General features: G+C 56.7%; 53 protein-coding genes, 4 tRNA genes and 1 riboswitch (2 of these 58 running past the window's edge). Of the genes, 38 read left to right on the top strand and 19 right to left on the bottom strand.

Annotation, left to right across the window (positions count from 1 at the left end):
• Nucleotides 1-437 carry the 5' portion of a helix-turn-helix domain-containing protein gene (locus ACHZBF_RS10610; RefSeq protein WP_029132661.1) on the bottom strand. 1,009 nt of this gene lie to the left of the window's left edge, so 437 of the gene's 1,446 nt are visible here — the first part of the coding sequence; its start codon is at nt 435-437; its stop codon lies off the left edge, out of view.
• A gap of 221 nt (nt 438-658) precedes the next feature.
• Here ACHZBF_RS10610 and thrC point away from each other — a divergent pair, with 221 nt between their 5' ends.
• The 5 genes from thrC (at nt 659) to ACHZBF_RS10585 (ending at nt 6,528) form a co-directional block, all read left to right on the top strand.
• A complete protein-coding gene (thrC, locus tag ACHZBF_RS10605) occupies nt 659-2,041 on the top strand; it encodes a threonine synthase (RefSeq protein ID WP_321528392.1) in 1,383 nt (460 codons plus the stop codon).
• Between the two features lie 246 nt (nt 2,042-2,287).
• On the top strand, nt 2,288-3,829 hold the full coding sequence (locus tag ACHZBF_RS10600) for an alpha-isopropylmalate synthase regulatory domain-containing protein (protein ID WP_273437347.1): 1,542 nt from the start codon (nt 2,288-2,290) through the stop codon (nt 3,827-3,829).
• An 81-nt stretch (nt 3,830-3,910) separates the two neighbouring features.
• Complete coding sequence (locus tag ACHZBF_RS10595) at nt 3,911-4,966, top strand: methyltransferase domain-containing protein (RefSeq protein ID WP_321528391.1); 1,056 nt, start codon at nt 3,911-3,913, stop codon at nt 4,964-4,966.
• 104 nt (nt 4,967-5,070) lie between these two features.
• Nucleotides 5,071-5,541, top strand: a complete 471-nt coding sequence (locus tag ACHZBF_RS10590; protein WP_029132665.1) for a hypothetical protein — start codon at nt 5,071-5,073, stop codon at nt 5,539-5,541.
• A 126-nt stretch (nt 5,542-5,667) separates the two neighbouring features.
• Nucleotides 5,668-6,528, top strand: a complete 861-nt coding sequence (locus ACHZBF_RS10585) for an HDOD domain-containing protein (protein ID WP_037374760.1) — start codon at nt 5,668-5,670, stop codon at nt 6,526-6,528.
• Nucleotides 6,529-6,761: 233 nt separating this feature from the next.
• Here ACHZBF_RS10585 and ACHZBF_RS10580 read toward each other — a convergent pair.
• Nucleotides 6,762-6,837: transfer RNA gene (locus ACHZBF_RS10580), tRNA-Gly, on the bottom strand.
• Nucleotides 6,838-6,931: 94 nt separating this feature from the next.
• A complete protein-coding gene (locus tag ACHZBF_RS10575) occupies nt 6,932-7,723 on the bottom strand; it encodes a TSUP family transporter (RefSeq protein WP_157606736.1) in 792 nt (263 codons plus the stop codon).
• 152 nt (nt 7,724-7,875) lie between these two features.
• Between ACHZBF_RS10575 and ACHZBF_RS10570 the strand changes: the two genes are divergently transcribed.
• Nucleotides 7,876-8,358 (top strand): asparaginase domain-containing protein, encoded by a 483-nt coding sequence (locus ACHZBF_RS10570; protein ID WP_321528390.1) that lies wholly within the window; start codon nt 7,876-7,878, stop codon nt 8,356-8,358.
• Nucleotides 8,359-8,484: 126 nt separating this feature from the next.
• Here ACHZBF_RS10570 and ACHZBF_RS10565 read toward each other — a convergent pair whose 3' ends face one another.
• The 5 genes from ACHZBF_RS10565 to phaZ all read right to left on the bottom strand — a co-directional run bounded on the left by ACHZBF_RS10565 (nt 8,485) and on the right by phaZ (nt 17,179).
• Nucleotides 8,485-9,624: a carboxylate-amine ligase gene (locus ACHZBF_RS10565; RefSeq protein ID WP_029132668.1), complete on the bottom strand. Its 1,140-nt coding sequence runs from the start codon at nt 9,622-9,624 to the stop codon at nt 8,485-8,487.
• A gap of 40 nt (nt 9,625-9,664) precedes the next feature.
• Nucleotides 9,665-10,468 (bottom strand): N-formylglutamate amidohydrolase, encoded by an 804-nt coding sequence (locus ACHZBF_RS10560; protein WP_037374761.1) that lies wholly within the window; start codon nt 10,466-10,468, stop codon nt 9,665-9,667.
• Nucleotides 10,469-10,614: 146 nt separating this feature from the next.
• The gene (locus ACHZBF_RS10555) at nt 10,615-11,664 is read right to left on the bottom strand and encodes a Glu/Leu/Phe/Val dehydrogenase dimerization domain-containing protein (protein WP_321528389.1); all 1,050 of its coding nucleotides are present in this window, start codon (nt 11,662-11,664) and stop codon (nt 10,615-10,617) included.
• 31 nt (nt 11,665-11,695) lie between these two features.
• Nucleotides 11,696-15,148 (bottom strand): indolepyruvate ferredoxin oxidoreductase family protein, encoded by a 3,453-nt coding sequence (locus tag ACHZBF_RS10550; RefSeq protein ID WP_321528388.1) that lies wholly within the window; start codon nt 15,146-15,148, stop codon nt 11,696-11,698.
• A 777-nt stretch (nt 15,149-15,925) separates the two neighbouring features.
• On the bottom strand, nt 15,926-17,179 hold the full coding sequence (phaZ, locus tag ACHZBF_RS10545; protein ID WP_321528387.1) for a polyhydroxyalkanoate depolymerase: 1,254 nt from the start codon (nt 17,177-17,179) through the stop codon (nt 15,926-15,928).
• A 208-nt stretch (nt 17,180-17,387) separates the two neighbouring features.
• On the opposite strand from phaZ, the gene msrB reads away from it, so the two are divergent.
• The 7 genes from msrB (at nt 17,388) to ACHZBF_RS10510 (ending at nt 22,591) form a co-directional block, all read left to right on the top strand.
• Nucleotides 17,388-17,858, top strand: coding sequence for a peptide-methionine (R)-S-oxide reductase MsrB (msrB, locus tag ACHZBF_RS10540; RefSeq protein WP_321528386.1), 471 nt, complete (start codon nt 17,388-17,390; stop codon nt 17,856-17,858).
• A gap of 184 nt (nt 17,859-18,042) precedes the next feature.
• Entirely contained in the window at nt 18,043-19,227 is a 1,185-nt protein-coding gene (locus ACHZBF_RS10535) for an O-succinylhomoserine sulfhydrylase (RefSeq protein WP_321528385.1), read from the top strand.
• A 1-nt stretch (nt 19,228) separates the two neighbouring features.
• Nucleotides 19,229-19,810 carry a class I SAM-dependent methyltransferase gene (locus ACHZBF_RS10530; protein ID WP_321528384.1) on the top strand — a complete coding sequence of 194 codons (582 nt, stop codon included), beginning with the start codon at nt 19,229-19,231 and terminating at the stop codon, nt 19,808-19,810.
• A 201-nt stretch (nt 19,811-20,011) separates the two neighbouring features.
• Entirely contained in the window at nt 20,012-20,431 is a 420-nt protein-coding gene (locus ACHZBF_RS10525) for a CBS domain-containing protein (RefSeq protein ID WP_321528383.1), read from the top strand.
• Between the two features lie 10 nt (nt 20,432-20,441).
• Nucleotides 20,442-20,660: a DUF2835 domain-containing protein gene (locus ACHZBF_RS10520; protein WP_321528382.1), complete on the top strand. Its 219-nt coding sequence runs from the start codon at nt 20,442-20,444 to the stop codon at nt 20,658-20,660.
• Nucleotides 20,660-21,559 (top strand): FG-GAP repeat domain-containing protein, encoded by a 900-nt coding sequence (locus ACHZBF_RS10515; protein ID WP_321528381.1) that lies wholly within the window; start codon nt 20,660-20,662, stop codon nt 21,557-21,559. Before ACHZBF_RS10520 ends, ACHZBF_RS10515 begins: the two co-directional genes overlap by 1 nt.
• A gap of 48 nt (nt 21,560-21,607) precedes the next feature.
• On the top strand, nt 21,608-22,591 hold the full coding sequence (locus ACHZBF_RS10510) for a WD40 repeat domain-containing protein (RefSeq protein ID WP_321528380.1): 984 nt from the start codon (nt 21,608-21,610) through the stop codon (nt 22,589-22,591).
• Nucleotides 22,592-22,721: 130 nt separating this feature from the next.
• Here ACHZBF_RS10510 and ACHZBF_RS10505 read toward each other — a convergent pair.
• Nucleotides 22,722-22,797, bottom strand: a tRNA-Asn gene (locus ACHZBF_RS10505).
• Nucleotides 22,798-22,903: 106 nt separating this feature from the next.
• Nucleotides 22,904-23,461, bottom strand: a complete 558-nt coding sequence (locus tag ACHZBF_RS10500) for a GspH/FimT family pseudopilin (protein ID WP_029132678.1) — start codon at nt 23,459-23,461, stop codon at nt 22,904-22,906.
• 294 nt (nt 23,462-23,755) lie between these two features.
• On the opposite strand from ACHZBF_RS10500, the gene uvrB reads away from it, so the two are divergent.
• Nucleotides 23,756-25,762 carry an excinuclease ABC subunit UvrB gene (gene uvrB, locus ACHZBF_RS10495; RefSeq protein ID WP_273437369.1) on the top strand — a complete coding sequence of 669 codons (2,007 nt, stop codon included), beginning with the start codon at nt 23,756-23,758 and terminating at the stop codon, nt 25,760-25,762.
• 4 nt (nt 25,763-25,766) lie between these two features.
• On the opposite strand, the gene ACHZBF_RS10490 is transcribed toward uvrB, so the two are convergent.
• Nucleotides 25,767-26,525 (bottom strand): phosphatase PAP2 family protein, encoded by a 759-nt coding sequence (locus ACHZBF_RS10490; RefSeq protein WP_273437370.1) that lies wholly within the window; start codon nt 26,523-26,525, stop codon nt 25,767-25,769.
• A 170-nt stretch (nt 26,526-26,695) separates the two neighbouring features.
• On the opposite strand from ACHZBF_RS10490, the gene ACHZBF_RS10485 reads away from it, so the two are divergent.
• From ACHZBF_RS10485 to ACHZBF_RS10440, 10 genes are all read left to right on the top strand, one after another.
• A tRNA-Val gene (locus ACHZBF_RS10485) sits at nt 26,696-26,772 on the top strand.
• Nucleotides 26,773-27,049: 277 nt separating this feature from the next.
• Nucleotides 27,050-28,960, top strand: coding sequence for a threonine--tRNA ligase (gene thrS / locus ACHZBF_RS10480; protein WP_321528379.1), 1,911 nt, complete (start codon nt 27,050-27,052; stop codon nt 28,958-28,960).
• A gap of 100 nt (nt 28,961-29,060) precedes the next feature.
• A complete protein-coding gene (infC, locus tag ACHZBF_RS10475; protein ID WP_051301890.1) occupies nt 29,061-29,552 on the top strand; it encodes a translation initiation factor IF-3 in 492 nt (163 codons plus the stop codon).
• Nucleotides 29,553-29,659: 107 nt separating this feature from the next.
• The gene (gene rpmI, locus ACHZBF_RS10470) at nt 29,660-29,857 is read left to right on the top strand and encodes a 50S ribosomal protein L35 (protein ID WP_029132683.1); all 198 of its coding nucleotides are present in this window, start codon (nt 29,660-29,662) and stop codon (nt 29,855-29,857) included.
• A 21-nt stretch (nt 29,858-29,878) separates the two neighbouring features.
• A complete protein-coding gene (rplT, locus tag ACHZBF_RS10465; protein WP_029132684.1) occupies nt 29,879-30,238 on the top strand; it encodes a 50S ribosomal protein L20 in 360 nt (119 codons plus the stop codon).
• Nucleotides 30,239-30,381: 143 nt separating this feature from the next.
• On the top strand, nt 30,382-31,413 hold the full coding sequence (gene pheS / locus ACHZBF_RS10460; RefSeq protein ID WP_029132685.1) for a phenylalanine--tRNA ligase subunit alpha: 1,032 nt from the start codon (nt 30,382-30,384) through the stop codon (nt 31,411-31,413).
• Between the two features lie 86 nt (nt 31,414-31,499).
• Complete coding sequence (gene pheT / locus ACHZBF_RS10455) at nt 31,500-33,878, top strand: phenylalanine--tRNA ligase subunit beta (RefSeq protein ID WP_029132686.1); 2,379 nt, start codon at nt 31,500-31,502, stop codon at nt 33,876-33,878.
• 4 nt (nt 33,879-33,882) lie between these two features.
• On the top strand, nt 33,883-34,182 hold the full coding sequence (gene ihfA, locus ACHZBF_RS10450; protein ID WP_029132687.1) for an integration host factor subunit alpha: 300 nt from the start codon (nt 33,883-33,885) through the stop codon (nt 34,180-34,182).
• Nucleotides 34,163-34,522, top strand: coding sequence for a MerR family transcriptional regulator (locus tag ACHZBF_RS10445; RefSeq protein ID WP_029132688.1), 360 nt, complete (start codon nt 34,163-34,165; stop codon nt 34,520-34,522). Before ihfA ends, ACHZBF_RS10445 begins: the two co-directional genes overlap by 20 nt.
• Nucleotides 34,523-34,576: 54 nt before the next feature.
• Nucleotides 34,577-34,653, top strand: a tRNA-Pro gene (locus tag ACHZBF_RS10440).
• A 37-nt stretch (nt 34,654-34,690) separates the two neighbouring features.
• Here the strand turns inward: ACHZBF_RS10440 and ACHZBF_RS10435 are convergent.
• Nucleotides 34,691-35,854, bottom strand: a complete 1,164-nt coding sequence (locus tag ACHZBF_RS10435; protein ID WP_335342930.1) for an IS481 family transposase — start codon at nt 35,852-35,854, stop codon at nt 34,691-34,693.
• A 510-nt stretch (nt 35,855-36,364) separates the two neighbouring features.
• On the opposite strand from ACHZBF_RS10435, the gene pabB reads away from it, so the two are divergent.
• The 8 genes from pabB (at nt 36,365) to ACHZBF_RS10395 (ending at nt 45,374) form a co-directional block, all read left to right on the top strand.
• Nucleotides 36,365-37,804: an aminodeoxychorismate synthase component I gene (pabB, locus tag ACHZBF_RS10430; RefSeq protein WP_321528378.1), complete on the top strand. Its 1,440-nt coding sequence runs from the start codon at nt 36,365-36,367 to the stop codon at nt 37,802-37,804.
• A 13-nt stretch (nt 37,805-37,817) separates the two neighbouring features.
• On the top strand, nt 37,818-38,630 hold the full coding sequence (locus ACHZBF_RS10425) for an energy transducer TonB (protein WP_321528377.1): 813 nt from the start codon (nt 37,818-37,820) through the stop codon (nt 38,628-38,630).
• Nucleotides 38,631-38,738: 108 nt separating this feature from the next.
• Nucleotides 38,739-38,933: riboswitch (cobalamin riboswitch) on the top strand.
• Nucleotides 38,934-39,125: 192 nt separating this feature from the next.
• Entirely contained in the window at nt 39,126-40,958 is a 1,833-nt protein-coding gene (locus ACHZBF_RS10420; protein WP_321528376.1) for a TonB-dependent receptor domain-containing protein, read from the top strand.
• A 78-nt stretch (nt 40,959-41,036) separates the two neighbouring features.
• Nucleotides 41,037-41,861, top strand: coding sequence for an ABC transporter substrate-binding protein (locus tag ACHZBF_RS10415; RefSeq protein ID WP_321528375.1), 825 nt, complete (start codon nt 41,037-41,039; stop codon nt 41,859-41,861).
• Nucleotides 41,858-42,865, top strand: coding sequence for a FecCD family ABC transporter permease (locus ACHZBF_RS10410; protein WP_321528374.1), 1,008 nt, complete (start codon nt 41,858-41,860; stop codon nt 42,863-42,865). The genes ACHZBF_RS10415 and ACHZBF_RS10410 overlap by 4 nt, the downstream gene beginning before the upstream one ends.
• Nucleotides 42,862-43,641, top strand: a complete 780-nt coding sequence (locus ACHZBF_RS10405) for an ABC transporter ATP-binding protein (RefSeq protein WP_321528373.1) — start codon at nt 42,862-42,864, stop codon at nt 43,639-43,641. Before ACHZBF_RS10410 ends, ACHZBF_RS10405 begins: the two co-directional genes overlap by 4 nt.
• Before the next feature lie 3 nt (nt 43,642-43,644).
• The gene (locus ACHZBF_RS10400; RefSeq protein WP_321528372.1) at nt 43,645-44,361 is read left to right on the top strand and encodes a 16S rRNA (uracil(1498)-N(3))-methyltransferase; all 717 of its coding nucleotides are present in this window, start codon (nt 43,645-43,647) and stop codon (nt 44,359-44,361) included.
• A gap of 374 nt (nt 44,362-44,735) precedes the next feature.
• Nucleotides 44,736-45,374: a LysE family translocator gene (locus tag ACHZBF_RS10395; RefSeq protein ID WP_273437384.1), complete on the top strand. Its 639-nt coding sequence runs from the start codon at nt 44,736-44,738 to the stop codon at nt 45,372-45,374.
• Between the two features lie 3 nt (nt 45,375-45,377).
• On the opposite strand, the gene ACHZBF_RS10390 is transcribed toward ACHZBF_RS10395, so the two are convergent.
• Nucleotides 45,378-45,632 carry a hypothetical protein gene (locus ACHZBF_RS10390; RefSeq protein ID WP_029132710.1) on the bottom strand — a complete coding sequence of 85 codons (255 nt, stop codon included), beginning with the start codon at nt 45,630-45,632 and terminating at the stop codon, nt 45,378-45,380.
• Nucleotides 45,633-45,780: 148 nt separating this feature from the next.
• Nucleotides 45,781-46,197, bottom strand: coding sequence for an Lrp/AsnC family transcriptional regulator (locus ACHZBF_RS10385; protein WP_273437385.1), 417 nt, complete (start codon nt 46,195-46,197; stop codon nt 45,781-45,783).
• Between the two features lie 166 nt (nt 46,198-46,363).
• On the opposite strand from ACHZBF_RS10385, the gene lysA reads away from it, so the two are divergent.
• Both lysA and ACHZBF_RS10375 read left to right on the top strand, forming a co-directional pair.
• Nucleotides 46,364-47,617, top strand: a complete 1,254-nt coding sequence (gene lysA / locus ACHZBF_RS10380; protein WP_084609847.1) for a diaminopimelate decarboxylase — start codon at nt 46,364-46,366, stop codon at nt 47,615-47,617.
• A 151-nt stretch (nt 47,618-47,768) separates the two neighbouring features.
• A complete protein-coding gene (locus tag ACHZBF_RS10375) occupies nt 47,769-49,385 on the top strand; it encodes a methyl-accepting chemotaxis protein (protein WP_321528371.1) in 1,617 nt (538 codons plus the stop codon).
• A 44-nt stretch (nt 49,386-49,429) separates the two neighbouring features.
• Here ACHZBF_RS10375 and ACHZBF_RS10370 read toward each other — a convergent pair whose 3' ends face one another.
• Together ACHZBF_RS10370 and ACHZBF_RS10365 are read right to left on the bottom strand one after the other, a co-directional pair.
• Entirely contained in the window at nt 49,430-50,788 is a 1,359-nt protein-coding gene (locus ACHZBF_RS10370) for an ATP-binding protein (RefSeq protein WP_321528370.1), read from the bottom strand.
• On the bottom strand, nt 50,781-51,455 hold the full coding sequence (locus ACHZBF_RS10365) for a response regulator (protein ID WP_273437391.1): 675 nt from the start codon (nt 51,453-51,455) through the stop codon (nt 50,781-50,783). Before ACHZBF_RS10365 ends, ACHZBF_RS10370 begins: the two co-directional genes overlap by 8 nt.
• A 130-nt stretch (nt 51,456-51,585) precedes the next feature.
• Here ACHZBF_RS10365 and ACHZBF_RS10360 point away from each other — a divergent pair, with 130 nt between their 5' ends.
• A complete protein-coding gene (locus ACHZBF_RS10360) occupies nt 51,586-53,517 on the top strand; it encodes an LTA synthase family protein (protein ID WP_321528369.1) in 1,932 nt (643 codons plus the stop codon).
• Nucleotides 53,517-54,287 (top strand): phosphatase PAP2 family protein, encoded by a 771-nt coding sequence (locus ACHZBF_RS10355; RefSeq protein ID WP_273437393.1) that lies wholly within the window; start codon nt 53,517-53,519, stop codon nt 54,285-54,287. The genes ACHZBF_RS10360 and ACHZBF_RS10355 overlap by 1 nt, the downstream gene beginning before the upstream one ends.
• Here the strand turns inward: ACHZBF_RS10355 and ACHZBF_RS10350 are convergent.
• The gene (locus tag ACHZBF_RS10350; protein ID WP_157606742.1) at nt 54,271-54,612 is read right to left on the bottom strand and encodes a hypothetical protein; all 342 of its coding nucleotides are present in this window, start codon (nt 54,610-54,612) and stop codon (nt 54,271-54,273) included. The genes ACHZBF_RS10355 and ACHZBF_RS10350 overlap by 17 nt on opposite strands.
• A gap of 179 nt (nt 54,613-54,791) precedes the next feature.
• Between ACHZBF_RS10350 and ACHZBF_RS10345 the strand changes: the two genes are divergently transcribed.
• Together ACHZBF_RS10345 and ACHZBF_RS10340 are read left to right on the top strand one after the other, a co-directional pair.
• Nucleotides 54,792-55,109 carry a DUF1244 domain-containing protein gene (locus ACHZBF_RS10345; RefSeq protein WP_029132718.1) on the top strand — a complete coding sequence of 106 codons (318 nt, stop codon included), beginning with the start codon at nt 54,792-54,794 and terminating at the stop codon, nt 55,107-55,109.
• Nucleotides 55,110-55,213: 104 nt separating this feature from the next.
• Entirely contained in the window at nt 55,214-55,843 is a 630-nt protein-coding gene (locus tag ACHZBF_RS10340; RefSeq protein ID WP_037374776.1) for a hypothetical protein, read from the top strand.
• Between the two features lie 52 nt (nt 55,844-55,895).
• On the opposite strand, the gene ACHZBF_RS10335 is transcribed toward ACHZBF_RS10340, so the two are convergent.
• Both ACHZBF_RS10335 and ACHZBF_RS10330 read right to left on the bottom strand, forming a co-directional pair.
• Nucleotides 55,896-56,537, bottom strand: coding sequence for a sulfur globule family protein (locus ACHZBF_RS10335; protein ID WP_273437399.1), 642 nt, complete (start codon nt 56,535-56,537; stop codon nt 55,896-55,898).
• A 166-nt stretch (nt 56,538-56,703) separates the two neighbouring features.
• Nucleotides 56,704-56,857: the 3' portion of a sulfur globule family protein gene (locus tag ACHZBF_RS10330; protein ID WP_029132719.1), read on the bottom strand. The gene runs 188 nt beyond the window's last position; 154 of the gene's 342 nt are visible here — the last part of the coding sequence; its start codon lies off the right edge, out of view — the gene reads right to left on this strand; it ends in the stop codon at nt 56,704-56,706.

Here is a 56,857-nt window from a genome sequence, read left to right as displayed (position 1 = left end):
TAGGGAAACTGGGCGCCATGCAGTGCCTTGATGCGCTCTTCACCGGCAATCGATTCAGAGAGCGTCTGGTGATCCACCTGGAGGCGCTGATAGGCGCGAAACAGTTGCAGGAAACGGTCGGCCAGCCGGGGCGAGGTGGAGACTACCTCGCGCAGTTCGTGTGTCGCTATGTCGGTGCCCCGGAAAAGGGGGTCGCTGAGGGATTCCCGAAGCTGGTTGGCACGCCGGTCCTCATCTTCGGTCCAGTCGGTGAAGTCGATATTCAGGGCGAGTTCAAGCTTGGTCAGTATCCGCTTGTTGAGAGGTCTGGCATCGTTCTCGATCTGGTTCAGATAACTGGCCGAGATGGCCATCTTTTCTGCCAGGGCGGCCTGGGTCAGGCCCTTTTGATCCCGCAGTTTGCGGATACGGCTACCCAGATTGGTCAGTTTTGTCATTCGATCGAGACTCGTGGAATATGCTTATTTGCAAATATACTTGCATAAAAATATATAACAAACAGAATCTTATGATATAAATTTCGCATTAGCAATATAGCTTCGAAAAATTTGCATGGCAGTTTTTTTATGCGCAGGTTGGAATCTGAATCTCCGCACAAGGCTGGTATACTGGGCCGCTGTTACTTTTTTACGAATTTCAGGATCGAGGACGATCAACGATGCGTTATGTGAGTACCCGAGGCGGCATAGAGCCGGTTACCTTTTCCCAGGCCGTAATGATGGGCCTGGCCACCGATGGTGGTCTGCTGTTGCCGGAGTCCTTTCCGCAGATCGATGCCACGACCCTGCAGCGCTGGGCCGAATTGCCGTTCAAAGCACTGGCGGTTGAGGTGATGTATCCCTATGTCGGTGAGGATATCTCCCGGGTGGAACTGGAAAAGCTGGTCGAGGAGTCCTATGCCAGCTTTAGCCATCCCGAGGTGACGCCGGTCGTGGAGGTGGGGGATCTGCGCATACTGGAGCTGTTCCACGGCCCGACCGCCGCCTTCAAGGATGTGGCGCTACAGTTTCTGGGGAATCTGTTTGAGCTGCTGCTGGAGCGCAGCGGCGGCCGTCTGAATATCCTCGGCGCCACCTCCGGCGATACCGGTTCCGCCGCCATCTACGGGGTACGGGGTCAGGAGCGGATCGATATCTTTATTCTGCATCCAAAGGGGCGGGTATCGCCCATCCAGGAGCGCCAGATGACCACGGTGCTGGATGCCAATGTGCACAACATTGCCATCACCGGCACCTTTGATGACGGCCAGCGCATTGTAAAAGAGCTGTTCAACGATCTCGCTTTCAAGCAGGAGTACACGCTGGGCGCGGTCAACTCGATCAACTGGGCGCGCATTCTGGCCCAGGTGGTCTATTACTTCTATGCCTGGGGCCGGGTCAGCGGCGGAGATGTGGATCAGAAGGTCACCTTCTCGGTACCGACCGGTAACTTTGGCGATATTTTCGCCGGCTATGTGGCCATGCGCATGGGCCTGCCGGTAGAGCGCCTGATTCTGGCCACCAACCGCAATGACATCCTCAGCCGCTTCGTCAATAGCGGCGTCTATCAGACCGGCGAGGTGTATCCCACCATCAGTCCTTCGATGGATATCCAGATATCGTCCAACTTCGAACGCTATCTCTACTACTTGATGGATCAGGACCCGGCCAAGGTACGGGCATTGATGGATCAGATGGGCCGGGAGGGCAAGTTGGAGGTGCCGGCTGAGAAACGGGCCGAGGTAGCCGCACTGTTCCAGGCGGCGGCCGTGAGTGAAGAGGAGACCCGGGACCAGATTCGCGACACCTATGCCCAGACCGGCTACATCCTCGATCCCCATACCGCCGTGGGTGTGCATGCCGCCAAAGAGATCCCCGGGGCGATCTGCCTGGCGACGGCCCATCCGGCCAAGTTCGGTGCGGCGGTGAAAGAGGCGATCGGTGTGGAGTCTGAACCGCCACCCTCGCTGCAGGGACTGATGGAGAAAGAGACCCGCTGTGCCGTTCTGGAAGCAGATGCGGCGGTGATCCGGGATTTCATGAAGACTACCCTGGCCGGTTAGGGCGGGTTTTATTAAATATGTCGGATCAAATGGATCGGCCGCTCGTCCGGCCGGTCTTTTTTTGTCCAGGGATGGTCGGAAGGGCGCGCGTACGTTTTGCCTGCATGGGTGTAGGTGAGGGGCGTTAGCTGGGAGCGGCAAGCTTTGCCTATCCTACTCATTGCATCCGATTTTGTAGGGTGGATAAGCGAAAGCGCATCCACCGTTTGCGAACAGCGACAATATAGATAATAGCGAAACTGAACCATGGCAACAGAGTCCAGACAGATCAAGATCGTCGATACCACCCTGCGGGATGGCGAACAGACCCAGGGGGTCTCTTTCTCACCCGAGGAGAAGTTGAACATTGCCAAGGCATTGCTGGAACTGCTGAAGGTGGACCGCATCGAGGTGGCATCGGCACGCATCTCCGAGGGGGAGAAGGCGGCGGTCGCCGAGATCATTCGTTGGGCCGACAGTGTGGGACTGGCAGACCGGGTCGAGGTGCTGGGTTTTGTCGATTTCAAACGCAGTGTGGACTGGATTCGTGAGACCGGTGGCCGGGTCATCAACCTGTTGGCCAAGGGCAGCGAGAACCACTGCGTCAATCAGCTCAAGAAGACCCTCGTCCAGCATGTGGGAGATATCAAGAAGACCATCAATTACGCCCACAAGCAGGGCATGCAGGTTAATCTCTATCTGGAGGACTGGTCCAACGGCTACCGGGATAATCCGGAGTACGTCTACGAACTGATGAATCGTCTGCAGGGACTGGGTATCGAGCACTTCATGTTGCCGGATACCCTGGGTGTGCTGACTCCGGATGAGGTGTTCAACGATCTGACCGACATGATCCAGCGCTTCCCCGAATGTCAATTCGATTTTCATCCCCATAACGATTACGGCCTGGGCACCGCCAATGCTGTAATGGCGGTCAAGGCGGGTGTCTCGTCCATCCACTGTACCCTGAACTGTCTGGGCGAGCGGGCCGGTAACGCTTCGCTGGCAGAGGTGGCGGTTAACCTGAAAGATCAGATGGGCATGAAGCTGGGGATCAAGGAGTCCCACCTGGTACTGCTCAGCCAGATGGTGGAGAGTTTCTCGGGCAAGCGCGTCGCGGACAATGCACCGATTATCGGTGCCGATGTCTTTACCCAGACCAGTGGTATCCATGCCGATGGCGACAAGAAGGGCGGACTGTATCAGACCAAGCTGACGCCCGAGCGTTTTTCCCGCCGCCGCAGTTATGCCCTGGGCAAGATGAGTGGCAAGGCGTCACTGCAGAAAAACCTGGAGAAGATGGATATCTCCCTGTCACCGGAGAATCTGGAGAAGGTACTGAAGCGGGTGGTGGAACTGGGCGATGAGAAAAAGGCAATCACGTCTGACGATCTACCGTTCATCATCGCCGAGGTGCTGGAAAGCAAGGATTATCACCATATCGAACTGATCAACTGTTCCATCACCTCGGGGCTTGATCTGGAATCGACCGCCAGTATCCGGGTGCTGATTCAGGGCGAGGAGATTCGTATGGCCGGGATCGGTAATGGCGGGTTCGATGCCTTCATGAATGCCATTGGCAAGGTGTTGAAGAAATATGATGTTGCGCTGCCGAAACTGGTGGACTTCGAGGTGCGCATCCCGCGTGGCGGCAAGACCAATGCGCTGACCGAGGCAACTATTGCATGGGAAATAGCTGGCCGAAGCTATAACACCCGGGGTATTCACTACAACCAGGTGTTTGCCGCCATCAACGCCACCATGCGCATGCTCAATATCCTGCTGCATCGGTTGGAAAAGGCTGGTTAGTATAAGTTGGTCGTTCTGAGATTCGGATGAATAGCGAAAGTTGTATGTTGTTAGCGTAGTTTTTCTACCAGTGAGGCAGTCATGAAAGAGTCAGTTCAAGAGTATTACGGCAAGATCCTGCAGCACAGCAACGATCTGCAGACCAACGCCTGCTGTACCGGTAGCGCGGATACGCCGGATTTTCTAAAGACAGCGATGGCCAATATCCATGATGAGGTGGCGGGCCGCTATTACGGTTGTGGACTGGTGCGTCCGCAACTGCTGGAGGGTATGCGCATACTCGATCTCGGCAGTGGCTCGGGCCGCGACTGCTATTTGCTGGCCCAACTGGTGGGTGAGAAGGGCTATGTACTCGGGGTCGACATGACCGACGAACAGCTCGCCGTGGCCAACCGGCATGTCGAATGGCATCGGCAGCGTTTCGGTTTTGCCCGCTCCAATGTGGAGTTTCGCAAGGGTTATATCGAACAGCTGGATGAGCTGGAACTGGAAGAGAACAGTTTCGATATCATTGTCTCCAACTGCGTAATCAATCTATCACCCGACAAGGAAGCCGTGTTGCGGGAGGCGTATCGTCTGCTCAAACCGGGTGGTGAGCTCTACTTTTCCGATGTCTACTCGGACCGTCGGGTGCCGGCGGAACTGCTTAACGATCAGGTGCTGTATGGCGAGTGCCTGAGTGGCGCGCTCTACTGGAATGATTTTCAGAATCTGGCTAAAAAGGCGGGCTTTCTCGACCCCCGGCTGGTGGAGGATCATCCCATCGCTATCGGCAATGACGAAATCCACCGCAAAATCGGCCATATCGGATTTTTCTCCGCCACCTACAGGTTGTTCAAGCTGGATGGGCTGGAGAGTCACAGCGAGGACTATGGTCAGGCGGTCATTTATCGGGGCGGTATTGCCAATAGTGAGCATCGCTTCGAGCTGGACAAGCATCACCTGATGGAGCGAGGGAAGATGATTCCCGTTTGTGGCAACACCTATCGAATGCTGCGGGAGACCCGGTTCGCGGACTACTTCGAGTTTTTCGGCAATCGGGAGATCCACTACGGCATTTTCGACGGGTGTGGTACCAGCCTGCCGTTTGCGACGGAATCGACGGTTGATAATGATCAGGGTGCCGGCTGCTGCTGACGGAAACGCCCTGGCCTGGTGCGTCATTTGCCGGTCGGATTTAAAGATTTCGCTTTTGTTGTCGCTAACCCTGGATAGGCCGTGATCTGTTGGGAGATTGCTTGATGGATAAAATGCGAAAACTCTTTGAGTCTGTGGATGCCTGCGCCGACAGACTGGATCAATTAAATAATCGATTTGCGCATCTGGCAACTGAATCAACCCACGAAAGTGTCGAGACCTGGAGGAGGGTCAAGGATCGTATCCTGTTCGATTATGGTGATGAGAAGAAGGTGCATGAGAGTGGACCCGATATCAAGGCCATAGCCATTGAGCTGCTGGAGAAGCAGGGCCACAGTCTGGAAGATGTACTCGATACTCTGAAGGCGGATCATGGGGTGGAAATTGACATCGCCGGTCTGGCCCAGGTCATCGGCCGCACGGTATACATCTCTGCCTTGAGAAAGGATGCGGCGGACCTGCTGAATAATGCGATCTCATTTTCCCAGATCGCCAGCCTCTGGAATGATCTGGACCGTCCCGCCTTCGGTGGCGAGAACTGGACCGCCCGCAATGTCTCCATACTGGTTGAATAGATAAGAACACCGTATCCCGGTGGCGATTACCAGGTCAGAGTCTGGAAGTGGGATCAGCTTATCGCTCTGGATGTGGGCTGCCGTTATAATCCTCGAGTTGCTTTTTAATTCTTTTTTGGTTGCCGCATGAGCTCCAGTGACAGTCCCAGATTCGATATGAAGGCCTTCGCGAATACACTCGTGGAGGATATCGAAAATAACCGTATTAAACTGCCCACCTTGCCGGCAATCTCCCTTGAAGCACTGCTGGTGGTGAACGATGCCGGCAGTTCCATGGCCGATGTGGCGCGGATTGTCAGTAAGGATACTTCCATGGCTGCCCGTCTGGTCAGATACGCCAACAGCCCGCTCTACCGGGGTGTGAATACGGTCAGTTCCGTCAAGGCGGCCATTACCCGGATCGGCTTCGATGCAGTAAAGAACGCCATCCTCAGTCTGGCGATGCGGGATGTCTTCACCACCGCCTTCAAACCGATCCAGGCGCGTATGGAAGCTCTGTGGAAGCACAGCGTGGATGTGGCCGCCAAGGCGACCGTTCTGGCGTCTCATTTTCCCCATCTCAACAAGGATGAGGCCATGCTGGCCGGTTTGATTCATGACGTCGGGGCAATTCCCGTGCTGATCAAGGCGGCCGAGTATCCGGTGCTGCTGGAGAAGGAGGAGAATCTCGACAAGGTGATCGACAAGCTGCACATGCCGATCGGCAAATTCTTGCTCTCACGGTGGAATTTTGATCCCGGGCTGGTGGATGTGGCTGCCAATCATGACAAACTGGACCGCGTACCCAAAGGGAATATGGTGGACTATGTGGATATCATCCAGGTGGCCAATATCCTGAGTCACAAGGGGAACGAGAGCCGCTGGACGGAGGTGGATATCAACGACAACCTCGCCTGTATACGGGTGGGCCTGGATCTGATCTCGCACCTGGAAAACCGCACTGAAGAAGATGATTCCGAATCTGAATTGAGCAGCATGCTCAATTGAACGCAATGGGCGGCTGGTTGGAAAAAACGAAGAGGTAGGATGGGCAAGGCTTGCCACTCCCAGCTAACGCCCCTAACCTACATCCAAGTAGGCGAAGCGCAACGTGCCCATCAAGAGCAGATTGACGGTTTACAGGCTGACCGTCTCCAGCTATCCCATACCGGTTCGATTCCCGGTATCGTGGCTGAATAAAAAAAGGCCCGAAGCCTTGTGGCTTCGGGCCTTTCTGTATTTGGAGCGGGAAACGAGATTCGAACTCGCGACCCCAACCTTGGCAAGGTTGTGCTCTACCAGCTGAGCTATTCCCGCATCAATCGAAGGCCGGTATTCTATTGATTATGGTTGTCATGTCAAGCGCTAACTGCTGATTTTGGTGAATCCAGCCGGGCGCTGATCAGTGCTGTTACAGGCCTATCCAGTCAAGCAGCGCCGGATGGCTCTCCAGTAGCAGCTTGGTGCTGATCAGGATGCAGACCAGCACGATCATGGGGCGGATCAGGCGCACGCCACGTTTTACTACCAGCCGGGCGCCAAACCGGGCACCGATCATCTGCCCAAGGCCCATGGTGAGGCCGATGCTCCATACCACGTGACCGCTGATGATGAAAAAGCTGAGTGAAGCGAGGTTACTGGTCAGATTCAATATCTTGGTGTGGGCGGTGGCCCGGGTCAACCCAAAACCGAGCAGTCCGACAAAACCGATGGCAAAGAACGAACCGGCACCCGGTCCGAAGAAACCATCATAAAAGCCGACACCAAAGCCGATGGTTAAGGAGAACAACAAGGGGGATGCCCTGGGGGTGCGATGTTCGTCGCTGATTGTGGGGGAGAGCAGAAAATAGAGCGCGATAGCGATCAGCAGCAACGGGATGACGCTGGCCAGAAACTGGGTGCTGATACGCTGCACGATCAGGGTGCCCATTGCCGCACCGACGAAGGTGCAGGCAATCATGAATTTCAACTCGCTCAACCTGATCAGATTGTTGCGGATAAAATAGAGCGAAGAGGAGAAGGTGCCGAAGGAGCCCTGCAATTTGTTGGTGGCCAGCGCCTGGGTGGGTGGCATTCCGGTTGCCAGCAGTGCCGGCAGGGCGATCAGACCGCCACCGCCGGCAATGGCATCCACCATGCCGGCCAGCATGCCGGTAAAAAACAACAGTGCCAGAATTTCCGCTGACAGTTCAATTGCGGACATGATGGCTGGCGAATATTGGTGTGTCGGGCATGGTTGGCACCTGTAGTACAAAGCAGCATGTTAGCCGAGATCACCCTGTCGGCATACAATAGCTGCAAAACATGTACAACCTTCATGATTGACAGGCCGACGCCACAGAGGATGCGCCTTTTATGAAAATCAAGATCTACACCACCGGTGGCACTATCGACAAGATCTACTTCGATCAGAAGAGCGAATTCCAGGTGGGCGAGCCGCAGATTCTGGAGCTCTTGCGGGAAGCCAACATCACTTTTGATTTTGAGGTTGAATCACTAATGCGCAAGGACAGCCTGGATATGAGTAACGCCGACCGGGCACTGATTGCCGAGCGTATCCGCAAGGATCCGAATGAGCGCATTCTGTTGACCCATGGCACCGACACCATGGTGGAGACGGCAAAGGCGTTGGTGGGCATCCCGGGAAAGACCATTGTCCTGGTCGGCTCCATGCAGCCGGCCCGTCTGCGTTATAGCGATGCCATTTTCAATATCGGTTACGCCGTCGCCACGGTGCAGATGATGCCGCCTGGGATCTATGTGGCGATGAACGGCCAGGTGTTCGATCCGTTGCATGCGCGCAAAAACGTGGCTGGTCACCGTTTCGAGGCTATCTGAGACGGTTCGGCTCTGTAGGGTGCCCATGCTGTCATCTCCCGTTGCTATATCCTGTAGGAGGCCCGCCCCCGGGCCGATTTCGCGGCGAGGCGCCGCTCCTACAGGTTGATTTTTGCAACGCTCGGTTTAATGCGGTTCGGTGCCGATCAGCGTCTCCCGGATCAGCAGATCCACTACGGCCCGCAACGCCGCTTCGTGTTCCATACCCCCGGCCAGTGCCTGTTCATAGACCTTGACCTGGCGATGCGCGCTGGTGCCTTCCCGAACAATGGTGCGCATGTGGCCGAGTTCCCGCTCACAGCCAAAGAATTCAGCATCTTCCTGCAGTAACTCCAGAATCTCTTCAATCAGATCTTCGAAGCGGGTGATCTGTCCCTGACCAAAATCCAGCAGCCCCTCATCGATACCGTAGCGGTGGGCGCGCCAGCGGTTCTCATTAATCAAGAACAGGGTGTAGCGCCGCCAGCGCTGATTGCCGCGGCGCAGTCGGTAAAGCATACGCAGCCAGCAGCGGTAGAAAGCGGCCACGCAGAGAGCGTCATCCAGTCGGGTGCAAACATCGGATATGCGCATCTCCAGGGTGGGATAACGGCTGCTGGGCCGTATGTCCCACCAAATCTTGGTGGCATCCTCGATAACGCCGGCCTTCACCAGCACATCAATATGCCGTTGGTACTCGCCATAGCTGTCGAAATACTCCGGCAGACCGGTCCTGGGCATGCCGTCCCAGAGTGAAATCCGGTAAGACTTCAGGCCGGTATTGCGGCCGCGCCAGAAGGGGGAAGAGGTGGTGAGCGCCAGGATATGGGGCAGGATATAGGTGGTCTGGGCCATCAGGTCGGTGCGGAGGTCGTCATCCTCAATACCGACATGGATGTGCATGCCACTGATCACCAGTTGCCGCACCACCTCCTGCAGGTCATTGGCCAACTGGTCATAGCGCGCCTTGTGGGTGTGTTCCAGTTGGCTTGGCTTGCCGAAGGGATGGGTGGACACGGCGACTACCGCCAGATTGTGCCGCTCGGCCACGCTGGCCACGGTACGGCGCAGATAGGCGAGATCATCACGCGCCTCGCCCAGGGTATGGCAGACCCGGGTGCCCACTTCAATCTGACACTGCAGAAATTCCGGTGAAACCTGCCCTTCCAGCAGGGCTTCGCACTCTGCCAGCATGGTTTTCGGGGCCTGGCTGATCAGATTCCGGGAATCCTTGTCGACCAGCATGTACTCCTCTTCGATACCGATGGTAAATGACGGTTCCTTCATTTGCTCTCCAGATCGCCCGATTATTATTGTCGTTGACTACTCAGGGAACAGTCACCTGAGTCAGAACCCGTTGCAAATGAGTATGGATGATATCGGCCCATTCGACGACGCCGTCGTCGTGGCCGATCAGGTCCTGACGGATCTCCAGCAACAGGTGGGGATAACCGTTTTTTTCACCGTGAACATCCATCGTATAGCCCACCGGGTTACGCGCATGGTACGGCTCATTGTCCCCCACACGGAACCGCCTGGCGGATCGCAGACTCTCCAGCAAGGGGGTGGAGAGGCGCTGATCCCGGTCCCACAGCACACCGATATGCCAGGGGCGCTGAAAGCCCCGGAATATCGGGGTAAAACTGTGAATGGAACAGAGTACCGGTGTCTGGCCGCGGCTGATGATTCGGCCCAGGATGCGTTCGATCCGGTTGTGATAGGGCCAGAACAGCGCCTCTTCCCGCTGCCCAATCTGTTCGGGTGTCAGGGCGTGGTTGCCGGGGATCTCGATATTGTCGCTCACTTCCGGTATGGAAGAGCCATCCCCCGGGTGGCGGTTGAGGTCGATCACCAAGCGGGAGTAGTTGGCCAGCAGGGCGGTGGCATTGAACCGGCTGGACAACAGACGGGTCAGCTTTTCACAACCGATGTCATAGGCGACGTGCATGCCGAATACATTCAGATCCAGGCCGAGATGGGCCAGTTTTTGTGGCACCCGGTTGCTGGCGTGGTCGCAGAGCAACAGCAGCGGTGACGGGCTCTCGCTGTTCAGTTCCTCCCAGGCCGGTGGCTCTCCCGGTGTGAGAAGGTCCTGGCTGATCGGCGTATGTGCGGCGTCTGGGCGATCCAAGAATGTTGTCCTGTGCGCTATGGCATAAGGCTCTGACAGTTAACTGGAAGTATATCCGATGGTGGATAGTGCGACCATCCAGGCCGTCAAAGGTGTACCCATGTGGGTTGTTGCTGCGCCAATCCCACAGGTCTGACCGCTTGATTTCAAGCAAATCGCTCCTCCGCCAGTTGGTCCGCCAACTCATCGGTCGGTATATGCTGCTGTTCGGCGCGGTCGAAAATCTCCGACAGGGTATCGCCGATGGCATCCACCTGCTGCACGATCTGCTGTTGATCCATTGCTATGCGTTCATAACAGACATCGATCACGCCGCCGGCATTGATCACATAGTCGGGCGCGTAGAGAATGCCCTTTTTCATCAGCGCCGTGCCGTGACGTTTTTCCGCCAACTGGTTGTTGGCGGCCCCGGCCACGATGCTGGCCCGCAGACGCGGGATGGTTTCATCATTCAGGATAGCGCCCAGGGCGCAGGGGGCGAACACATCCACCTCCTGATCATAGATCTCCTCGTTGGCGACGGCCACGGCGCCCAGTTCGGTGACCATCTGTTGCACCGCGTCGCGGTTGATGTCGGAAACCCAGATACGGGCGCCGGCATCACACAGGAACCTGGCCAGGTGATGACCCACGTTGCCGACACCCTGTATGGCCACCCGCACACCCTCCAGGCTCTCCCGGCCCAGCCGGTGCCGCACCGCCGCCTGGATACCGACAAAGGTGCCGCGTGCGGTTATGGGGGAGGGGTCGCCACTGCGACAGTTGCCTTCCGCATCGCACTTCTCGGCAATGCCCGACACATGCTGGGTCAGCTCTCCCATCAGCAACATATCGGCGACACTGGTGCCGGAGTCTTCGGCCACAATATAGCGACCGCCCAGACGCTCCACCGCCTGTCCCATGGCGCGGATCAATTCTGGCGTCTTCTCACTGCGCGGGTCGCCGATAATGACCGACTTGCCACCCCCGAGGGGCAGATTGGCGACGGCTGATTTGTAGGTCATGCCCCGGGAGAGGCGCAGCACATCATTCAGCGCATCCGCTTCGCTGGCATAGGGATACATACGGCAGCCGCCCAGGGCCGGTCCCCGGTGGGTGTTGTGTATGGCGATGATGGCCTTCAGTCCTGACGCCTTGTCATGGCAGAAGACCACCTGTTCATGATGGTCGAATTCAAGATGAGTAAACAGTTTCATGGTTATTATCCTGCTCTATTCATGGTTGTGGTCATGCCGCCCGGGTCTTGTCGACGGACGGTTGGTGGAACTGGGCAAGCAGCGCCTGCTGTCTGATGGCCGCCTGCTCGGCCGCCGCCTGTTTGATGTAACCGAAACCACGAATCTCTTCCGGCAGGCGGGCCAGAGCGATGGCAGTCTCCAGATTGTCGCCTGTCAGGTGGGTGAGCAGTGTCTCAAGAGTGGATTCATAGTCACGGATCAGCCTCCGTTCCAGTTGCCGGTCGGGGTTGTTTCTGAACGGATCCAGTCGGCTGCCGCGCAGCCTTTTGAAACGGCTTAACAGACTCATTATTTTCAACATCCAGGGACCAAAGCGGCGTTTGCTGTGTCGGCCGGTCGCCGCATCCACCTTTGACAGGACGGGTGGGTCAAAATGGAACTCCAGGTGGAAGTCGCCTTCGAACTGGTTGGCAACCTGCTCCCGGAAGTGCGGGTCGCTATAGAGTCGGGCCACCTCGTATTCGTCCTTGTAGGCCAGCAGACGGGCATAGTTTTCCGCCACGGCCTCGGCCAGGCCATTGAGATGCAATGCCTGCTCCCGTTCCCTGACCCGTTCCACCAGGTGGCGATAGCGGGCGGCGTAGGCGGCGTCCTGGTAATCGGTCAGGTGTTGGCTGCGATGGGCAATCAGCTCGTCCAGTGTCTTGGGTGGCTCAAGCGCCGGTTTGTCGGGGGCGGCCAGCTGCTGTACTGCGTCCAGATCGACGGCGGCGCGCCGTCCCCAGAGCAGGGCGCGCAGATTGTCCTCGACCGACACGCCATTCAACTCGATGGCCTTTTTCAGTGCCTCCAGCGACAGCGGCAGATAACCCTTCTGCCAGGCGAAACCGACCATGAACAGGTTGGCGCCGATGGCATCCCCCAGCAACGATTCCGCCAACCGGCTGGCATCGATGAACTGGGCGTTTCGGGTGGTCTTCGCAAGTTGCGATTCCAGCGCCTGGGCCGGGAAGGTGAGATCCTTCTGCTTAATGAATCCGGAGGTCATGGTCTGGTGGCTGTTGATCACCGCGTCGGTGCGCTCCGGGTTAAGTTTGGCCATCGCCTCGAAGCCGGTGGCCACCGCCAGATCACAGGCCAGCAGGGTGTCCGCCTGGCCGGCGGCAATGCGCATGGCGTGGATATCCTCGGGTCTTTTGGCAATCCGTATGTGACTCACCACGGCGCCATATTTCTGCGCCAGGCCGGTCATATCCAGTACCGTCACACCACGCCCGTCGATATGGGCCGCCATGCCCAGCAGGGCGCCGATGGTCACCACGCCGGTGCCGCCAATACCGGTCAGCAGGATACTGTGCGGGCGTTCCAGTCCGGGCAGTACCGGCAGGGCAAGATCGGGCCACGCCAGACCGTCCGGCTGGTTGGCAGCGCGCTTCAGTTGACCGCCGTGCACGGTGACAAAACTGGGACAATAGCCCTCCACGCAACGCATATCCTTGTTGCAGGAGGATTGGTCGATGGCCCGTTTGCGGCCAAACTCGGTCTCTACCGGGATTACCGAGAGGCAGTTGGACCGGGTGCTGCAGTCGCCGCAGTTTTCGCACACGGCGGTATTGATAAAGGGTCGCACCTTGGGATCTTCCAGGGTGCCCCGTTTACGCCGCCGTCGCTTCTCGGCGGCACAAGTCTGTTCATAGATCAGCACCGAGACCCCCGGGGTGTTGCGCAGCTCGCGCTGGATCTTTTCCAGATCGTCCCGGTGATCGAAAGTGGTGTCGGGTGCGAACTGGCTGCGCTGCTTGAATTTATCCGGATCGTCGCTGACCAGGGCGATGCGTTTGACCCCTTCCGCCGCCAGTTGCTGGCTCAGTTGCTGGACGCTGAACGGTCCGTCCACCGGCTGGCCACCGGTCATGGCCACGGCATCGTTATAGAGGATCTTGTAAGTGATGTTGACATTCGCGGCCAGTGCGGCACGAATGGCGAGTACCCCTGAGTGGAAGTAGGTGCCTTCACCCAGATTGGCAAAGATATGTTGGGTGTCGCTGAACGGGGCCTGGCCGATCCAGGGCACACCCTCGCCACCCATCTGGGTAAAGGTGTCGGTGCCGCGGTCCATCCAGGTGGCCATGTAGTGGCAACCGATGCCGCCGGTGGCCCGGCTCCCCTCGGGCAGTTGGGTGGATGTGTTGTGGGGGCAGCCGGAGCAGAAATGGGGTACCCGGTCCAGTGTCACCCGGGGCAGTGCCAGCTCGGCCTCTTTCTTCTGCAGGAAATGCAGCCGCTTCTCGATCACTTCACTCTGGTGGAAACGCTCAATCCGGGCCGCGATCACCCGGGCAATGCGGGCCGGGGTCAGCTCACCCGCCGAAGGCAACAGCCACTGGTTGGCGGTGTCGAACTTTCCCACCACTTTCGGTCGCACTTCCTCCTTCCAGTTGTAAAGCTGCTCCTTGATCTGGTTTTCGATCAGGCCGCGCTTCTCTTCCACCACCAGGATTTCGTCCAGTCCCTCGGCAAACTGACGTACCCCTTCACGCTCCAGCGGCCAGCTCATGCCGATTTTGTAGAGGCGGATACCGATCTGTGCAGCCCGCTCAGGGGTGATGCCGAGGTCCTCCAGCGCCTGCATCACATCCAGGTAGGATTTGCCAGTGGTGGCAATGCCCAGCTTGGGTTCCGGGCTGTCGATGACAATCCGGTTCAGCTTGTTGACCCGGGCAAAGGCGAGGGCGGCATAGAGCCGATGCCGATGCTGCAGGCTCTCCTGGTCGAGCGGTGTATGGGGCCAGCGGATGTTGAGTCCCCCGTCCGGCAGTACGTAGTCATCCGGGATGGTGATCTGCACGCGTTCGGGATCGATCGAGACCGAAGCGGAGGTATCGACCGTCTCGGCAATGGTCTTGAGCGCCACCCAGCAGCCGGAGTAGCGCGACAGCGCCCAGCCGATCTGGCCGTAGTCCAGGATCTCCTGCACCCCGGCCGGGTTGAGGACCGGGATCATGGCGTCCATGAACGCATATTCGGTCTGGTGTGGCAGGGTGGATGATTTGCTGTTGTGATCATCGCCGGCGATCACCAGCACGCCGCCGTGGGGCGAGGTGCCGGCGGCATTGGCGTGCTTGAACACGTCGCCGGAGCGATCGACGCCCGGTCCCTTGCCGTACCACATGCTGAACACGCCGTCGTAACGGGCACCCTGGAACAGGTTGACCTGCTGGCTGCCCCAGATGGCGGTGGCGGCCAGGTCTTCATTGAGTCCCGGCTGAAAGGTAATGCGGTGCTGGTCCAGGTACTTTTTGGCTTTCCAGAGCTCCTTGTCCAGACCGCCCAGGGGAGATCCGCGATAGCCTGAAATGAAACCGGCAGTGTTGAGGCCGGCCTGCTGGTCACGCTGCTGCTGCAGCATCGGCAGGCGGGTCAGTGCCTGAACGCCGGTGAGATAGACGCGACCGGAGTCCAGGGTGTACTTGTCATCAAGCTTGATATCAGCTAACGCCATGTGAGGATCTCCCAGGGCCTGATTCGGGCTGTTGGCCCGCATAGAGTCAGTCGCCGGCAATCAGCGTCGACGCAACGGATTAACCGCAGCGAAGCTGTCGCACGACGTGTGGAATCGATCTTTGGTAACGGCGGCTAACTGATCGGCGCGCAGCGGCGGCGGGCGTCCGTCAGGTTGGGAGTGTTGTGCAGTTGCTTGGGTGGAGAAAACCACCGGGGGGTTGTGGCGTGAATCATTGTTCCATCCTCCAATGCGGGGTCGCCGCGTTTGGTTGGCGCCTGAACCGGTCGGCTCGGGCTGATTGAAAGCCCTTTTGGGGCTTCAGATCAGTGTTTTATAACGGCCTTTGTGAGGCGCGTTGGGCGCAGACAATAGGATAACTCAGTAAATCCGTCAAGTTTGTTCGCAGCCGTTACGATTTCGTTACGGATAATTATAGGCGAGTTTTTTTGTTGGGAATGGCATGCCCGGCGGTTGCGGTCCACCGGGCGAGGTGGTTTATGAGTCTAGGAGTTTGTCGGGCTTGACCGATCGTAGCGAGGGAAAGCCGATTTGTTCCGCACATCCCTGTGCTCCACCCCTTCCGGGTTGGCACGTCAATCGCTCCAGGCGATTGAATGAGACAGATTTTTTGATCTTTCGAGGCGAAGAGTGGTGCAGGGATGCACCGTTTACGGACCTAAGGATGGAATAGTGGACCTATTCAACGAGGAAGATCGGAAAATATGGCCAAATCCGGCTTTTCCGCAGTAGATCAGTGTTAAGTCCGACAGGCTCCTAGCGTGCGGCAGCTTGCTGGATAAAGGCACGGATGCGCGGGGCGATCTCTTCGCGGAAGCGGCGGCCGTTGAAAATACCGTAGTGTCCGACATTTGACTGGGTCAGGTGTTCATGCAGTGGAGCGGTGGGGCAGAGTTTGTGGGCCGCCCGGGTCTGGCCCGGTCCGGTGATATCGTCGAGTTCACCTTCGATGGTCATCAGTGCGGTGGCGCTGATCAATTCCGGTTTAACCAGCCGGCCTGTGCACTTCAGTATTCCCTTGGGCAGGTGATGCTCTAGGAAGACCTTCTGAATGGTCTCCAGGTAGAAAGGGGCGTCCAGATCCATGACGGCAAGATACTCGTCATAAAACGACTCATGCTGGGCGGCACTGTCGCCATCACCTGATACCAGGTGCTCGAAGTAGTCATGGTGGGCCGAGACGTGCCGGTCGAGATTCATCGAGAGGAAACCGGCCAGTTGCAGAAACCCGGGGTAGACGCTGCGGCCGGCGCCCCTGCGATTCAGCGGAACGGTATGGATGGTATGCCGCCTGAACCAGTTGAGGTTGTGGTTTTCGGCGAAATCATTGACCTCGGTGGGGGTCTTGCGGGTATCCACCGGACCGCCCATGAGGATCATGCTCAGGGGGACCTGCTCCTGGTCTTCCGACATCAGCGCGACCGCCGCCATGGCCGGCACCGAGGGCTGACAAACGGCCATCAGGTGCACGTCACCATCGAAATAGCGAATGAACTCGCGCAGATAATCGACATAGCTGTCCAGGGTGAAGCGGCCATCGGAGAGCGGCACGCTGCCGGCATCATGCCAGTCGGTGATATAGACGTTGTGATCCAGCATGAATTCCCGGACTGTTCCACGCAACAGGGTGGCATAGTGACCGGACATGGGCGCTACCATGAGCAGATTGGGCTTCTTCACATCGACGGCACCAAACCGCAGCAGATCGCCGAATGGTTTGCAGATTACCACGCTCTCCTCAATTCCCAGGTCAAAGGCCGGTCGGGAGTAGGGACGGGTATAACGTTCGAGCAACCGACTCGCGGCATGCCACTGTTTCAGCCAGGGGATATCCTTGGTCAGTGTGGCGTTGAGAAACGCGTATAGATTGACCGAACGGGCCCAGAAAGTGCCCATGGCATGGAGGTTATAAAGCATAGCAACGACTCGATAGACTGCATCAGATGAGGTGTACAGTACCGGTAATAATGCAGTGCAGCAACAGAAAACGCGGAGTGCAGGAGGTCGCATCCATGCTGAATATCTGACAGTTTTAATAGTAACAAATGTAACTGACTGAAATGTCAGGGGTAAGTGCTATATACCTTGTTTATAAAAGGTTTTTATTGAGCGTGGCATGAAGATAGATAAACCGGCTTGAGATGCCGAACCCTACAACCTCCAGGTTTGTATTGTTCTGTTTTTAAGCTATAGCTGTTATGACTATCAGGAGGGCAGCATGTCCAGTGAAAACCCGTCAAAAGAAGCGCCGGCCTTTCAGCACCCTACGGATGAAGACCTGCGCGAAAGGCTGACAGAACTGCAGTATCAGGTGACCCAGCAGGAAGGGACCGAGCGGCCATTCCAGAATGAGTTCTGGGATGAGAAGCGGGAAGGACTGTATGTGGACGTGGTCAGTGGTGAGCCGCTGTTCTCTTCCCGGGACAAGTTTGACTCCGGTACCGGTTGGCCCAGTTTTTCCCGGCCGGTGGATCAGGCGCGGATTGTTGAGCGCAAAGACAGAAAACTGTTCATGGAACGCACCGAGGTACGCAGCCGTGAGGGAAATTCCCATCTGGGCCATCTGTTTCCCGATGGACCGGCGCCGACCGGACTGCGCTACTGCATCAACTCGGCATCCCTCCGGTTCATTCCGAAAGCGTCGCTTGAGGCGGAAGGGTATGGTGAGTATCTCAAACTGTTCGAGTGACCCCGGGTATGCACAATCGCTTGACAATACTGCCGTTGCCGACCTAGTCTTAACCGAAGCGCCGATTTATCTCAGATTGCGGGCGCTATAGAAATGCGGCTAAAGCGAGGAACACCTGCTTTGGCTGTGCAGCCAGGCGGGTTTTTTTATGCCCGGGATTTTATTCAAGCAAAGGTATTCCCAAATGACAGAAGCGTATGATGACTGGGGCTTGGCAACCCGGGCGATCAGGGCGGGCCACATCCGGACCGCGGAGGGAGAGCACTCGGAGCCGATATTCACCACTTCCAGTTTTGTCTTTCAGAGTGCCGCCGAGGCGGCCGCCCGTTTCAGTGGCGACGAACCGGGTAATATCTACTCGCGCTTCACCAATCCCACCGTGGCCTGCTTCGAGCAGCGTCTGGCAGCCCTGGAGGGGGGCGAGGCCTGCGTGGCCACCGCGTCCGGCATGTCGGCAATCCTGGCCACCTGCATGGCGTTGTTGAAGGCGGGTGATCATATTGTCTCTTCCCGCAGTATCTTCGGTACCACCAACGTGCTGTTCAACAAGTTTCTGGCGAAGGTGGGTATCAGCACCAGCTTTGTGCCGCTGAGCGATCTTTCTGCCTGGGAGGCGGCTATCCGCCCCGAGACCCGCATACTGTATGCCGAGACCCCGTCCAATCCGATTACCGAACTGGGTGATATCGCCGCCCTGGCAGATCTGGCACACGCCAGGGGATTGCTGCTCGTGGTCGATAACTGTTTCTGTACCCCGGCCCTGCAACAGCCGCTGGCACTGGGTGCGGATATCGTCATCCACTCCGCCACCAAGTATCTGGACGGGCAGGGTCGCTGTGTCGGTGGTGCGGTGGTCGGTGATGCCAAACTGGTCGGTGAAGAGGTGTTTGGATTTTTACGCACCGCCGGGCCGACCATGAGCCCGTTCAACGCCTGGGTATTTCTGAAGGGCCTGGAAACCCTGCAACTGCGCATGCGGGCCCATTCGGAAAATGCCCTGCAGCTGGCGCGCTGGCTGGAGGGGCAGGAAGCGGTTGATCAGGTGTATTATCCCGGTCTGCAGAGCCATCCACAGTATGCACTGGCGCAGCGCCAGCAGAAGGCGGCCGGTGGCATGCTCTCCTTTGTGGTGAAGGGGGGGCGGGAGCAGGCGTGGCGACTGATCGACGCCACCCGGATGATCTCCATTACCGCCAATCTGGGTGATACCAAGAGCACCATTACCCACCCGGCATCCACCACCCATGGCCGGTTGACGGATGAGGAGAAGGAGTTGTCCGGTATCAAAGAGGGCCTGATCCGCATCGCGGTCGGGCTGGAGGATATTGAAGACATCCAGCGCGATCTGGAAGCGGGACTGACTAACTAAAGTGGCGAGAGAGAACAGACTGCTTGAGATGTGGAATCGCCGACACGCCGAGGCGGAAACCCTGGGGCGTGTGGCGACAGTGCTGGAGCAGAACATTCATCTGGCCGCCCCCGGATGCCGGGCACTGGATCTGGCCTGCGGTCGCGGGGCCAACGCGCTCTACTTGGCGGCGGCTGGGCTGGCGGTAACGGCCTGGGATCTCTCCCCGGTGGCCATCAGTCGATTGGACAGGGCGGCAGTGGAAGAGGGGCTGGTTGTACAAGCGGCCGTCAGGGATGTGATTGCCTCTCCACCGGAGCCCCGGACCTTTGATCTTATCCTGGTCAGTTTTTTTCTTGAGCGCGGGCTGGCGCCGGCCATTGCGGCGGCGCTGAAACCGGGTGGCCTGCTTTATTATCAGACCTACAGCCGGGCGGCGGTGACTGATGAGGGACCCTCATCGGAACAGTTCCGTCTGGATGACAATGAGCTGCTGGAACTGTTTCCCACGCTCAAAATCCGGGTCTATCGGGAAGAGCGACTGTTGGGGGATACCCATCGTGGTTGGCGGGATATGGCCATGCTGGTGGCGGAGAAGGCCTGAATTAATCCGGAGAACCTCTGGCTGATTCAGAGGTTACGGCGGCACCGGATGGCTTTAATCAGCGCTTCCCTAGAGTTACGTTGCGAGTTGGATGATAATGTCAGTCGCTGTGCCGTCCCGGATCTCCAGGTTTGTCCAGGCGGGTTGGATGGAGCGGCGGTTTGTATGGTGAGGTAATCGCACTACCCCGAGGAGAGCGCCATGAGTGAGTCCACCCCCCGTGTCTGTGTGCGGGACGTGATGAAAACCGAGTTTGGCCTGATCGAGGGAAGTGCCACGATTTTCGAGGCGCTGCTGTTGATGAAAAAGCTCCGCACCTCGCTGCTGGTGGTGGACAAGCGCCATGAGGATGATGAGTACGGCCTGCTGCTGATATCGGATATCTCCCGCCAGGTGCTGGCGCTGGATCGCTCTCCCAAGCGGGTTAACGTGTATGAGGTGATGACCAAACCGGCCGTCTACGTCGATCCGGAGATGGATATTCGCTACTGTTCCCGCCTGTTTGCCCGCTTCGACCTGGTGCGCGCGCTGGTAGTGGACAACAAGCGGATCCTGGGTACCATCAGCCCCAATCTGCTGGTGCTGGATGGGATATTTTTCGGGCTGGAACAGCACCGATGAAAATCGTGTAATGGTACGCCACCGCTTTCAACTGAATATCAGTGCGGAAACTTTTCTTCACTACTACCGGGGCGCGGCACGCGCGGTGATCGTTCAGGCCGAAGATGGGCGCACTATCCAACTGCCGGCCAAAAACTTTCGACCCTTTGTTACCGCCAGTGGCGTTTCCGGACGCTTTGAGCTGGTTCTGGATAGCAACGGCAAGCTGATCGAACTGCGTCGTCTGTGATGTTCCGAATTCTTCTGCTGGTTATCGGCACATTGTTCGCCATTAATCCCGCCCTGCCACTAGAGCTACGTTATGTATCGGGTGACGGCCTGGCTGCCGCAGGTTCAGCGCGACCACCTGTGGATGATCCGCAAGCACTGCCGGATGCCGTGCTGGCAGTGGGTACCGGTGCAGTTCGTTCTGCCTGGCTGGTGTTTCCCACCACCCGATATGACCATGCCATCCTGGGGGATGACATTGAGGCTTCGGGCGTGCGGGTTGAACTCGCCTCCGGTCAGCGCCAGACCTTCATGCTTCCGAATGATTCCGTATTTGAAGACCGCTATCCAAGGCTGGCCGATCTGGATGGCGATGGTGTGGATGAGATTGTTCTGGTCCGCAGCTATCTTGACCGGGGTGCGGCACTGGTTGTTTTAAAGACCACGCCAGACGGGCTTGAGATCCTGGCTGAATCTGATCCTATTGGCCTGCCGCATCGCTGGATGAATCCGGTCGGCACGGGCGATTTCGACCGGGACGGCATTACCGAGCTGGCGGCTGTGGTCACTCCCCATATTGGCGGTATTTTGACCATCTATAAACGCCAGGGTGACCGGCTGAAGCCGGTACATCGAATGCCCGATTTTTCAAATCACCGTATCGGCTCGCCGATATTGGGACAATCGGCGGTTGTGGACCTGAATGGCGATGGAACCCCGGATCTGGCCGTTCCTGCAACCGGGTTCCAAGAACTCCGACTCATTTCCTTATCAAATGGAGCGTTGAAGGAGGTAAGAAAACTGGCGCATAGTAGTCCCATCGTTACCGCTTTGGAGACCGTTGATCTGGATGGGGATGGTGATCTGGATCTGCGTTATGGTCTGGCTGATGGACGATGGGTTGAGCTGTTGTTGCCATAAATAATAGGCCGGCAATAATTGAGGTCTTAATTACACTCCGGGTTATTCATGCGTATCTCCGCCGGCCTGATTTTACTGTTAACGTGGCTGCTCAGCGGCTGTGCCGGACTTGAACCGGCGCAACCCCCCGATCTGAATATCCCCGACAGCCATCTGTTTGGTGTCACCCGACTGGCTTTTAATCCAAAAGGTGAGCGTATCGCGTCGGCCGGCTTCAAGGGAGACCTGGCGGTCTGGTCGGTACCGGAAGGTCGTGCAATCAGCAGACTTAATTGGCATAACACACCGGTTCGGGGACTTGCTTGGATCGGTGATGACCAGTTGTTGAGTGCGGATGAGGCGGGCGTCATTGTCATTTCAGACCTGACTGAGGGACGGGTGTTGGGCAAACACGAGACGATGCCGGGGCTGACGTCGCTCGCCTATATGACACAAGCCAACCTGGTGGTCGCCGGATATGAGAATGGCCGGGTCATGGCCTTTGCCTATCCAGGTCTGGAGCCGGTGAAACAGCTGGATCTCGGTTCCGGGGTGGTGGCACTGGCCAGCGATCATGCGGGTGACCGACTGGCGCTCTCCACCGATGATCAAGCTGTGCGCTTACTGGACCGGACGCTCAGCGAGATCCAGCGGCTGGATTTACCCTCCGCCACTGCACTGGAATTGAGTTTCTCGCCGGATGACCGGGAACTGGCGTCCGGTGCCTGGTACAAGCTCTTCTACTGGGATCTGGCCACCGGCCGCCTGCGAGTTCAGCAGACTGAACACTGGGGAGCGGTTACCTCGATCGACTATCACCCGGACGGCCAGCGGCTGATCAGCCTTGGTCGCCATACCGATGCCAACCTGCGGCTGGTGACGGCCGATGCGGGTAAGGTGTTGCGCCGGTTGCAGGGACACCGGCTCTGCGGTGCCGCAGTGCGCATCAGCCCGGATGGACGTTATGTTGCCAGCGGCAGTGATGATGAGAGTATCCGGTTCTATGATCTGAGCAAGCCGTACCGGCCGCAACGGGTAGGGAATAACTGGTGAACGGGATGATGATGGAGAACCGGTAACTCGTTTTGCAGGGTTATTAAATAACAGGTTAGGGAGACCGCAAAAAGCAACAGGCAAAGAAAAAGGGTTAGTGGCTACTACTGCCGCTAACCCTTTCTTTGTATGGCTCCTCGGGACGGGCTCGAACCGCCGACCTAGTGATTAACAGTCACCCGCTCTACCAACTGAGCTACCGAGGAATGTGTCGAGGCGCGTATACTAATCAGCTATCCGTGTGGGGTCAAGGGTAGGTGGGAAAAAGTTTTATTTCGCCACACGGGCCGGCATTTGTTCTCTACGCTGCCTTCAGGGGCAGTCAATCGGTGAACCGTCGGATTTGGTCTGTGACAGGCGCGGTCGTCCAGTATTTGAGACGATGACCGCCTTGGGTTCCACAACCTGTTGCTGATCACAGAAACTGAGCGTCAGGTTGTAGCCGGGCGACATGCCCAGTGGGTTGAACAGGATGCGCTTGCGGAGAATAGTCGAGTGGACTGTTATCCGGTCACTAAGGCCCTGGAATACCCGCAGCAAGGTGTCGTCGGAATCAACGGTTTTATTATTGTTACTGTCTTCAACCAGGATATAACCCTGATCCCAGATAATGCTGTCGTTGCAAGTCTGACCGTCCAGACTGGGACAGAGGATGGTGCGTCGGGCGCGGGTTATCGCTTCGCTGCGCCCCAGTTGTATATGGCTGATCATGGTATTGATTGAACTGGAGCGCGCATTGTTGCCGGTGAGTGCGCCCATGGCGGGTATCGCGAGGGAGAGAGTGATACCGCCGATGGCTAAAGTGATCAGTAGCTCCAGCAGGGTGAGTCCGTCACACCGGCGGGTAAACCCGTTTACATGAGATTTCACGATGACACTCCTTTGTCTGGTTGTGGCACAATTCCTTTGCGCCCGGCAGGATGGAATTTAACCTGGCGCGCGCGGGTGACGGATAGGATTGCCGTGAAGTCTCCGTAGGAGTTTTCCGATTGAGAGCATTGGAGAACTGCGAGAAGTGCGTAACAGGCAAAATGGCTTTTTATCCGACCTGGTGGAATGCCAATCACGAACTGCTTTCGATGGCGGTGCAGAAATTTGCCCGTCTATCCTCTCTATTAAATGTTATTCGCGGCTATCGCGGTTAAACGGTTTTAAGTAATTGATATGACAAAGGCCTTCCAACTCGTATCCGATTTTCAGCCCGCCGGTGATCAGCCGGAGGCGATTCGCCAACTGCTGGAAGGTCTTCGGGATGGCGAGGCGGGGCTGACCCTGCTGGGAGTGACCGGGTCAGGCAAGACCTTTACCATTGCCAACGTGATTCAGGAGCTGCAACGTCCGACCCTGGTGCTGGTGCATAACAAGACGCTGGCGGCCCAGCTCTATGGCGAGATGAAGGAGTTTTTTCCGAACAATTCGGTGGAGTACTTCGTCTCCTATTACGACTATTATCAACCGGAGGCCTATGTTCCCTCCTCGGATACCTTCATTGAGAAGGACGCCTCGATCAACGAGCATATCGAGCAGATGCGGCTCTCCGCCACCAAGGCGCTGCTGGAGCGACCGGATACCATCATTGTCACTACGGTCTCCTGTATCTACGGTCTGGGTGATCCGCGCTCCTATCTCAGCATGGTGCTGCACCTGGTACGCGGTGACGTGCTGGATCAACGCGCCATCCTGCGGCGTCTGGCCGAGTTGCAGTACACCCGCAACGATGTGGAATTGCACCGCGCCACCTACCGGGTGCGTGGTGAGCTGATCGATATCTATCCCGCGGAATCGGACGGAGAGGCGGTGCGGCTGGAACTGTTTGACGGCGAGGTGGAGTCGATTGCCCTGTTCGATCCCCTTACCGGTGAGATCCTGCGCAAGGTGCCTCGCTACACCATCTATCCCAAGTCTCATTATGTGACCCCGCGTGAGACCCTGCTGGCCGCCGTGGAACAGATCAAGGTGGAGTTGAAGCAGCGCCTCGAGCAGCTGCGCGAGGCCAACAAACTGGTGGAGGCACAGCGGCTGGAGCAGCGCACCCGTTTTGATATCGAAATGATCCTGGAGCTGGGCTACTGTTCCGGTATTGAGAACTACTCCCGTTACCTCTCCGGCCGCCAGTCTGGTGAGGCGCCGCCAACCCTGTTTGACTATCTGCCGGACAACGCACTGCTGGTGGTGGATGAGAGTCATGTCTCCATCCCCCAGGTGGGTGGTATGTTCCGCGGTGACCGATCACGCAAGGAGACCCTGGTGGAGTACGGATTCCGGCTCCCCTCGGCCCTGGATAACCGCCCCTTGCGCTTCGAGGAGTTTGAGCAGCGTTCACCCCAGACCATCTATGTCTCCGCCACGCCACGCGACTATGAGCTGGAGCACTCCGGTGCAGTGATCGAGCAGGTGGTGCGCCCCACCGGTCTGGTGGATCCGGAGCTGGAAGTGCGACCGGCTGGCACCCAGGTGGATGATCTGCTCTCGGAGATCAATCTGCGTATCACCGTGCAGGAGCGGGTACTGGTCACCACCCTGACCAAACGGATGGCAGAGGATCTGACCGATTACCTGCATGACCACGGTATCCGGGTGCGCTATCTGCATTCCGATATTGATACCGTGGAGCGGGTGGAGATCATCCGCGATCTGCGACTCGGTGAGTTTGATGTGCTGGTGGGGATTAACCTGTTGCGCGAAGGGCTGGACATGCCGGAGGTCTCGCTGGTGGCGATCCTGGATGCCGACAAGGAGGGCTTCCTGCGTTCGGAGGGTGCGCTGATCCAGACCATCGGTCGGGCCGCACGCCATATCAACGGTAAGGCGATCCTCTATGCCGATAGGGTGACCGGTTCAATGCAGCGGGCGATTGATGAGACCAACCGACGAAGGGAGAAGCAGATCGCCCATAATCTGGCGCATGGCATCACACCCCAGAGCATCATCAAATCGGTAGCCGATATCATGGAAGGGGCGCGCCCCGGTGGGCCCATGTCGGCCAAGCGCTATGCCAGGGTGGCGGAGGAGACGGCTGAGTACGGTTCACTCTCGCCAAAACAGATGGCCAAGCGCATCCAGGAGCTGGAAAAGCAGATGTATCAGCATGCCAGGGACCTGGAATTCGAGGAAGCCGCCCGGCTGCGCGACCAGATCAAGTCGCTACAGGGAAAGGGGTTGCTGGCCTGAGTGCTTACGCCTGCTGGGTCGTTCCCCAGCTTCGCGGTAGTATGAAACCGAGTACCCAGATCCCGAGGCGCTGCAGATAATAGGTGAGTGGGGTGCAGAGAATCCACGCCACCATCAGCAGTGCCAGCAGGCTGGAACCCACCATATTGTCGGACAACCAATGAGCGCCGGCCACCATGCGGGGCAGCAGGATCAGGGCGCCGATCAGCGTCGCCGCCACGCCCCAGCGCCAGCTGGCGAAGAACCAGATACAGCCGACCCAGATCATGGTGACAATACCATGGTCACCCGGAAAGCTGCTGTAGGCGGCATCCTTGGCCTTGATATGGGGCACCAGTTCGCTCAAGCGATAGACCGGCTCCAGTACCAGTGACGGACTGGGCCGCACCACTGCGATAATCCGCGAATAGAGATCCACCAGTCCGCCATCCTGACTCAGCAAGATCATGCCGGACATAATGCCGAACATGCTGAGGCGTTCAATGCGTAGTGTCTTGGGTCCGGTAAAGATGAATATGAAGAAGAACAGGATCATGACCAGCCCGGTGACTATGTCGGCGGCCTTGGTATTGGCAGCCGCCCAGAAGGTGGGCCACGGATCCCCGTTGGCCAGCAGGCCATTCAGCAGAAAAAAAAGTTCGCTGTCGAGGGTGTTCCAGAGTGCCCGGGTGGGTTCGAACAGCCAGCTGCCGTAGATCAGCAGCGCAAACAGATGGCAGAGAAAGAAGGGCAGGGGGTACCAGATGCGCTGTGTTTGCTGCACAAAACCACTCCGACAGAAAAGAGATCGGTTTTTAGCTTCTATTTCCAGGGAAGTCAACCGACCCGCCGGTCCGCTGGGCGGACCGAAGCGCATTCCCGTTTTTCTTCCGGGATTTGCGTTTCCCGCTTGCATGATCGACCGTTGGGCGTGTATTATGCGCCCTCTTTTACAGGCGCGTAGCTCAGTTGGTTAGAGCACTACCTTGACATGGTAGGGGTCGTTGGTTCGAATCCGATCGCGCCTACCAACACCCAAAAAAGCCTCCGCTGAAACGGAGGCTTTTTTGTCCTGATTGGATTCCGGGTGATGGGAGCGGCTTCGGTCGCAAAAGTGTTTGGTGAGGCCGCTGCGCTTTGCCTATCCTGTAACTCAATAGAGTTAAATTTGGTGTAGGGTGGATAGGCCGGCAGGCGCATTCGCCATTGACACAATGACATGCCCTGCACGTCACCCTCATGGATCATGAAGATCTGTTGTAATTCATGTGGCCTCTCGTATGGGTCACCACTGAGAGAGAGAATATAATGCCTGTTATTACCCTCCCAGACGGCTCCCAGCGGAGCTTCGATAACCCGGTTTCCGTACACGATGTCGCCGCCTCCATTGGCCCCGGTCTGGCCAAGGCCGCCCTCGCCGGGCGTGTGGATGACCGGCTGGTGGATACCAGCTTTCTGATTGAACAGGACAGCCGGCTGGCGATCATCACAGATCGGGACGATGACGGCCTGGATGTGATTCGTCACTCCACTGCCCATCTGCTGGCCCAGGCGGTCAAGCAGCTGTTCCCCTCTGCCCAGGTGACCATCGGCCCGACCATCGATGATGGTTTTTATTACGATTTTTCCTATGAGCGCCCCTTCACCCCGGAGGATCTCAAGGCGATCGAAGAGCGGATGAAGGAGCTGGCCAAGGCCGATCAGCCGGTTTCCAGGTCGGTCATGTCACGGGATGAGGCAGTAAAGTTCTTCCGTGACATGGGGGAGTTGTACAAGGCGGAGATTATTGAGTCGATTCCGGCCAACGAGGATCTTTCGCTCTATACCCAGGGTGATTTCACCGACCTGTGTCGCGGTCCCCATGTACCCGGCACCGGGCATCTGAAGGCGTTCAAGCTGATGAAGCTGGCGGGCGCCTACTGGCGCGGCAACTCGGACAACGAGATGCTGCAGCGGGTATACGGCACCGCCTGGCGTGACAAGAAGGATCTGAAGGCCTATCTGCACCGGCTGGAAGAGGCCGAAAAGCGCGATCACCGCAAGCTGGGCAAGGCCCAGGACCTGTTCCATATCCAGGAAGAGGCGCCGGGTATGGTGTTCTGGCACCCCAACGGCTGGACCATCTATCGGGAAGTGGAGCAGTACATCCGGGAGAAGATCAGAAAGGCCGGCTATAAGGAGATCCGTACTCCGCAGATTGTCGATCGCTCCCTGTGGGAGAAGTCGGGCCACTGGGACAAGTACCGGGCCGACATGTTTACCACGAATTCGGAAGAGCGGGATTTCGCCATCAAGCCGATGAACTGCCCCTGTCACGTGCAGGTGTTCAATCAGGGCTTGAAGAGCTATCGTGAGCTGCCGTTGCGCTTGGCGGAATTCGGTTCCTGTCACCGCAACGAGGCGAGCGGCACCCTGCATGGTCTGATGCGGGTGCGCAACTTTGTCCAGGACGACGCCCATATCTTCTGCACCGAAGACCAGATCCAGTCCGAGGTCTCCGCCTTTGTCGACCTCCTGTTCGAGGTGTATGCCGATTTCGGCTTCAGCGATATCCAGATTGCCCTCTCCACCCGTCCCGAGAAGCGGGTCGGCAGTGACGCGGTGTGGGACAAGGCGGAACAGGCCCTTGAGCAGGCGCTCAACGCCAAGGAGCTGGAGTGGCAGTTGCAGCCTGGAGAGGGCGCCTTCTATGGCCCCAAGATCGACTTCTCCCTGCGTGACTGCCTCGGACGGGTCTGGCAGTGCGGCACCATGCAGGTCGATTTCTCCATGCCGGGACGGCTGGATGCCAGCTATATCGCCGATGACAACAGCCGCCAGGTGCCGGTGATGCTGCACCGGGCGATCCTCGGGTCATTAGAGCGTTTTATCGGAATTCTGATCGAGGAGTCGGCGGGTGCGCTGCCGCTCTGGCTGGCGCCGAAACAGGCCGTGATCATGGATATTACCGACCGGCAGGCCGAATATGTGAAAAAAGTGTCCGAAAACCTGGATAATCAGGGCTTCAGGGTGCAAATAGACTTGAGAAACGAGAAGATCGGCTTTAAAATTCGCGAACATACTCTGGCAAAAGTTCCCTACCTGTTGGTGGTGGGCGACCGCGAGATGGAAGAGGGGACAGTGGCCGTCCGCACACGCAGCGGTGAAGATCTCGGTAGCATGAGCATCGAAGACTTCTCACAGCGCATGCGGGACGAAATCAGCCGCCGTTCAAATTAAAGGCTTACCAGTTGAAAGCACCGGTTATCGGTGCTTTTTGTGTTGGTAGGCTTTGGTTCTGTGGAGGAACTGAGTTATCGCTGCACCAAAAAGAAACCGGATGAACGATGAAATCGATGTCCGTGAAGTCCGTCTGATCGGCGCCGATGGCGAACAGGTCGGCATTGTCCCAATAGATGAAGCCATGGCTGTCGCCGCAGAGAGCAGTCTGGATCTGGTCGAGATTCAGCCCAATGCGGAACCACCTGTCTGTCGGGTGATGGATTACGGCAAATTTGTTTTTGAGGCAAAAAAGCAGAAGTCAGCGGCCAAGAAAAAGCAGAAGCAAGCACAGGTTAAGGAGATCAAATTCAGGCCAGGGACTGGTGAGGGGGATTATCAGGTCAAACTACGCAACCTGATACGTTTCCTGAATGACGGGGACAAGACCAAGGTAACCATGCGGTTCCGCGGTCGAGAGCATGCCCATCGGGAACTCGGTCTGGAGTTGCTGCAACGTGTTGAGGCGGATCTGTCTGAATACGGTGAAGTTGAGCAGCAGCCACAGATGGAAGGCCGGCAGATGGTGATGGTTCTGCGTCCCAAAAAGTAAGTATCTTAAAATCAAGATCCAAGGATCGAGACAGGTTGTCATCGCAGGACCGCATGGGTTCTGGATATCGACCCCGGTCGGCGGGTTAAATAGCGGAGTTACAGGTAATGCCAAAGATCAAGACAAATCGTGGCGCTGCAAAACGGTTCAAGGTAACCGGTACCGGCGCCATCAAGCGTGGCCAGTCCCACCGTCGTCATATCCTGACGAAAAAGAGCACCAAGCGTAAGCGTCAGCTGCGTTGTCCTTCACAGCTGCACAAAGCCGACGTGGCCGTAGCCCGTCGTATGATTCCATACGCTTAAGCCCGATAGGAGACTGAACAGATGCCTCGCGTAAAACGTGGTGTACAAGCACACGCCCGACACAAAAAAGTGCTTAAAGCGGCCAAAGGTTACTATGGTGCCCGCAGCAAGATCTATCGTGTAGCCAAGCAGGCGGTCATCAAGGCCGGTCAGTATGCCTACCGTGACCGTCGCCAGAAGAAGCGCCAGTTTCGCGCACTCTGGATTGCCCGCATCAATGCCGGTGCCCGTACCAATGGCCTCTCTTACAGCCGCATGATCAATGGGCTGAAGAAGGCGGGTGTGGAGATCGACCGCAAGATGCTGGCCGATCTGGCCATCTTTGACAAGCCGGCGTTTAGCGCCCTGGCAGAACAGGCCAAGGCCAGTCTCTCCAGCTGATAGCTTGTCATTGCGACCGGGAGTTCCGGCGCACTAGTGTGACAACGACAGGGGAAAGGCCTTTTGGTCTTTCCCCTTTTGTTTTGTGTGCAGTGTCCAGTCCGGCAGGTTCCTGGCGCTGATTCCAGATGAGGACCCTATTAATGGATTCTGAATCCAATATTGAACTTTCCACGCTGGTTGATGAGGCGACAGGCCTGATTGCGGGCGCGGAGAAACTGGCGGCACTGGATGAAGTGCGGGTACGCTATCTTGGCAAGAGCGGTCTGTTGACGGCTCAGCTCAAACAGCTGGGAAAGCTGCCTGCCGAGGAGCGGCCGCTGGCCGGCCAGGCCATCAACAGGGCCAAGCAGGCACTGCAGGGGCTGATCGAGCAGCGCAAGAGTGCGCTTGAGCAGCAGGCCCTGGCCGCACGACTGAGTTCAGAGCGGATTGATGTGACGCTGCCCGGGCGCGGTATGGGGCAGGGTGGTCTGCACCCGGTGACCCGGACCCTGGAGCGGATCGAGGAGCTGTTTTCCCGTGCCGGATTCGCTATCGAAGAGGGGCCGGAGATCGAGGATGATTACCATAACTTCGAGGCGCTGAACATTCCCGCCCATCATCCGGCGCGCGCCATGCACGACACCTTCTACTTTGATGCGCACCTGCTGCTGCGTACTCACACCTCACCGGTACAGATTCGCACCATGGAGAATGCCGGTCCGCCGCTGAAGATCATCGCGCCGGGGCGGGTCTACCGCTGTGACTCTGATCTGACCCATACCCCGATGTTTCACCAGGTGGAGGGATTGCTGGTCGATGAGAATGTCTCGTTCGCTGATCTGAAGGGCGTGCTTTACGATTTCCTGCAAAGCTTCTTTGAGCGTGACCTGAAGATTCGTTTCCGGCCCTCCTATTTTCCATTTACCGAGCCCTCGGCCGAAGCAGATATTGAGTGTGTGATGTGCGGCGGTGAGGGGTGCCGGGTCTGCAGTCATACCGGCTGGCTGGAAGTGCTGGGCTGCGGCATGGTGCATCCCGAGGTGTTCCGTCACGTGGGCATCGATAGCGAGAAATATACCGGCTACGCCTTTGGTATGGGGGTGGAGAGACTCACCATGTTGCGCTATGGGATCAATGATTTACGTCTGTTTTTTGAGAATGATTTGAGGTTTCTCAGGCAGTTTGCCTGATCATTCGCCCGCGACTCGAAGGAGTGTGGGGTTTAATTGCGATATTCGGCGCGCGATAGGCGCCCTTCAGGATTGGAAACGAGATTATGAAATTCAGTGAAGCCTGGTTGCGTGAGTGGGTAAACCCAGCCGTTACGACCACTGAACTGGCTGATCAGCTCAGTATGGCAGGTCTGGAAGTGGACTCGGTTGAGCCGGTGGCCGGTGAGTTCGAGGGGGTGCTGGTGGGTGAGGTGCTCACTCGTGAGCAGCATCCCAACGCCGACAAGCTCAGCCTCTGTACGGTGAATGTGGGGGGCGATGATCCGCTGCAGATCGTTTGCGGAGCGCCTAATGTGGCGGCAGGTCTCAGGGTGCCGGTTGCGGTGATTGGCGCCGTGTTGCCGGGTAATTTCAAGATCAAGCGGGCCAAGCTGCGCGGTGTCGAGTCGCAGGGTATGATCTGTTCCGCCTCGGAACTGGGTCTGGCGGCGTCGTCTGACGGTATTCTACCACTCGCTGCGGATGCCCCTGTCGGTGATGACTTCAGGGCTTATCTCTCGCTGAATGACAAGGCGATCGATGTGGATCTGACGCCGGACCGGGGGGACTGTCTGGGGCTGGCCGGTATCGCCCGGGAGGTCGGGGTAATCAACCGTACCCCGGTCACGCCGCCGGTCATGGAGCCTGTTCCGGCGGTCAATGACGAAAGCTTCCCGGTTTCCCTGGAGGCGCCGGGGGGGTGTCCCCGTTATCTCTGCCGGGTGGTGAAAAATATCAACCCCGCCGCCGAGACACCGCTGTGGATGCAGGAGCGGCTGCGCCGCAGTGACTTGCGCCCCATCAGCCCGGTGGTTGATGTCACCAACTATGTGATGCTGGAGCTGGGTCAGCCGATGCATGGCTTCGATCTGGCCGAGCTTGAGGGCGGCATTCGTGTGCGAATGGCGGACGAGGGTGAGAAGCTGGTACTACTGGATGGCCAGGAGATAACCCTGCGCAGCGATACCCTGGTGATTGCCGACCAGGCCAGGCCGGTGGCCATAGCCGGTATCATGGGCGGGGAGCACTCCGGCGTGAATGACAACACCCGGGATATCCTGCTGGAGAGCGCCTTTTTTGCACCGACCATGATTACCGGCAAGGCGCGCAGTTATGGTCTGCATACCGACTCTTCCCATCGCTTCGAACGGGGTGTCGATCCCCAGCTGCAGAGACAGGCCATCGAGCGTGCCACCCAGCTGCTGCTGGAAATCGCCGGCGGAGAACCCGGCCCGGTATCGGAATCGGCCGACGAATCCCATATTGAACCCCGTCCAGAGATCCTGCTGCGCCGCGAGCGGGTGGCCAGGGTGCTGGGGCTGGAGATTGACAATGACATCATTAGCGACATCCTGACGCGCCTGGAGATGCGGGTAGAGAAGGTGGATGAGGGCTGGAAGGTGATTGCCCCCAGTTGCCGTTTCGATATCAGCATTGAGGAGGATCTGATCGAGGAGGTCGGGCGGATCTATGGCTATACCCGGATTCCCACCCGCCGCAGCGCGACGGCCACGGTGATGCGGGCTGAACCAGAGGTAACCTTCAATCTGCAGCGGGCCAAGCGACTGCTGGTCGATCGGGATTACCAGGAGGCGATTACCTACAGCTTCATCAGCAGTGAAATGCACGACCTGATCGATTCCGGACATGACACGGTGGTGCTGGCCAATCCGATATCGTCAGATATGTCGATTATGCGGACCACCCTGTGGGCCGGCCTGCTACAGACGGCCATGTACAATCAGTCACGCCAACAAGCACGCGTCAGAATCTTCGAGTCAGGTCTTAGATTTATTAGGCAAGATGATGATATTAAACAAGAATCAATGATAGCTGGTCTTGTTTCAGGTGCAGCGCAGCCAGAAGGTTGGGGCACCCCTGCGCGGGCCGTTGACTTCTTTGATATCAAGGCCGACCTGGAGGCGCTGTTTGCCCTGACTGGGTGTGCTGACGAGTTTCGCTTCCAGGCCGCCAGCCACAGTGCATTGCATCCGGGGCAGAGCGCACAGATCATCCGTGGTGACAAAACTGTCGGCTGGATTGGCAAACTGCACCCGGAGCTGGAACAGAAGCTGGATCTGACCTCCGGCGCCTACCTGTTTGAGATTGGCCTGAATCATCTTCTGGAAGGGCGTTTGCCGGTTTTCAGTGCGCTTTCCAAATACCCCTCCATTCGGCGCGATATTGCGATCGTGGTGGATCAAAAGGTGGGATTTGACGAGATTCGACAGACAATCCGGGAATCGGTGCCGGAAATTTTGAGAGAAATTCTGATTTTTGATGTCTATACTGGTGAAAAGGTAGACTCAGGACGAAAAAGTCTCGCTTTGGGCTTGATTTTACAGGAAAGTTCCCACACTCTTACGGATGAAAAAGTGGAACGCGTAATGGCGCAGATAGTTGCTGCGCTTGTCGAACGCTACAATGCACAACTGAGAGATTGAACATATGGCTTTGACCAAGGCGGATATTGCCGAAAAACTTTTTGATGAACTTGGCCTGAACAAACGCGAGGCCAAGGAGATGGTTGAAATGTTTTTCGAGAAAGTGCGCATTTCGCTGCAGGAAGGTTCACAGGTTAAGTTGTCTGGGTTCGGTAATTTTGATCTGCGCGAAAAGAAAGAGCGCCCTGGAAGAAATCCGAAAACCGGTGAAGAGATCCCGATTTCGGCGCGCCGCGTGGTGACATTCCGCCCGGGTCAAAAATTGAAGGCGAGGGTCGAAGCTTATGCTGGAAGCAAGCAGTAATACTGCAGATCTGCCGGCAATACCCGGCAAGCGCTATTTCACTATTGGTGAGGTGAGCGAGTTGTGTGGCGTCAAGCCGCACGTGCTGCGTTATTGGGAACAGGAGTTCACCCAACTGAAGCCGATCAAGCGGCGCGGAAATCGTCGGTATTATCAGCGTCATGACGTATTGATGATTCGCCAGATACGCAGTCTGCTCTATGACCAGGGTTTTACTATCGGCGGGGCGCGTCAGCAGCTTTCCGGTGAAGGCGCAAAGGACGATCAGGACCAGAGTCACCAGATAGCCAGGCAGTTGCGGGCCGAGCTGGAAGAGGTGTTGCAGATACTTAAACGCTGATTCGCTCAACATTGACAACGGGGTGCATACCGCCTAGTATGCGCGCTCAGTTTTCGGGCGGTGGCGCAGTCTGGTAGCGTGCTTGTCTGGGGGACAAGTGGTCGCAGGTTCAAATCCTGTCCGCCCGACCAATTGAAAAAGGTGTGTACCGAGCACATAGGTCACACTTTATACCGGAGAGATAGGTAACACTTCGGTCAAGAAAGGGTTGGGCGCTGGCTCAACCCTTTCTTCGTTTTCATCAAAAAATCCTAAGTCATATTTCATAAAGCTGACAAGCCAAATTTTGTCACTGACCTCGCGAATACCCACATATTGACCGGCGAACACCGTACTGAGATTAATTTTTCGGCGGCCGATGCAGATACGTCCGCACTTCGTGATTTTTACGGTGCGATCATGAAAAGGGTATTCAGGTACTTCGGGAACGCGATATTCACGGGTGGAAGGTGTATACAGCTCACCGGGGTACTTCATGCCCAGTGCCTGGTGAGGGCGCTGGTTATTGTAGACCTCTAAAAATTGGTCAAATCGTTCTTGCTGCTGAAGAAAATTGAACGCAGGCGGCTTTGTGGCCTCCTTCTTCAGTGTTAAATGCATGCGCTCATGCCGCCCGTTCTGCTGCGGTTGTCCCGGCTGAATCCGCTCGATAGCGATGCCCAGGCGCAACCACCAGACGGAGAGTCGGCTCAGACCAAAAAGCGCATTGGGCGAGGCGAAAGGCACGCCGTTATCGGTGCGGATAGCCTGCGGTAAGCCAAATTGTTTAAAGGTCCGCTCAAAGACAGGAAAAGCGCCTACTTCCTTGGTGGACTCCAAGCCTTCACAGGATAGTAGATATCGTGAGGCGTAATCCGTCATGGTTAGCGGATAGCAATAACAGCGATTGCCTAACAGGAATTCGCCCTTGAAATCGGCACACCAGAGTCCATTGGGGGTTTGACTGTCACGTAGCGAGGTGCCTTGAGCCTTTGGGTGGTGCCGTTTTCTGCGTGTGACCAGGCCGTGTCGATCAAGCACGGCATGGACCGTACTCTTGGCTGGCGGCCGAATCATTGGATAAAGGCGAATCAGTTTCTCGCGGATTTTAGGTGCGCCCCAACTCTTATGTTCCGTCTTGATCTTGAGAATGGCGCGTTCAATTTGGAAGGGTAATTTATTGGCATGCCGATAGGGGCGTTTGCTTTGGTCCTCCAGCCCTGCTAATCCTTCATTTTTATAGCGATTGAATAGCTTATAACCTGTTTTACGGGAAATGCCGAACTCCCGGCAAAGGGGAGCCATTTTTTCACCGTCAAGCAGACGGGCAACAAATCTAAGGCGTTCTTCCATACGGTTACACTCTTTCCAGGGCATTTGAGATTCCTCCCAAATACCGTCATGTGTAACCTATGTCTCCGGTATCGTCTGTAACCTATGTGTCAGGTAGCACAAAAGGGGGGTGTCCGTGAGGACACCCCCTTTTTCTATGGTGTGCCAAGCAGGGCGACGCGCATCTATTGCCCTTGATCCTGATCCTGAATTTCTCGATTCAACCGCCAAGATCACAAAGTACGCAAAGAGATACCATGGCTTATCTTCATTTCCGTCCATGGGTCCGTAACCAGTTGTATTGCATCCTCGGTTCCGTAAGCGGTACATCCCTGCACCACTCCTCCGGCCCAACCCGGTTGGTGAATGATTTGGCAAATACAAGTCATTGTTGTCCTTCGTGTTCTTTGCGTCCTTAGCGGTTGAAATAGTTTTTTTTAGGTTTATTCGATGGACGGCGCCTGTGGCGGCAAGTGCTATACTGCTCGGCCCGAATTCACAGCACCGTTTTCAGATATCGATCCCACTCCGATGACGAGCCAGACGCCAACACTGTTGCGGGAACTTCCCTACATCGAGGACACCAGCCGGCTGTTTGCTCCGCTTGCCGGACAGCCTTGGGCGGTGTTTCTGGACAGCAGCGACCGGGGGAGCAAACAGGCCCGTTATGATCTGGTCACCTGTGATCCGATGGCAACGCTGGTCACTCGAAATGGCCAGACCCGGATCACCCGGGCGGATGGTTCGGTGGTTGTCTCCGATGACGAGCCGATGGGCCTGTTGCAGGCCTTGCTTCGGCAATACCGGATGGATTCCCATGAATCCTTACCCTTTCGTGGTGGGGCTCTGGGCTATTTTTCCTACGACCTGGCCCGCTCTCTGGAGCGGTTGCCGGTTGTGGCCAGGGATCAGGACCAGTTGCCGGAGATGGCCATCGGCATCTATGACTGGGCGCTGGTGGTCGACCACCAGGAGCAGCGTAGCTGGCTGGTCGGCTGCGGTTTTGATTCGCGTACCGTCACTCAGTGGCCAATGCTGGTGGAGCGGTTCTGCCGGCCCCCGGTAATGGTTGAGCCGGTACCTTTCAGGGTGACGGGAGCGGTCGAGTCCAATATGTCCCGGCAACAGTATGCCGATGCCTTCCGCGAGATAAAGCGCTACATCCAGGAAGGGGATTGTTACCAGGTGAATCTGGCCCAGCGCTTCTCGGTGGCTACCGAGGGTGACCCCTGGCAGGCCTACCAGCAGTTGCGAAGACTCAATCCAGCTCCTTTTTCCGCCTATCTGAATACCCCGGCGGCACAGTTGCTATGTTCTTCACCGGAGCGATTTCTGGCGATCAGGGACGGCCTGGCGGAGACCCGGCCAATCAAGGGTACCCTGCCGCGTGGCACAACCACCCAGGATGACAGGGCGCTGAAACAGCGTCTGCTGGCGAGCGAAAAGGATCGGGCGGAGAATCTGATGATTGTAGATCTGCTGCGCAATGATCTGGGCAAAAACAGCGCCTTGGGCAGTGTGGAAGTGGGTGAGTTGTTCGGTTTGGAGAGCTACGCCACTGTGCATCACCTGGTATCCACGATCAGTAGTCGGCTGGCGGCAAATCGGGATGCGCTGGATCTGTTGCGCGGCTGTTTTCCGGGTGGTTCCATTACCGGCACGCCGAAGCTGCGGGCGATGGAGATTATCGAGCAACTGGAACCGGATCGTCGTGGGGTCTATTGCGGTTCAATCGGCTATATCGGGTTTGATGGCAATATGGACAGCAATATCGCCATACGCACAATCGTACATATTGATGGTAGGATGCGCTTCTGGGCAGGTGGCGGTCTGGTGGCGGATTCCGTGCTGGATAGCGAATACCAGGAGACTTTCCACAAGGCCAACGCCATGCTGCGGCTGTTACAGCCGGAATATTCACCACCCGGAAGTATCCGTGGCGGCCATGTTCCGGATCTGAAAACCGGTTGATTCGAATAATACGATGTTGATACGCATAGCCAGCGTGCTCCTGTCACTGCTGGCCCATGGAACAGTTCTGCTCTATCTAGGCGGCTTTACTCCGCACGACAGGCCACTACCGGCCACATCGGGCAAAAGTCTGCAGGTCGCTCTTGTGCGTGCTGAAAAAGGGCAGCAGGAGGAGATGGTTACGCCTGTGCCCGAGGCGGCGCCGAAACCGGCTTCCGCCAAGGCGGTGTATCAAGCCACGCCGGAACCGGTTGTCTCGGCCAATGAATCAGACCGGAGCAATGTCATTCAACAGTTGCTCGCCACACAGGCCCCCACCGCGGCGGGGCGACCGATAAAGAGCCCTGCTGCGGCAGTATCGAAAAAGCCGGAAGCGCCCGTCGTGCGACACGCCGAGCCGCCGCCCCCGATGCCTGAACCACAACCTGCCAATGAACCGATTGTACAGCGTGTGGCCAATCCATCATCCAGTGCCGGGCCGGTTGAGCAGCACGATTCCGCGGAGTCACCGCAGCAGTCGGCGAAGGCTCTGCGGGAGATCGAACGAGCCTATATGAACGCCCTGGTTACCGCGATCGAAAGACACAAGCGCTATCCCCTGCGGGCTCGAAAAAAGGGTTATGAAGGAGAAGTCCTGGTGTTGTTTACCGTGCTCAGGGACGGCACCATCTCCGACGTCGGAATCGGTAGCAGTTCACTCAGGGTGATCCTGGACCGGGCTGCTTCAAAGGCGGTGACAGATCTGGGACGTTTTGAACCCATTCCGCCCCAGTTGGACCGTGACCACTGGGAGTTTCGGGTGCCGATACGCTTTGCCATGAATTGACCCCGCAATCAGAAATTCACCCATACACCTCATCCCGACAGGGCCAGTTTGTGCCACGGGTCCAGCCGCGGGGGGTAAATTCCCTTGTGGATTTTTCGACTTGGCTTAAAATAGCCACCTCTGAAGGGTGCCCGTCATGGGTTAAAAGGGAACAAGGTGAGTCTGATCCAGACAAATCCTTGACTGTCCTCGCAACTGTAAGCAAGTAGTCCGGTTTCATGAAGCCACTGGTCCAACGATTGGGAAGGCGAAACCGGGTGTCGATCTGCAAGTCAGGAAACCTGCCTTTCATGCGTCGCATTTCTACCGAACGGGGTATTCAGTAGAGCGGTCTTCCGTTAGCTGACGCATTCAGGCAGGTCGGAAAACCTGTACTTGTATGCAGTCCCGCTGTGGCCCGTTCCGGTTTGGCCTGTCAGCATCAGCAAGTCTCTCTTTCCGTCCTGCATTTGTTCCAAATGCACTCCCCCCGGGGAGTAACGGAGAGACCCAGCAATGATTCGCAATAGATACTATCGGTCGGTTATTTTATCCGGCATCACCCTGGCGCTGCCCACGTGCGCAACCTATGCCGCCACCTCCCTGGACAGGGTTAATGTGACCGCCACCCGCATGGCACAGAGCATTGATGAAACCCTGGCGGCAGTCACCGTCATCACCCGGGACGATATCAAAAACAGCCAGGCCAAGGACATCACCCAGCTACTCGATGGTACCCAGGGACTGACCATGAGCAGCAACGGCGGACTGGGCAAGGTAACCGGCATACGTCTGCGGGGTACAGATTCCAAACAGGTGTTGGTGTTGATCGATGGGATGCGTATCGGTTCCGCTACTTTAGGAACGGTCGCTTTTCAGGATATTCCGCTGGCGCAGATCGAACGGATCGAGATCGTCAGGGGACCCCGCTCCCAGCTGTATGGTGCCGATGCCATGGGTGGTGTCATACAGATATTTACCACAAAGGGAAAGCCCGGCGGCTTGGTAACTGCCGAGGCGGAATACGGCTCACACAATACCCGACGAGTGGCCCTGGGACTGAATGCAACACAGGATAACCTGGATTACGGTATTAGCCTGTCTGATCTGCGGTCGGACGGATTCAGCTCGCTGAAAAACAATAACCCGGATGAGGATGGTTATAAAAACCGTTCATTCTCTGGACATCTGGGTTATCGCTTTTCCAATGGCCTGAAGCTGGGTGTTACCGCTTTGCAGGCTAAAGGCGAGAACGAGTATGACAGTGCCTTCGGGCCGGCCGATTTTTTCGATACCGATTTTCTGCAACAGTCGCTCAGCAGCAAACTGGAGTATTCGCCCAATGACAGCTGGGACATCACACTCTCGTTCGGTGAGAGCCGGGATGAGACGACCAATTTTACCAACAGCAGCTTTGCCTCATTCTTCAATACCAGGCGGCGTCAATTCTCCTGGCAGAACGACATTGCAGTCGATGAAGAGAGTGTACTCACGCTCGGTATCGATTTTCTGCGTGATCAGGTTGAGGGTACCAGCAGCTACAGTGTAAATCAGCGGGATAACAGTGCGCTGTTTGCCCAGTACCAGACAGCGTTTGGCGCGAACGACGTGGTGATCGGCCTGCGGCATGATGACAATGAAGCGTTCGGCGACTACAACACCGGCAATATCGCCTGGGGACGGGAGTTAACCGAGACGCTAAGGCTGGTTGCCTCCTATGGCACCGGTTTTCGTGCCCCGACATTCAATGACCTCTATTATCAGGATCCCTGGGGTTCAAACGGCAACCCGAATCTGACCCCGGAAGAGTCAGAGAGCGTTGAATTGTCACTCAGGGGCAGTCAGTCGTGGGGCGGATGGAATATCAATCTGTTTCGTACCGATATTGAAGGCCTGATCGACTGGGTCGAAATTGCACCCTTTACCTATCAGCCGCAGAACGTCGACCGGGCCAGAATTGATGGCCTGGAGGCGGGCATCAACACGCAACTGGCCGGTTGGCGGATTAGTGGTAATCTGACCCTGCTCGATCCTCGCAACCGCACGACGGGTAGATTGTTGACGGATCGAAATGAACAGGCGATTCGGATTGATATTGATCGGGAGTTCGGTCCCACTGAGCTGGGTGCCACACTACAGGCTCGCAGTCACAGCTACAGCAATGCAACCAATACCTTTCGGACTGCCGGTTTCGGTACCCTGGATCTGCGGGTGGCACACCATCTGAGCCGCGAGTGGACCCTGCGCGGTCAGGTGCGCAATCTGTTTGACCGGGACTATGAGACTATTCGTACCTATAACACCGGCGGTCGTGAACTGTTTGTCTCTGTTCATTATGAAGCGAAATAGGGGATAATCGCCCGGCCCCCTCATTACTGAGAGGGGCCGGATCAGGCTTAATCGAGCAGCAGAGTGGGTAAAACAATATTGAACCGGAGATCACTCACTTTTCTGTTATTGCTGTGGGTGGTTACAGGGGCCAGTGGGGCCGAACAGCCCCAACATGTCATCTCCATCAACCTCTGTACCGACCAGTTGCTGTTGATGCTGGGTAGACCGGATCAGATCGCGTCGGTCAGTCACCTGGCACTGGAGCCGAATAGTTCATACATGGCGGCACAGGCTGCCAACTACCCGGTCAATCACGCCAAGGCGGAAGAGATTCTGGCCCTGAAGCCGGATCTCGTTCTAGCCGGCGCCTACACCGACCGCTCGCTGATTGCGCTACTGAAAAAACTCGGCTACCGGGTGGAGCAGTTTCCGCTTGCATCCAGTGTCGAGGATATCCGCGGCAATATTCACCGAATGGCCGGGCTGATCGGCCGGGAAGCGCAGGGCCGCCAGATGATCGAGGCGATGGATGAACGACTGGAACGGATAGAACGGCAGCGACCCGAGATCAGACCCAAGGGTGCATTTTATCAGCCCAACGGCTATACCGGCGGCATCAATACCCTGCAGCACAGTGCCCTGGAACTGGCCGGGTGGGAGAATATCGCCGCCCTGGAGGGAGTGATTGGTTACGGCGCCATTGATCTGGAACGGCTGATCCTGGCACGACCGGTACAGCTGTTCACCTCCTCCTATGCATCTGGCACCCACTCCCGGGGCCAGCAGCTTTTGCAACATCCGGTCCTTCGGCAATTGACCCGGGGCAGGGCGCCGATTGAGGTGGCCTACCGCTACTGGATCTGTGGCGGACCAATGATTGCGGAAGCGGTGGAGATATTGCACCGGAGCCTGCCTCGATGAGCCGGCTGATGAACCTGCAGCAACAGACCCTGGTGGTGCTCCTCGTCATACTGGTTTGTCTGCTGTTTGCCGCCTCGCTGTTTGTTGGCGCCAACCCCCTGCCGGTGCTGCAGGCGGCGCGTGAGAGCCTGCTGGATACGCCCACCGTGATCGGCCTGATCTTTGGAGAGATCCGCTTGCCGCGAGCGTTGATCGCCCTGTTTACCGGTGCCACCCTGGGTCTGGCCGGTGCCGCCATGCAGGGACTGTTGCGCAATCCTCTGGCCAGTCCCGGGCTGATCGGCAGCGCCAGTGGCGCCGCACTTGGCGCGGTGGGGATGCTCTATTTCGGCCTGGGTGCGCTGTTGCCGCTGGCTGTTCCCATGGGGGGCATGGCCGGTGCGCTGCTGGCTACCTTTCTGGTCTACCTGATGGCTGGCCGGGAGGCCGGTACCCTCACCCTGATCCTCGCCGGCGTGGCGATCAATGCCCTGGCACTGGCGATGATATCGCTGCTGCTGAATCTGGCGCCCAGCCCCTATGCGGTGCGGGAGATCGTACTCTGGATGATGGGTTCCATTGCCAATCACAGCATGCATGATCTCTGGACCCTGTTACCCGGTGTCCTGCTGGGCTGGCTGCTACTGCTGGGTACCGGCCGATCCCTGGATGCGCTGACCCTGGGAGAGGAGACCGCCAGCACCATGGGTATCTCGCTCACCCGGCTACGCTGGCGTATCTTTCTGGCGATCGCGTTGTCGGTCGGTTCGGCGGTCTCCATCACCGGTTCCATCGGCTTTATCGGTCTGGTGGTGCCCCATCTGTTGCGGCCGCTGGTTGGTTTTCAGCCCTCGCGGCTATTGCTCACCAGCGCCCTGGGCGGTGCCGCATTGCTACTGGCGGCGGATATCGCTACCCGCCTGTTTCCGGCCGGCTCCGATATCAAGGTTGGAGTGCTGACCTCACTGGTGGGGGCGCCATTCTTTCTCTATCTCATACTCAAGAGCCGGCGGTACCAGCTATGAATCGGCTGCACGGTACCGGTCTGACGGTGTCACTGGGGGGCGTCACCATCCTGAATGGGGTCGACTTCAATCTGAAAGCGGGTGAAATGCTCGGCCTGATCGGTCCCAACGGGGCCGGCAAGACCACGCTGTTGCGGGTATTGGCCGGCCTGCTGAAACCCCGGTCGGGAACCCTGTGCTGGGAGGAGGCGGATTATCTGCAACTGTCTCCCCAGGAGCGGGCCAAACGCCTCTCCTATCTGGCCCAGAGTGGCACCGCCCACTGGCCGATGAGTGTTGAACGCCTGGTTGCCCTGGGACGTCTGCCCCATCTCTCCGACTGGCAGCGACCGGGGGAGACGGATCAGGCGCTGATTGCGCAGGTGATGGCGGAAACCGACCTGAACGATTTTCGTACGCGGCAGTTCAATACCCTCTCCGGGGGGGAACGCTCCCGGGTGCTGCTGGCGCGTGCCCTGGTGGCGGAGCCCCAGGTGTTGTTGGCGGACGAGCCGGTGGCGGCGCTCGATCTGGCGCACCAGATCGAGGTGATGTCACTGCTGCAGTGCTACTGCCAAAAGGGCGGAGCGGCGGTGGTGGTGCTGCACGATCTGCGGCTGGCGGCGCACTACTGCCACCGCCTGATGCTGCTGGTGGCGGGTGAAACCCTGGCCGAAGGAAGCCCGGAGTCGGTGTTGACCGGAGAGAACATGGCGCATGCCTTTGGGGTGCGACTCAACAGTGCCGCGGCCTCGATTGCGGAGACGCTGAAACTGCTCTGGGAGAGAAGCCTCTAAGCCATGAATCTGCTGCTGCTGGAACCAGAGGACCTGATTGAGAGCAATATTGCGGTGATCCGCGGTCATCGGCTGCAACATATTCTCGATGTGCATCGCGCACAACCGGGTGATCGCCTCAAGGCGGGTCTGCTCAACGGTAAGATGGGCCAAGCGGAGATCCTGACCCTGGATCGGCAGCAGGCGACACTGCGGCTTGAGTTGAACGAGCCGGCACCCGACGGGTTGCCGCTTATACTGGTGCTGGCCGTGCCGCGTCCCAAGATGTTGCGCCGCTGTCTGCGTATGGTTGCGGAACTCGGTATCAAGCGACTCTACCTGATCCACAGTTTTCGGGTGGAGAAGAGTTACTGGCAGAGTCCCCTGCTGTCGGCGGGTGAGATACACCGGACCCTGCGGGAGGGACTTGAGCAGGCGAAAGATACCCGGTTGCCGCAGGTTGAGATCAGAAAACGTTTCAAGCCCTTTGTCGAAGATGAACTGCCCGGACTGTTGGCAGGGAGGCTGGGGCTGGTGGCTCATCCCTATGCCGGGAGCGCCGGCAATCCCGCGCTGTCGTCGGAGCGACCGGCGCTGATCTGTGTCGGACCCGAAGGTGGGTTTATTCCCTACGAAGTCGAGAAGCTGCTGGCAGCGGGGTGCTCGCCGCTGGATCTGGGCGAGCGTATTTACCGGGTGGAGACGTTCCTGCCGTTGCTGGTGGGGCGACTGTTCCACTGAGGCTCCTGGGGTCCAATACCGTTTATCGTTAAAACCCTGTTTCAACCGCCAAGGACGCAAAGAACACGAAGGAAGACAACGACTCGTGTTCTCATGATTCACCACCTCACCTGCCGGATTGGGCCGGAAATGCAGAGAAGCCATGGTATCTCTTCGCGTGCTTCTCGGTTGAGTAGAGGCATTCAGGCTTATCAAGGCGGCGGATAGAAGCGGGCGGTGAAGGGGCGGAGTCAAGTGTATTACCGATTGTCGGCCAGGGGATGGCTTGACTCCTCCCCCGCAGGTTGAAATAGTTTGTATCAGCTGCAACTGCCCATGCTAGAATGCCGGTCGATTTTATTTCGCGTAACTGTTTGAATTAAAAAATATATTATATGTTTTTTGACAACTATCTCTGGGCCTATCTGCTGGCCATTACCTTGCTCACGGTATCGCCCGGGGTGGATACCCTGCTGGTGATCAGGAATACCGTGCGTGGCGGTTTCAGGGATGGTGTGTTGACCAGTTTTGCCATCTGTCTGGGTCTGTTCGTACATGCGGCCGTCTCCGCCGGGGGCATCTCCCTGATCCTGATGCAGTCGGCCTGGATGTTCTCCCTGCTGAAGCTGGCGGGCGCCGGTTACCTGGTCTGGCTCGGCGCCAGGAGTCTGTATTCCGCCTATCGTGGCGAAAGTGGCCTGAAGTTTGATACGGGCAGGGTAAAGCACCGCCAGGTGGCCGCCTGGACCTCACTGCGTGAAGGTTTTCTCTCCAATGTGCTGAACCCCAAGACAGTCATCTTCTATATGGCGTTTCTGCCCCAGTTCATCCAGCCGGGCGATCCGGCGCTGGCCAAATCCCTGTTCCTGGCCGGGCTGCATTTTATCATCGCCAATATTTGGCAACTGATACTGGTGCTGATGGTGGGGCGAGCCGCTGTCTGGCTCTCCCGTCCCAGGGTTGGGCGCTGTTTTCACAGCCTGACCGGTTCGGTCATGGTCTTCTTTGGCATACGCCTCGGTTTTGATTCCTAGCCCTCAGGCCTCTTCAAGCCACTCGATCAGGTAGAACAGACGGAATCCCTCGGATGAACGGGAGGGTCCATACACCAGTGCCGGGTAGCGCTGCTCTTGCACATTCGCCTGAGCAATGGCGCTGCTGTACGAGTCCATAATCTCGACACAGTTCTCGGGAAAACGGGCGCGTTTTTTCCCCGGTACATAGATTACCGCATAGTGCTTCTCAACTACTGAGCTTTCCGGGTCGCTGCCGTGGGTTCTGGGAAAATCCATAGATTGATCGCCTGTTCCTGAAGACCACTTTCAGATTAACCCGATTGGCAACCGATGAACAATCAGCCCTGTTAATCCCCGAATAGCACCGGTGGATGATCCAGTTTCAGAGGATGCGCGCCGGTTTGGTGGAGTTGGTCAGTGGCGATCAGGATATCGATTGCAGTACCGGACAGGTAATCAATCTGGTCAGGTCCGGTAGCTGTTCCAACTGGCGGCGTATCTGATTCAGGCGCTCCATCGAATCGGTTTCGGCGAACAGGATCAGATCCACCTCGCCACTCAAGGCATGTCCGTAACAGAGTTCAGGGATGGTTTGGATCGCAGGTAGCAGTTCATCCAGCTTGAATGGTGAAAAACTGAGTTGAAAGTAGGCCTGCACCGCTTTCTTGCCCACCTCACCCAGACGCAGCGTGTAGCCGTGGATGACCCCGTGTGCTTCCAGCCGCTGAATCCGTTCGGCCACGGCGCTACGGGAGAGACCGATATCACGCCCGATGGCCGCCAGTGACTCGCGGGCGTTCTGTTTCAGTCGATTGATGATCTGCCGGTCAAATTTGTCCACAGCCGGATTATTGCGAGTTTTCAGGTTCTTCGTCCAGTACTCTCTGGACCGCTAATTTCACGGGAATAATGTACATCTTACGGTCAAAAACCGGCGTGTTTACAGCTGTGGGGTGTGAGGGCCTTCGGTAGGATCAACATTAGACCAAAACCGACGGAGACAAACAGTGAATAGTGAAAGCTTCTTGCAGTATCGTGATGGACAGCTCTACATGGAATCCATATCTCTGAATAGCATTGCCGAACAGGTGGAGACCCCGTTTTACTGTTATTCGGCAGCGGCCATCAAGGCGCGGATAGGGGATTGCAAATCCGCCTTCGAGAGCATTGGCGCCACGATACATTATGCGGTGAAGGCCAACAGCAATCTTGCCGTGCTGCGGCTCATGGCCGAGGCGGGTTTGGGTGCGGATATCGTATCGGAGGGTGAACTGGCGCGCGCACTGAAGGCCGGGATTCCTCCACAAGATATTATTTTCTCCGGTGTCGGAAAAAGAACATCGGAGCTGCTGGCCGCGCTGGATGCGGGCATATTTCAGTTCAATCTGGAATCGATTCCGGAGCTGGAACGTCTGGCGGATCTCTGCGAATCCCGGGGCCGTACCGCCAACGTATCAATACGGATCAATCCGGAGGTGGATGCGGCAACCCACCGGCATATCACCACCGCTGTGAGGGGGAGCAAGTTTGGAATACCTTTCAGCCAACTGGAGTTGGCGCTGGAGCGGATTGTGCGCAGTGACAGTTTGAGGCTGCATGGCCTGGCAGTGCACCTCGGTTCCCAGATAGTGACACTGGAACCCTATGAGAAAGCCTGCCGTCGACTACGGGAGTGGGTTATCGAGTTGAGAGATAAAGGCTATCCAATTACCCACCTGGACCTGGGTGGCGGTTTTGGTATTGACTACGGTGATGGTCGTTGTCTGGCGTACGGGGCGGTTGCCGCCGTGATCGATCGGGAGCTGCGGAACCTGGGGGTGGCAATTGCCGTCGAGCCAGGACGCTCCCTGGTGGCGACTGCCGGAGTGCTGGTGAGTGAGGTGGTCTATCGAAAGGAAGTTGAGCCGGTTCCCTTTCTGATTCTGGATGCTGGTATGAATGATCTGCTGCGCCCGGCCCTGTATCAGGCCTCCCATCAACTGTTAACGCTGAAGCAATCGGATGAAGCAAGGGAGATCTGCAATGTGGTTGGTCCAATCTGTGAGAGCAGCGACAGTTTTCTACAACAGGCCAGCCTGCCGCGGGTCAACTCGGGGGAGCGTGTGGCCTTGCTTCAGGCCGGTGCCTATGGGGCGGTTATGGCGTCCGGCTACAACAGCCGGGATGTCATTCCTGAGGTGATGATCACGGGTGATCAATATGGCCTGATCAGAAGACGCATCTCCCATCGTGACCTGATGGAGTATGAGAATTTTGCATGACCGGGCCGGTTCTGATCTTTGTCAGCTTTGGTCTTATGACTAAAGGATCAGGCTGATTTGTCGATACAACAGACAATGATTATTTGCCCGGAATTAATGGAATAGCCCGGTTGGTAGAATTGGAAAATTTCAATTGTCAGGGGATCTCCTCATGCGTGAGTCCATAACCCATCTTATTCGCTGGCTGTTATCGGCTGTCGGTATTCGCTCCATCAACAGCCAGTTCCTGTTCTCCTATATCCTGATCTTCCTCTGCGCCCTTATCTCGGTGATCACCATCTATCTGAGTCTGGGGGTGAATTCCAACTCCATTGATGTCGCCGGCCGGCAGCGGATGTTGAGCCAGCGGCTGGCCAAAGAGGCGATGCTGGTGGCCCAGCAGGCTGAGAGCCGCGAGGTGATGGAGAAGACGATCAATCTGTTTGAATCCTCTCACAAAGCGCTTTTTGAGGGTGATGAAGCACAAAATATACTCCCGGTGAAAGATGCGCTGATTCTTGAGCAACTCAAACTCGTGGAGCAGCTCTGGTCGGGGTACAAGCAGGTAATTACCCAGTATGCGGCAAGTCCGGACAATGCCGGTTTGGCGGCGATTCAGAAACAGTCGGTTCAGGTATTGAAGGAGATGAACAAAGCGGTGGGTATGATGGCCACTGCAGCCAACGACTCGGTCGCGCTGCAACAGACTATCGCCTTTGTCATGACCTCAATCATTCTGCTGCTGGTGGTGCTGGGTCGGGTGTTCGGCATGACCGTGCTGATGAAGGAGATCGATCAACTGCGCACTCATCTTGGGGAGGTGAGTAAGGGTGATTTCTCCAAACCGATTGACTGCCTGGACAGCCAGAATGAGATCGGGCTCGCCTATACCGCCTATAACAACATGCTGCAACAGGTGGGGCAGATGATCAAAGGCGTATGTCAGGTTGCCGATAAGGTCAGCGAGGCGACGTCCAGGGCGACCGAGACGCTGAATAGTACCGATCAGGGGGTGACTCAACAGCAACAGGAGATCACCCAGGTTGCCACTGCAATAAATGAAATTACCGTAACCGTACAGGAGGTGGCGCGCAATACCAGCCAGGCGGCCGAGTCTGCGTCACAGGCGGATCAGGAAGCGAGAACCGGCCAGACCATTGTCAATCATACCCGCAGTGGTATTCAGAGCATGGCGCAGCAGGTTGAAGAGGCCGCTTCCACCATCAACATCCTTGAGAGTGATACCCAGCAGGTGGGGCAGGTGCTTGAGGTGATTACCAGTATTGCCGAGCAGACCAACCTGTTGGCTCTGAACGCCGCTATTGAGGCTGCCCGTGCCGGTGATCAGGGGCGTGGATTTGCCGTGGTGGCGGACGAGGTTCGCACCCTGGCGCAGCGCACTCAGGAGTCCACCGGCAAGATACGCGATATCATTGAACGATTACAGAGTCAGGCAACGGCTTCGGTCAAGGCGATCGGCAAGAGCCGTGAGATCGCACACCAGAGTGTGGAGCAGACCGAGGAGGCCGGTGTTGCCCTGGAGAAGATCGTCGGCATGGTGACTACTATCCGGGATATGAGTACCCAGATCGCTACTGCCATCGAACAGCAGAGCCAGGTGACCGCGGAAGTGGATCGCTCGATTGTCAGTATTGCTGAGGTGGCAGAAAATACCAGACAGGCCGCACGCCAGACAGTCAACTCCAACGCGCAGATTAGTGAGGAGATCGAGCAACTGAACCGGGTCATGGCTCAGTTCCATACTACCAGGGTCGGCCTGGATCTTTAAGATTGCCAAGGCGGTGCACCTGCTGTGGAAAGGGTGTGTTTTGCCTATCTGAATGGCTGGAACAGGATGCCGATGCGAAACCCGGTCGAAGTGTCGGTATGATTCACGTCGATCTCGGCATCATGAATCTCCGCTATGCGTTTGACAATGGACAGGCCCAGGCCACTTCCGTTGGGACCGCTTTGTGCCCCACGCCGGAAGCGCTGGAACATCAGATCGAGCGTCTCGCTGGAAATGCCGGTTCCTGAATCCCATACCTCCAGTCGGATCCGGTCGGCGTCCTGGGTAATCCGGATGCCGGCTGCACCCGGACCGGGGGTGTATTTAATGGCATTTTCCAGCAGGTTTCGCAGCATGATCTGCAGCATGGTCGGCTCGCCATTGATTGGATATTCGGGTTGCGCTGAATCCATCTCCAGGCGGATGCGGTGTTGTCGGGCGTCCTCCTTCAGGGTGGTGATCACTCCCCGGGAAAGCCCGACCAGATCGACGGACTGGAAAGTCAGTGTGGTGGCGCTTTCCCGGTCAGCCCGCGCCAGGGTCAGCAACTGGTTGACCAGGTGGGTGGTTCGGTCGATGCCCTGCAGCGCCTTGTTCATCGCCTTGGTCTTTTGTTGTTCATCCGTTGCCCGTAGCGCAACTTGCAGTTGCACCTTGAGTCCGGCCAGCGGGGTTCTCAGCTCATGGGCGGCGTCCGCGGTAAAGCGGCGCTCATTTTCAATAGCGTGGTTGAGGCGTTGCAGTAACCGGTTGAGTGCCCTGATCAGGGGAGAAATTTCAGCCGGTGCATGATCAATATTGAAAAGACGGAGTGAGTGCGGGTCCATGGCGCCCGCCTCATCCACCAGTTGTTTCAATGGCCTCAGGCTGCGACTGATGCCCAGCCAGATAAACAGTCCCAGTAGCGGCAGCACCAGCATGATGATTGAGAGTGTATCCTTGATCAGGTAGGCGACCAGTTCTTCGCGCGCCGCAAGCTTTTGTGCCGTGTGGATGACCAGTCCGGTCTCCCTGTCCCGGAGGGTGAATACACGCCATTTTTCCCCATCAAATGTGTAGTCGCTGAAGCCTTCCGGCAGCTCGGTAAGGAAATCGGGGGCATCTTTCGACTGGATAATAAGACGGCCCAGATTTGCAGCGAACGCGATATTCAGCTCATAGTCATGTTGAAAATTGCTGTTCAGCTCGATATTGCGAATCAATTCCACTTCACCTTCCTTGATCTCCTGCTGCAGCAACCCAAACAGAATCCGTGCATTCTGCGCGAGACTGGCATCGTAGATCTCCTCCAGTTCATGGGTCGCGTCCTGGTTGACCAGAATAAAAATACCCAGCCAGGTGATGCCTATCAGTCCGATCAGACTCAGTAACAGCCGCTTGCGGATTGATACCTTCCTAGACATTGCCATCGGCCTGTTTGGGGATTTTGTAACCCATTCCACGGATGGTCTGAATGGTGGACTTGCCGAGTTTTTTTCGCAGGTGGTGGATGTAGACTTCTATGGCATTGCTCTCCACCCCATCGTCCCATCCGTAAAGCGCCTCCTCCAGACGTTGCCGTGACAGTACCTGGCCGCTGTGAATCAACAACGCCTCCAGAATGGCGTACTCCCGTGAAGTGCAAGTGACCGGTTGGTCATTGAGATGAACCGTGCGGCCGGCCGGGTCGAGGGTAATAGCGCCATGCCTGAGCAGGGGAGAGCCACGCCCGGCGCGGCGCCGGGATATGGCGCGCAGGCGCGCGGCAAGCTCTTCCAGATCAAATGGCTTGGGCAGGTAATCGTCGGCACCGGAATCCAGTCCAAGGACACGGTCATTCAGGCTGTCCCTCGCCGTCAGTAACAGGACTGGGATAGGGTTGTTCTGTTGGCGTATTCTGCGCAGCAGTGTCAGCCCGTCCTGTCCTGGAAGCGAAATGTCCAGGATCACCAGATCCAGGGCATTATCCTGCAGGGCGGCTTCCGCCTGATTTCCATCGGTTATCCAGTCGACGGTGTAGCCCATCTGCTCCAGGCCGACGCTCAGCCCATCACCCAACAATTGGTCGTCCTCAACCAGTAGTACCCGCATTATTATCGTCCATCAATTTCGCAGCCCAAGAAATCCGCTATTAGGCTTTAACAGCCTTAAGTTTTCCTTAATCTTTTGCAAGTAGTCTCGCCGGGATAAATCCTCAATTCTTACCATGAGATAAATTCTGATGCAGGCACGACACTCCAACAGCCGATATTCGTTGATTGGCTATATTCTGTTAATCGCGCTGGCCGCTTTCTTTATTACCCGAACTCTGCTGCTGGTGGCGGCATTCCCGGAAGCCGACCTGTCGATCATAGCATTTTTGAAGGTCTATCTTCTGGGGCTGATTTACGATCTGGCATTTTATAGTTATGCGCTGATACCGGTTACCCTGTATCTGTTGTTAATACCTGAACGGATCTGGAAAACTAGACTGAACCGTGGTCTTGTGCAACTTGCGATCTTTGCGACCATATATGGCCTCGGGTTTATTGTAGCGGCAGAGCTGCTGTTCTGGGATGAGTTCAGTGTTCGTTTCAATTTTATATCCGTGGATTATCTGGTGTACCGGCGTGAAGTGACGGATAACATCCGCGAGTCTTACCCGTTACCGCTCTACCTCAGCGCCATTTTTGTTGTCAGTCTGTTTGTATACTGGCTGATTGCTGACAGGATCAAGGCTGTTCTTGATGTTCGGGAGACATTCCGGCAACGCGTGGTCTATGCGGGTGGGATACTGCTGCTACCGGTGGTGAGCTTTTTGCTGGTTAATCAGGATCTGCGTGAACTGTCCAATAACAGCTATCAAAATGAGCTGGCCAGCAACGGCCCCTATCAGTTTATTGCCGCCTTCCGGAACAATGAGCTGGATTATTACAAGTTCTATCAGACGCTGCCGGACTCAAAGGCCGCCTCGCTCCTGCAGAAGGAGATCAGTCAGGGAGCGGCCGTTGCCCCGAGCTTCGATATCCGGCGGTATATTGATAACCCGGGAAGCGAGCGACACCTTAATGTATTTCTGGTAATGGTTGAGAGCCTGAGTGCCGATTATCTTGGTGTATTCGGCAATACCGAGCATCTGACGCCAAATCTGGACCGTCTGGCCGGCCAGTCCATGCTGTTTACCAATCTGTATGCCACCGGCACCCGGACTACCCGGGGGCTGGAAGCCGTCACCTTGTCAATACCGCCGACACCCGGACGTTCCATTGTCAAGCGCGTAGGGCATGAGACAAATCTCTGGTCGATCGGTAATGTGTTAAAACAGAAAGGCTACGACGTCGAATTCATCTATGGCGGGCGCGGCTATTTTGAGAACATGAATGCCTTTTTTGCGGGTAATGGTTACGGCATTATCGATCAGTCAAGTACGCCGGACAGTGAAATGGGCTTTACCAACGCCTGGGGCATGGCAGATGACGACCTGTATGCCCAGGCCATCAAGGCGGCGGACTCTGCGTATCGGGCCGATAAGCCGTTCTTTTTTCATCTGATGACCACAACCAATCACCGACCCTATACCTATCCGGATGGTCGTATTGATATTCCCTCCGGCAGTGGCCGGCCTGGCGCGGTAAAATATACCGACTGGGCGATTGGCGAGATGCTTGCAAAGGCGCGGCAGAAGCCCTGGTTCAAGGATACCCTGTTTGTCATTGTCGCCGATCATACCTCCGGTAGCGCGGGCAAGGTTGCCCTGCCGGTCAGGCAGTATCATATTCCCATGCTGATCTACAGCCCTGAACATATTAAGGCGCAAAAGGTGGATACCCTGTCGAGCCAGATCGATGTGGCGCCCACTCTGCTGGCGTTGTTGAATATGGATTATGACTCGGCCTTTTTTGGCAAGAACATATTGACCATGCAGCCGGAGGATGAACGGGCGCTGATCGGTAACTATCAGAAGCTGGGTCTGTATGCCGACAACCGACTATCGATCCTCAGCCCAAAACGGCGCATGACCAGGCAGGTCAATCCGAATGCATCAGCGCCTGTAGAGACCACGCTTGTTGCGCCGGATGCCGATATCGAGCGGGATATCGCCTATTATCAGGGGGCCAGTTACATATTTTCCCAGCACCTGAATGCCTGGGAACCGCCAGCGGTTACTCAATAATGCAACACAATAATAATTTCGTACGCAACCATCTGGTTCTGCCACTGTTGCTGTTTGTGCTACTGGTGGGGTTGCTGGAGATCAGTTCACTGGATCTCTATATTGCGGATCTGATCTACCAGGCGGGTGGGCCCGGTTGGACGCTGAAGAACAGCGTGCTGTTTTCCGACATCCTGCATACCAACGCCAAGGCGCTGGTGAAGATACTCGCGGTGATCCTGTTTGCGGTTGCCATTATCAGTCAGTTTGTTACCCGTATGCGACCCTACCGCCGGGCAATCTGGTATCTCGCACTGGTGATGCCCCTGTCCGGACTACTGGTTGGCATCGGTAAGGAGCTTACCCATGTCGATTGCCCCTGGGATCTGTTGCGCTATGGGGGAGAGCATCCGTATCTCGGGCTATTCGAACCACACCCGGGCGATTTCAAATATGGTAAGTGTTTTCCGGCGGCGCATGCCGGTGCCGGCTATACTTTCCTGGCGCTCTATTTCTTCCTTGCCGTGTTACGACCGGAATGGAAACGCCTTGGTCTGATAACCGGGATCACCATGGGCCTGATATTTGGCATCACCCAGCAGATACGCGGCGCCCACTTCATATCTCATGACCTGTGGACAGCGGCGATCTGCTGGTTCAACAGCCTGGGCTGGTACTGGCTCGCCTTTCTCAGAGAAAAGCGTTCTGCCCGGGATGTACCCGTTCCTTTAAATGACCCGGAGTGGCAAAACTCCGGGTCATCGGTTGCCATGATCACCAGCGAAAAATAATGGTCCCGGAAGAGTGGCCGTAATCGTATCGATGGCCCGGCCTGCCGTAATGGTTCCAGTATTGTCTGCTTGGGCGATACTGACTATTCAAGCGGTGATGCCAGGCCCGGTTGTGGGAATGCCCGTGTCGATGCCGGATGATTTTTTTCTCGCGGTGAGTAAAACGGTCATCACGATGGGAATTCCAACCAACTTGCCTTTGTTGGTATTGGCTATCCTGATTTTTCACGAAGCCACTTCCGTCGTGTCGGCCTCCTGCCTGGACCTGCGTCACGACTGCAAGTGATAGTGAGGTGATGATCAACGCCTTGGTTAAAAGTTTCATTCCGATTCTCCTCTGTATTTTCCCGGTACGCCTAAAGACTACGACCTGATGGCTGAATGGTGCCTGAATGGGACGGAATAATTTTGCTGTGAAATAACCTTGTGGTTTCCCTTTTGTTTGGTTCTGAACAAAGGGTTAGATTAGATCCATATGCAGATGAACCGAGATTGGAGGCGTTTATGAATGAAATGGATAGAATCAAGCTGGAAGCGGCTGCATTCCGTGGTCTGGTAGGTCATCTTCGAGAACGGACCGATGTGCAGAATATCGACATTATGAATCTGGCCGGTTTCTGCAGGAACTGCCTCTCGAAATGGTACAAGGCGGCAGCTGATGCACAGGGTATTTCCATCACCAAGGATGAGGCGCTGGAAGCCATCTATGGTATGCCCTACGATGCCTGGAAGGCGAAATATCAACAGGAGGCCACTCAGGAACAGAAGGATCGGTTCAATCAGACCAAGCCGCTGCATGCCAAAATCAGCGGACATGTTTAACATTACGGTACGGTTACGACCCCGGAGCAAGCTGAATATTACCCGGTCGATATCTATGCCATACTGCCCAGCCAAAGATTGTCCCGGTTCCCGAAGGAAATACCATGACAAAACCGACGCTGGAAGAGATTCTGGGGCGTCTGCAGAAGCTGCAGGCCGAACTGGAAATAGAGATCGACCAACTGCTGAAGGAGAAGCGTCGGCAGTTTCATTATACTCTTGAACAGGGAAAGGTTCGGTTCGAGCAGGGCTTCAAGGCGTTACAACGCCAACAGCGAATCGGACTCTGGCGTTATCTTCTTGGCGCCAGGCTTGCGCACGTGCTCTCTGCACCGATCATCTACAGTGTTATTGTGCCGCTGGCTTTACTGGATCTGATGATCACTCTTTACCAGCATACCTGCTTCAGGATCTATGGTATCCCGCTGGTCCGCCGGTCCGACTATATGAGCGTGGACCGGCTGCAACTCTCCTATCTGAACGCCATCGAAAAGCTGAATTGTCTGTACTGCAGTTATGGCAATGGTGTGGTGGAGTATTGCCGGGAGATCAGCGCGCGCACGGAACAGTACTGGTGCCCGATAAAACATGCGCGGCGTACTCCGGACCCGCATCACCGGGTTGATAAGTTCTTTGACTATGGTGACGCTGACGCCTATAAGCAGAAACTGCAGAGTTTGCGTCGCCAGTGGGAGGAGAGTGCCCCGAAAAATACGCCAGAATCCGGAGGCTGAAGTTGGGGAGGTGCGATACGGGCACGCGGCCCGCACCGCACTTGTTTTTACATTACTGCTGCTTGGCGCGACGTTCCTGCATCGCCTGATGCATTGCCTCGTGCTGGGCTTCCATCTGTTTTTGTGCTTCCGCACGACGGGCTTCCATCTGTTTCTGTGCCTCGGCGCGGCGCTCTTCGCGCTGCTTCTGCATCTCGGCACGCTGTGCCTCCATCTGCTTGATCATCTCTTCCCGCTGGGCGTTCGCCTCGGGATTGTCCGAGTTGAAAGGCGCCATGGGATAGGCAAATGGCGGCTGTCCGGGTGCTGATTGCTGAAACTGGCTGCGCTGGGCTTCCATGGCTTCGCGCATCGCCTGATGCTGGGCCTGCATGGCCTTTTGCTGTTCTTCGGTCATGTAGGCGGGTGGAGGAGCGACAGGTCCATAAGGATGGACACCGGCACCATAAGGTGCGCCATAGCCACCATAGTAGGGGTTACCATAGCCGCCATAGTAGGGGTTACCATAGCCATAACCGTTACCGTGGGTATAGGCATTGCCGCGACCGCGGAAACTCATGTTGAAATCTCCGGAACCGTCACCAAGACCGTTGCCGAATCCATTTCCATTCCAGGGATTGCCGCCCCACCAGGCGCTAGCGGTCATACAGGTTGTGGTCAGGGCAATCGCTACAATTAACTTGGTGATTTTCATTGTATTAACCTTAGTGGGTTGATGACAGAGAAGGGTAGTTCATTTTCCCCGAGTCCTACCTGCGGACTCGGGGAAAATGAAGTTCTGCACAGTTCTTAACGGAACTCTTACAATCGGCACATCCCTGTGCTTGCATCCTTTGATCACATGGTGACCAGATGACCAATTATTGAGCGGCAGGTGCCTGCGGAGCTACTGGTGCGCCTGGTGCCGGGTATCCGTAAGGTGCGCCGTAACCATAAGGAGCTGCACCATAAGGAGCCGCGCCATAAGGAGCACCATAGCCGTAAGGTGCGCCGTAACCACCATAGTAGGGGTTG

It is taken from the genome of Sedimenticola selenatireducens (genome assembly GCF_963675335.2).
In the GTDB taxonomy this organism is placed as follows: domain Bacteria; phylum Pseudomonadota; class Gammaproteobacteria; order Chromatiales; family Chromatiaceae; genus Sedimenticola; species Sedimenticola selenatireducens.
This window is presented reverse-complemented; position numbering and strand designations above follow the sequence as displayed.

What these genes read in the sequence shown, in the direction of transcription:
- thrS (WP_321528379.1), top strand. Translation starts at nt 27,050, where the DNA reads ATGCCTGTTATTACCCTCCCAGACGGCTCCCAGCGGAGCTTCGATAAC.
- ACHZBF_RS10395 (WP_273437384.1), top strand. Translation starts at nt 44,736, where the DNA reads ATGTTTTTTGACAACTATCTCTGGGCCTATCTGCTGGCCATTACCTTG.
- ACHZBF_RS10570 (WP_321528390.1), top strand. Translation starts at nt 7,876, where the DNA reads ATGAAAATCAAGATCTACACCACCGGTGGCACTATCGACAAGATCTAC.
- msrB (WP_321528386.1), top strand. Translation starts at nt 17,388, where the DNA reads ATGTCCAGTGAAAACCCGTCAAAAGAAGCGCCGGCCTTTCAGCACCCT.
- ACHZBF_RS10375 (WP_321528371.1), top strand. Translation starts at nt 47,769, where the DNA reads ATGCGTGAGTCCATAACCCATCTTATTCGCTGGCTGTTATCGGCTGTC.
- ACHZBF_RS10390 (WP_029132710.1), bottom strand. Translation starts at nt 45,632, where the DNA reads ATGGATTTTCCCAGAACCCACGGCAGCGACCCGGAAAGCTCAGTAGTT.
- ACHZBF_RS10445 (WP_029132688.1), top strand. Translation starts at nt 34,163, where the DNA reads ATGCTGGAAGCAAGCAGTAATACTGCAGATCTGCCGGCAATACCCGGC.
- pheS (WP_029132685.1), top strand. Translation starts at nt 30,382, where the DNA reads ATGGATTCTGAATCCAATATTGAACTTTCCACGCTGGTTGATGAGGCG.
- rplT (WP_029132684.1), top strand. Translation starts at nt 29,879, where the DNA reads ATGCCTCGCGTAAAACGTGGTGTACAAGCACACGCCCGACACAAAAAA.
- ACHZBF_RS10555 (WP_321528389.1), bottom strand. Translation starts at nt 11,664, where the DNA reads ATGAAACTGTTTACTCATCTTGAATTCGACCATCATGAACAGGTGGTC.
- ihfA (WP_029132687.1), top strand. Translation starts at nt 33,883, where the DNA reads ATGGCTTTGACCAAGGCGGATATTGCCGAAAAACTTTTTGATGAACTT.
- ACHZBF_RS10410 (WP_321528374.1), top strand. Translation starts at nt 41,858, where the DNA reads ATGAGCCGGCTGATGAACCTGCAGCAACAGACCCTGGTGGTGCTCCTC.
- ACHZBF_RS10595 (WP_321528391.1), top strand. Translation starts at nt 3,911, where the DNA reads ATGAAAGAGTCAGTTCAAGAGTATTACGGCAAGATCCTGCAGCACAGC.
- ACHZBF_RS10575 (WP_157606736.1), bottom strand. Translation starts at nt 7,723, where the DNA reads ATGTCCGCAATTGAACTGTCAGCGGAAATTCTGGCACTGTTGTTTTTT.
- ACHZBF_RS10420 (WP_321528376.1), top strand. Translation starts at nt 39,126, where the DNA reads ATGATTCGCAATAGATACTATCGGTCGGTTATTTTATCCGGCATCACC.
- ACHZBF_RS10355 (WP_273437393.1), top strand. Translation starts at nt 53,517, where the DNA reads ATGCAACACAATAATAATTTCGTACGCAACCATCTGGTTCTGCCACTG.
- ACHZBF_RS10435 (WP_335342930.1), bottom strand. Translation starts at nt 35,854, where the DNA reads ATGGAAGAACGCCTTAGATTTGTTGCCCGTCTGCTTGACGGTGAAAAA.
- ACHZBF_RS10535 (WP_321528385.1), top strand. Translation starts at nt 18,043, where the DNA reads ATGACAGAAGCGTATGATGACTGGGGCTTGGCAACCCGGGCGATCAGG.
- pabB (WP_321528378.1), top strand. Translation starts at nt 36,365, where the DNA reads ATGACGAGCCAGACGCCAACACTGTTGCGGGAACTTCCCTACATCGAG.
- rpmI (WP_029132683.1), top strand. Translation starts at nt 29,660, where the DNA reads ATGCCAAAGATCAAGACAAATCGTGGCGCTGCAAAACGGTTCAAGGTA.
- ACHZBF_RS10340 (WP_037374776.1), top strand. Translation starts at nt 55,214, where the DNA reads ATGACAAAACCGACGCTGGAAGAGATTCTGGGGCGTCTGCAGAAGCTG.
- ACHZBF_RS10600 (WP_273437347.1), top strand. Translation starts at nt 2,288, where the DNA reads ATGGCAACAGAGTCCAGACAGATCAAGATCGTCGATACCACCCTGCGG.
- ACHZBF_RS10425 (WP_321528377.1), top strand. Translation starts at nt 37,818, where the DNA reads ATGTTGATACGCATAGCCAGCGTGCTCCTGTCACTGCTGGCCCATGGA.
- thrC (WP_321528392.1), top strand. Translation starts at nt 659, where the DNA reads ATGCGTTATGTGAGTACCCGAGGCGGCATAGAGCCGGTTACCTTTTCC.
- pheT (WP_029132686.1), top strand. Translation starts at nt 31,500, where the DNA reads ATGAAATTCAGTGAAGCCTGGTTGCGTGAGTGGGTAAACCCAGCCGTT.
- infC (WP_051301890.1), top strand. Translation starts at nt 29,061, where the DNA reads ATGAACGATGAAATCGATGTCCGTGAAGTCCGTCTGATCGGCGCCGAT.
- ACHZBF_RS10365 (WP_273437391.1), bottom strand. Translation starts at nt 51,455, where the DNA reads ATGCGGGTACTACTGGTTGAGGACGACCAATTGTTGGGTGATGGGCTG.
- ACHZBF_RS10405 (WP_321528373.1), top strand. Translation starts at nt 42,862, where the DNA reads ATGAATCGGCTGCACGGTACCGGTCTGACGGTGTCACTGGGGGGCGTC.
- ACHZBF_RS10360 (WP_321528369.1), top strand. Translation starts at nt 51,586, where the DNA reads ATGCAGGCACGACACTCCAACAGCCGATATTCGTTGATTGGCTATATT.
- ACHZBF_RS10400 (WP_321528372.1), top strand. Translation starts at nt 43,645, where the DNA reads ATGAATCTGCTGCTGCTGGAACCAGAGGACCTGATTGAGAGCAATATT.
- phaZ (WP_321528387.1), bottom strand. Translation starts at nt 17,179, where the DNA reads ATGCGACCTCCTGCACTCCGCGTTTTCTGTTGCTGCACTGCATTATTA.
- ACHZBF_RS10565 (WP_029132668.1), bottom strand. Translation starts at nt 9,624, where the DNA reads ATGAAGGAACCGTCATTTACCATCGGTATCGAAGAGGAGTACATGCTG.
- ACHZBF_RS10335 (WP_273437399.1), bottom strand. Translation starts at nt 56,537, where the DNA reads ATGAAAATCACCAAGTTAATTGTAGCGATTGCCCTGACCACAACCTGT.
- uvrB (WP_273437369.1), top strand. Translation starts at nt 23,756, where the DNA reads ATGACAAAGGCCTTCCAACTCGTATCCGATTTTCAGCCCGCCGGTGAT.
- ACHZBF_RS10550 (WP_321528388.1), bottom strand. Translation starts at nt 15,148, where the DNA reads ATGGCGTTAGCTGATATCAAGCTTGATGACAAGTACACCCTGGACTCC.
- ACHZBF_RS10510 (WP_321528380.1), top strand. Translation starts at nt 21,608, where the DNA reads ATGCGTATCTCCGCCGGCCTGATTTTACTGTTAACGTGGCTGCTCAGC.
- ACHZBF_RS10525 (WP_321528383.1), top strand. Translation starts at nt 20,012, where the DNA reads ATGAGTGAGTCCACCCCCCGTGTCTGTGTGCGGGACGTGATGAAAACC.
- ACHZBF_RS10585 (WP_037374760.1), top strand. Translation starts at nt 5,668, where the DNA reads ATGAGCTCCAGTGACAGTCCCAGATTCGATATGAAGGCCTTCGCGAAT.
- ACHZBF_RS10350 (WP_157606742.1), bottom strand. Translation starts at nt 54,612, where the DNA reads ATGAAACTTTTAACCAAGGCGTTGATCATCACCTCACTATCACTTGCA.
- ACHZBF_RS10515 (WP_321528381.1), top strand. Translation starts at nt 20,660, where the DNA reads ATGTTCCGAATTCTTCTGCTGGTTATCGGCACATTGTTCGCCATTAAT.
- ACHZBF_RS10345 (WP_029132718.1), top strand. Translation starts at nt 54,792, where the DNA reads ATGAATGAAATGGATAGAATCAAGCTGGAAGCGGCTGCATTCCGTGGT.
- ACHZBF_RS10590 (WP_029132665.1), top strand. Translation starts at nt 5,071, where the DNA reads ATGGATAAAATGCGAAAACTCTTTGAGTCTGTGGATGCCTGCGCCGAC.
- ACHZBF_RS10520 (WP_321528382.1), top strand. Translation starts at nt 20,442, where the DNA reads ATGGTACGCCACCGCTTTCAACTGAATATCAGTGCGGAAACTTTTCTT.
- ACHZBF_RS10370 (WP_321528370.1), bottom strand. Translation starts at nt 50,788, where the DNA reads ATGTCTAGGAAGGTATCAATCCGCAAGCGGCTGTTACTGAGTCTGATC.